The 45,174-nt window shown below is 42.4% G+C and carries 34 protein-coding genes, 4 tRNA genes, 4 pseudogenes and 1 riboswitch; of the genes and pseudogenes, 7 read left to right on the top strand and 35 right to left on the bottom strand.

The features are described 5' to 3' along the window. Positions 1–86: 86 nt before the first annotated feature. From LG34_RS16735 to LG34_RS09080, 6 genes are all read right to left on the bottom strand, one after another. On the bottom strand, positions 87–242 hold the full coding sequence (locus tag LG34_RS16735; RefSeq protein WP_181369337.1) for a DUF6548 family protein: 156 nt from the start codon (positions 240–242) through the stop codon (positions 87–89). Between the two features lie 25 nt (positions 243–267). Beyond that, entirely contained in the window at positions 268–1,452 is a 1,185-nt protein-coding gene (locus tag LG34_RS09060) for an iron-containing alcohol dehydrogenase (RefSeq protein ID WP_109215796.1), read from the bottom strand. 194 nt (positions 1,453–1,646) lie between these two features. Further along, a complete protein-coding gene (locus LG34_RS09065; protein WP_109215797.1) occupies positions 1,647–2,684 on the bottom strand; it encodes a PTS transporter subunit IIC in 1,038 nt (345 codons plus the stop codon). Between the two features lie 188 nt (positions 2,685–2,872). Next, complete coding sequence (locus LG34_RS09070) at positions 2,873–4,195, bottom strand: MFS transporter (RefSeq protein ID WP_109215798.1); 1,323 nt, start codon at positions 4,193–4,195, stop codon at positions 2,873–2,875. A 279-nt stretch (positions 4,196–4,474) separates the two neighbouring features. Beyond that, positions 4,475–4,559: transfer RNA gene (locus tag LG34_RS09075), tRNA-Leu, on the bottom strand. A 34-nt stretch (positions 4,560–4,593) separates the two neighbouring features. After that, positions 4,594–4,678 (bottom strand) — tRNA-Leu (locus LG34_RS09080). A gap of 185 nt (positions 4,679–4,863) precedes the next feature. Between LG34_RS09080 and LG34_RS09085 the strand changes: the two genes are divergently transcribed. Further along, positions 4,864–4,948: transfer RNA gene (locus tag LG34_RS09085), tRNA-Leu, on the top strand. A 186-nt stretch (positions 4,949–5,134) separates the two neighbouring features. Here the strand turns inward: LG34_RS09085 and LG34_RS16740 are convergent. Beyond that, entirely contained in the window at positions 5,135–5,275 is a 141-nt protein-coding gene (locus LG34_RS16740; RefSeq protein ID WP_181369338.1) for a hypothetical protein, read from the bottom strand. A 149-nt stretch (positions 5,276–5,424) separates the two neighbouring features. Here LG34_RS16740 and LG34_RS09090 point away from each other — a divergent pair, with 149 nt between their 5' ends. Together LG34_RS09090 and LG34_RS09095 are read left to right on the top strand one after the other, a co-directional pair. Further along, positions 5,425–6,420: an alpha/beta hydrolase gene (locus LG34_RS09090; protein WP_109215799.1), complete on the top strand. Its 996-nt coding sequence runs from the start codon at positions 5,425–5,427 to the stop codon at positions 6,418–6,420. A gap of 72 nt (positions 6,421–6,492) precedes the next feature. Continuing rightward, positions 6,493–6,577, top strand: a tRNA-Leu gene (locus tag LG34_RS09095). 56 nt (positions 6,578–6,633) lie between these two features. Here the strand turns inward: LG34_RS09095 and LG34_RS09100 are convergent. The 14 genes and pseudogenes from LG34_RS09100 to LG34_RS09180 form a co-directional block, all read right to left on the bottom strand. Continuing rightward, positions 6,634–7,443 (bottom strand): tyrosine-type recombinase/integrase, encoded by an 810-nt coding sequence (locus LG34_RS09100; protein WP_109215800.1) that lies wholly within the window; start codon positions 7,441–7,443, stop codon positions 6,634–6,636. A gap of 125 nt (positions 7,444–7,568) precedes the next feature. Next, positions 7,569–8,417: a hypothetical protein gene (locus LG34_RS09105; RefSeq protein ID WP_109215801.1), complete on the bottom strand. Its 849-nt coding sequence runs from the start codon at positions 8,415–8,417 to the stop codon at positions 7,569–7,571. A 105-nt stretch (positions 8,418–8,522) separates the two neighbouring features. After that, the gene (locus LG34_RS09110) at positions 8,523–9,533 is read right to left on the bottom strand and encodes a site-specific integrase (RefSeq protein WP_109215802.1); all 1,011 of its coding nucleotides are present in this window, start codon (positions 9,531–9,533) and stop codon (positions 8,523–8,525) included. Positions 9,534–11,461: 1,928 nt separating this feature from the next. Beyond that, positions 11,462–11,635: pseudogene (locus tag LG34_RS17135) on the bottom strand (sigma-70 family RNA polymerase sigma factor); the annotation flags it as partial. A 530-nt stretch (positions 11,636–12,165) separates the two neighbouring features. Continuing rightward, positions 12,166–12,867: a response regulator gene (locus LG34_RS09135; protein ID WP_109215804.1), complete on the bottom strand. Its 702-nt coding sequence runs from the start codon at positions 12,865–12,867 to the stop codon at positions 12,166–12,168. Then, positions 12,860–15,553: a sensor histidine kinase gene (locus LG34_RS09140; protein ID WP_109215805.1), complete on the bottom strand. Its 2,694-nt coding sequence runs from the start codon at positions 15,551–15,553 to the stop codon at positions 12,860–12,862. The genes LG34_RS09135 and LG34_RS09140 overlap by 8 nt, the downstream gene beginning before the upstream one ends. A 218-nt stretch (positions 15,554–15,771) precedes the next feature. Next, entirely contained in the window at positions 15,772–16,143 is a 372-nt protein-coding gene (locus LG34_RS09145; RefSeq protein WP_109215806.1) for a hypothetical protein, read from the bottom strand. Between the two features lie 36 nt (positions 16,144–16,179). Further along, the gene (locus LG34_RS09150; RefSeq protein ID WP_109215807.1) at positions 16,180–16,827 is read right to left on the bottom strand and encodes a potassium channel family protein; all 648 of its coding nucleotides are present in this window, start codon (positions 16,825–16,827) and stop codon (positions 16,180–16,182) included. Positions 16,828–16,837: 10 nt separating this feature from the next. Then, positions 16,838–18,169 carry a TrkH family potassium uptake protein gene (locus LG34_RS09155; protein WP_109215808.1) on the bottom strand — a complete coding sequence of 444 codons (1,332 nt, stop codon included), beginning with the start codon at positions 18,167–18,169 and terminating at the stop codon, positions 16,838–16,840. A gap of 112 nt (positions 18,170–18,281) precedes the next feature. Further along, entirely contained in the window at positions 18,282–18,692 is a 411-nt protein-coding gene (locus LG34_RS09160) for a CBS domain-containing protein (protein ID WP_109215809.1), read from the bottom strand. A gap of 1 nt (position 18,693) precedes the next feature. Beyond that, entirely contained in the window at positions 18,694–19,302 is a 609-nt protein-coding gene (kdpC, locus tag LG34_RS09165; protein WP_109215810.1) for a potassium-transporting ATPase subunit KdpC, read from the bottom strand. Positions 19,303–19,315: 13 nt separating this feature from the next. Further along, a complete protein-coding gene (gene kdpB, locus LG34_RS09170) occupies positions 19,316–21,385 on the bottom strand; it encodes a potassium-transporting ATPase subunit KdpB (protein ID WP_109215811.1) in 2,070 nt (689 codons plus the stop codon). A gap of 15 nt (positions 21,386–21,400) precedes the next feature. Beyond that, positions 21,401–23,215 (bottom strand): potassium-transporting ATPase subunit KdpA, encoded by a 1,815-nt coding sequence (gene kdpA / locus LG34_RS09175; RefSeq protein ID WP_109215812.1) that lies wholly within the window; start codon positions 23,213–23,215, stop codon positions 21,401–21,403. Between the two features lie 187 nt (positions 23,216–23,402). Further along, entirely contained in the window at positions 23,403–23,594 is a 192-nt protein-coding gene (locus tag LG34_RS09180) for a hypothetical protein (RefSeq protein ID WP_109215813.1), read from the bottom strand. A 316-nt stretch (positions 23,595–23,910) separates the two neighbouring features. On the opposite strand from LG34_RS09180, the pseudogene LG34_RS09185 reads away from it, so the two are divergent. Beyond that, positions 23,911–23,979, top strand: a pseudogene (locus LG34_RS09185) (XRE family transcriptional regulator); the annotation flags it as partial. Positions 23,980–24,436: 457 nt separating this feature from the next. On the opposite strand, the gene LG34_RS17140 reads toward LG34_RS09185, so the two are convergent. The 8 genes and pseudogenes from LG34_RS17140 to LG34_RS09225 all read right to left on the bottom strand — a co-directional run. Beyond that, positions 24,437–24,679 (bottom strand): N-6 DNA methylase, encoded by a 243-nt coding sequence (locus LG34_RS17140; RefSeq protein ID WP_242979850.1) that lies wholly within the window; start codon positions 24,677–24,679, stop codon positions 24,437–24,439. Between the two features lie 156 nt (positions 24,680–24,835). Further along, positions 24,836–26,335, bottom strand: coding sequence for a response regulator (locus tag LG34_RS09195; RefSeq protein WP_109215826.1), 1,500 nt, complete (start codon positions 26,333–26,335; stop codon positions 24,836–24,838). Positions 26,336–26,509: 174 nt separating this feature from the next. Next, positions 26,510–28,675, bottom strand: a complete 2,166-nt coding sequence (locus tag LG34_RS09200) for an ATP-binding protein (RefSeq protein ID WP_109215814.1) — start codon at positions 28,673–28,675, stop codon at positions 26,510–26,512. Continuing rightward, a pseudogene (locus LG34_RS17490) lies at positions 28,659–29,473 on the bottom strand (substrate-binding periplasmic protein). Before LG34_RS17490 ends, LG34_RS09200 begins: the two are co-directional and overlap by 17 nt. 59 nt (positions 29,474–29,532) lie before the next feature. Next, on the bottom strand, positions 29,533–31,683 hold the full coding sequence (locus LG34_RS09210; RefSeq protein WP_109215815.1) for an ATP-binding protein: 2,151 nt from the start codon (positions 31,681–31,683) through the stop codon (positions 29,533–29,535). 146 nt (positions 31,684–31,829) lie between these two features. Next, complete coding sequence (locus LG34_RS09215; RefSeq protein WP_109215816.1) at positions 31,830–33,674, bottom strand: ABC transporter substrate-binding protein; 1,845 nt, start codon at positions 33,672–33,674, stop codon at positions 31,830–31,832. A 99-nt stretch (positions 33,675–33,773) separates the two neighbouring features. Next, a riboswitch (cyclic di-GMP riboswitch) is annotated at positions 33,774–33,849 on the bottom strand. A gap of 73 nt (positions 33,850–33,922) precedes the next feature. Next, positions 33,923–34,147: a hypothetical protein gene (locus LG34_RS09220; protein WP_181369340.1), complete on the bottom strand. Its 225-nt coding sequence runs from the start codon at positions 34,145–34,147 to the stop codon at positions 33,923–33,925. An 11-nt stretch (positions 34,148–34,158) separates the two neighbouring features. Next, positions 34,159–34,374: pseudogene (locus tag LG34_RS09225) on the bottom strand (transposase); the annotation flags it as partial. Positions 34,375–34,591: 217 nt separating this feature from the next. Here LG34_RS09225 and LG34_RS09230 point away from each other — a divergent pair. After that, positions 34,592–35,203, top strand: coding sequence for a GNAT family N-acetyltransferase (locus LG34_RS09230; RefSeq protein WP_109215818.1), 612 nt, complete (start codon positions 34,592–34,594; stop codon positions 35,201–35,203). A gap of 45 nt (positions 35,204–35,248) precedes the next feature. Here the strand turns inward: LG34_RS09230 and LG34_RS09235 are convergent, their stop codons facing one another. From LG34_RS09235 to aroB, 5 genes are all read right to left on the bottom strand, one after another. Then, positions 35,249–36,709, bottom strand: coding sequence for a M20/M25/M40 family metallo-hydrolase (locus LG34_RS09235; RefSeq protein ID WP_109215819.1), 1,461 nt, complete (start codon positions 36,707–36,709; stop codon positions 35,249–35,251). Positions 36,710–37,033: 324 nt separating this feature from the next. After that, positions 37,034–38,482 (bottom strand): aminoacyl-histidine dipeptidase, encoded by a 1,449-nt coding sequence (locus tag LG34_RS09240; RefSeq protein WP_109215820.1) that lies wholly within the window; start codon positions 38,480–38,482, stop codon positions 37,034–37,036. A gap of 223 nt (positions 38,483–38,705) precedes the next feature. Beyond that, positions 38,706–40,172 carry a sodium-dependent transporter gene (locus tag LG34_RS09245; protein WP_109215821.1) on the bottom strand — a complete coding sequence of 489 codons (1,467 nt, stop codon included), beginning with the start codon at positions 40,170–40,172 and terminating at the stop codon, positions 38,706–38,708. Continuing rightward, positions 40,156–40,593 (bottom strand): hypothetical protein, encoded by a 438-nt coding sequence (locus tag LG34_RS09250; protein ID WP_109215822.1) that lies wholly within the window; start codon positions 40,591–40,593, stop codon positions 40,156–40,158. The genes LG34_RS09245 and LG34_RS09250 overlap by 17 nt, the downstream gene beginning before the upstream one ends. A gap of 85 nt (positions 40,594–40,678) precedes the next feature. Then, positions 40,679–41,791: a 3-dehydroquinate synthase gene (gene aroB, locus LG34_RS09255; protein WP_109215823.1), complete on the bottom strand. Its 1,113-nt coding sequence runs from the start codon at positions 41,789–41,791 to the stop codon at positions 40,679–40,681. 448 nt (positions 41,792–42,239) lie between these two features. Between aroB and LG34_RS09260 the strand changes: the two genes are divergently transcribed. Together LG34_RS09260 and LG34_RS09265 are read left to right on the top strand one after the other, a co-directional pair. Continuing rightward, complete coding sequence (locus LG34_RS09260; protein ID WP_181369339.1) at positions 42,240–43,100, top strand: deoxyribonuclease IV; 861 nt, start codon at positions 42,240–42,242, stop codon at positions 43,098–43,100. A gap of 154 nt (positions 43,101–43,254) precedes the next feature. Further along, positions 43,255–44,148, top strand: a complete 894-nt coding sequence (locus tag LG34_RS09265) for a LysR family transcriptional regulator (RefSeq protein WP_158582237.1) — start codon at positions 43,255–43,257, stop codon at positions 44,146–44,148. Between the two features lie 153 nt (positions 44,149–44,301). On the opposite strand, the gene LG34_RS09270 is transcribed toward LG34_RS09265, so the two are convergent. After that, positions 44,302–45,156 (bottom strand): hypothetical protein, encoded by an 855-nt coding sequence (locus tag LG34_RS09270; protein ID WP_109215825.1) that lies wholly within the window; start codon positions 45,154–45,156, stop codon positions 44,302–44,304. Positions 45,157–45,174 lie beyond the last annotated feature (18 nt).

Below are 45,174 nucleotides of genomic sequence, written 5' to 3' on the forward strand. Positions count from 1 at the left end.
GCGACCTGTCAGTGGGAGCTTTTAACTCCCACTGACATAAGCATCCCCCCTGCTTAGTGCTCTACGCACTTGAAGCGGGGGAATGCTTATTCTGCGTTCAAATCCTCATTCCAACTTTTAACATAACGCGAACCCACAGGTGTATTAATCATTTCATCAATATATAATGAGACACCATGCTTATCGCCGTACATCTCATTGCATAATTTTTCAAGTTTCTTATAAGAATCAATAAAATTCATCATTTACTCTCCACTAACTGAGTTTTTAGACATCATACGCCATACAGAACACTTCCAATATGTCATCGTATGCCAGTTCTTTGTAACCAATCAGTGTACGTGTTTTCCCTCTGGAGCACTTAAACGCCAGCATCTCCAAATCTGTTTCTTTCACACCAAGCATTTTCAAATTTGTTGGCATTCCAATAGATGCATAAAATGCTTCCTGCATGTTAATGGCCGTCTCAATGGTTTTCTCCGGGTGTTCAAAATCCACATCTACATTCCATACATTCTGTGCATACTGTAACCAGCGGTTGATGTTTGCCTTGTATACATAACGTGCCCAACTGCACCAGAGTGCTGCCAAGCCAGCTCCGTGTGCCACCTGTGTATACATTCCGGAAACCTCATGCTCTAATTGGTGAACAACAAGCTGAGTCTTTCGTCCACATCCTGTCAGACCATTATGAGCCAGTGAAGATGCCCACATCATATTTGCACGCGCTTCATAATTTTCCGGATCTGCCAGACAGTCTTTTCCGGCTTTCATCACGTTTTTGATCACAGCTTCTGCAATGGCATCCGTCAGATAAGTGTCTTCGCCCGGGCAGAAATAACGCTCAATCGTATGCATTGCAATATCCACGATACCACAAGCTGTCTGATACGGGTTCACGGTATAGGTCAGTTCCGGATTTTCAATGGCAAAATCCATACGGTTGCAGCTACATCCATAGCCTCGCTTTTCGTTTGTTTCTGTATTTGTGATAACACAGGAATTGGACATTTCCGAACCAGCTGCTGCCAGTGTCAGAATCGCACCTTTTCGCAATGTTTTCTGCGGTACACATTTTCCAAGGGAGAAATCCCATACATCGACGTCCGGATTTGCCACACCGTTTGCAATGTCTTTGGAAGAATCCAGTACAGAACCTCCACCGACTGCCAGTACAAAATCAATGCCTTCCCGCTGGCAGAGTGCGATACCTTCCCGCACAAGCTTCAGCTCCGGATTTGCTGTCACACCGCCAAGTTCCACATAAGCAATGCCTTCTGCTTCCAACGCTTTTTCCACGCGGTCTAACAGTCCACTTTTTCTGGCAGACTGACCACCAAAATGAACCAACACTTTTTTCGGTGCATATCCGGCAATGATTTTTCCAACGTTTAATTCTTCCTCTTTTCCAAAATAAACTTTCGTGGGTGTTTCATATACAAAGTTTTCCATACCATTCTACCTCCAGCAAACATTTACTTGTGTTGCTATTACTTTATAACAATCCGTAAAAATGTTCAACCAATCCTTCGATATTCCATAGAATTTACGTCACCATTCCCTGTACCATTCACAAAAAAATCCATTTACAAAATATAGCCCACATTTTGTAAATGGATTTTGGTATCATTTCTATTTTTCAAATTCTATACTTCCAGTTTCATGTCACCGTCTTTGATCCATCCGGCTTTTCTCATTCCTTCTGAGAAAATCAATGTCACAACTGCCGGCAGAACAAAATGCATGAGAATAATCTGAATCAGTGCCACTTTGGATGACATTCCTGTCTCAATCATTGCGCCATAAGCTGCGATCTGTCCAACGAAACCTGCGGAACCCATTCCTGATCCGATCGGTGTACTTACCATATGTAAGACCGCAGATGCGATCGGTCCCAAAATCGCGCTGGAAATAATCGGTGGCAGCCAAATCAGCGGCCTGCGCAGAATATTTGGTACCTGAAGCATGGATGTTCCGATTCCCTGTGCGATAAATCCGCCAAATTTGTTTTCACGATAACTTGCAACCGCAAAGCCAACCATCTGACAACAGCATCCGATGGTTGCCGCGCCTGCTGCCAGTCCTGTCAGTCCCATGGAAACGCCAAGTGCCGCGGAACTGATCGGCAATGTCAGAATCATTCCCATCAGAACCGATACTGCGATACCACCAAGGATCGGAGATGCCTCTACGTTAATATTTACCAGATTTCCAAGCCATTTCATAAAGTTGGAAATTGGCGGTCCCACGATAAATCCTGCTGCCGCACCGGTACAAATGGATACCAGTGGCGTCAAAATAATATCAATTTTTGTTCTTCCTGCAACCAGCCTGCCGCACTCAATGCCGATCAGAGCTGCCACAAAAGCTCCCAGAGGCTCTCCTGCTTTTCCCAATGCAAAACTTTCCATTCCCAGTGCCGGAAACGCTCCGATCATACCGGCCACCGCAGCAGAAACTGTTACAAGCGGTCCCTGTTTAAACTTTGCAGCGACACCGACACCAATACCTGCTCCGGTCACTGTTTTTGCCACACTGGAAATCGCAATCAGATAAGTTCCAATCTCATTTCCAACTAAAGTTCCAATCTGTCCAATGATCGTTCCGATGATCAGTGTGGAAAAAAGTCCAAGCGCCATTCCACTCAAACCATCAATAAAAATGTGATTCAGTACTTTTTTCATAAAACTTCTCTCCTTTATATTTTCTCATATTGCTATAAGAGCATGACTTTTTCATAGAATAGACAAATACATTTTCATGCGTAATTAATTCATTTAATTTCTTTATTTTGTCTGTCTTGTCACTTGTCGTCACATTATAGCACAGAGTGTGTAAAAAGAGAAGTCTCTCTTTGCCTCTAATTTTTTCCTTATTTTTGATCCGGCTGCCGTTTGAAGAAAAATGCCAGCACCATGCAGCCTGCCACGATCAGCATCGGAAGCCAGAACAGATTCATATAAATTGCACGAATCGCTTCCGGGCTTTTCTGCGCTGCCTCTGCCGCATAATGTCCCGCATGAAGCACAGCCGAAAATACCACACCGGCGATAGCTGTTCCCGCTTTCATCGTGCACATCATAAAAGATGTCATCACACCCTGCGGGCGTTTTCCGGTCAACGATTCCACTTCATCCACTGTATCTGCACAGATGGCATAACACGGACTGGTTGCCATGCTTTTTCCAAGTTCTGCCAAAAGCATAAATACACAGAACAAGACCAGATTTTTTCTGCACACAAACATAACCACTGTCAGCACCAGAAAGGCTCCAAATCCAAACAGCATGCAGTTTCTGTTTCCAAGCCGATTGAGCATCTTATCCATAAACAACGCCGCCAAAAGCTGCGCCATCGTATAGATCGTAAGAATTAAAGTTGCCCGGCTTTCATCCATCAGAATATATTTGGAATAATACATAATGCTCTGGTTTTGCAGGATCATCACAACCATGACGCAAGCCCCGATCACACAGAGCAAAATCCAGGAACGGCTTTTTACCGCACATTGCAGAGATTCTTTTAAACTCATGCGCGCTTCCCCTTCTGTCCGCACACGTTCCCGACAGGAAATACTACAGTTTCCAAGTAACACCAGATTTATCACACCGTAAATTACCGCCACCGGTGCAAAACTGAAACGTCCCTGCACACCGCACAACGCCACCAACGGCAAGGTCAGAAAGCTCACCAGCAGACTTCCGGTTCCGCTTCCAAATACTTTAAAACTGTTCAATACACGGCGTTCTTTTACATCACTGGTGAGCAATGACAGCAACGTGCCATAACCGGTATTGTTGACCGCATACAAAATGCAGAATAGCAAATAGGTAACAAACGCAAACAGCACTTTCCCGTGTGCGCTCAGATCCGGCACCATAAAAACAAGGATAAACATAATCGTCAGCGGAATCGTGGTGGTATAAATAAAAGGCTTTGCCTTGCCCCCTTTGAAATGACTGCCGTCAATGGCGACTCCCGTCAGGAAATTCACCAGTGCTTCTATTAACCTCGTCACACCAAAGATCACGCCCACTGCCGCAATGGAAATTCCTGCGATATCCGTATAATAATAGGAAAGGTAAGAACTGACTGCACCAAATGTAATGCAGCTTGCCACGTCTCCACCGCTGTAGCTGAATTTTTCCCATAAAGATATTTTTCTAGATTCTTTTTTTATGTTTGTAGTGTTCATTGTCTGCCCCCAAATTGAACTGATTTTTAATATATCTATCACTCATCTTATAAAAATAATTTTACTACTTTAGGGTAAAGAAATATAGAAGGATTTTTCCCAAATACTGTAAATTCGTATCAGTATATTACATTTTATTCATTACATGTGTTCAGAAAATGATTGTACTTATAAAAAGAAATATTCCATTGTTCACGCAAAAAAAGATATATCGTTAAGATACCAATTTTTCTCTTTACGGCAAAAAAATCAGCAGATATTCTCTGCTGATTTCAATGATGCAGGAAAAGGGACTTGAACCCTCATGACTGCAATAGTCACACGGACCTGAACCGTGCGCGTCTGCCAATTCCGCCATTCCTGCGTATTAAATTGTTTGCTGCATCGTTGATGTAAAATGCAGGAAAAGGGACTTGAACCCTCATGACTGCAATAGTCACACGGACCTGAACCGTGCGCGTCTGCCAATTCCGCCATTCCTGCATATCAAATTGCTTTGCTGCCCCGCAGCTGACAAAGCATATAATACAACAACGACATTTAAATGTCAACACTTTTTTTCTGTTTTTTCAAATGCATATTTTTTATATTTTTTCCGAAAAACTGTTGACATTATGCCTTACTTTTGGTATCATTTCTTCTTGTCGGAAACAATAATGACGACACATGCGGAAGTGTCGGAACTGGCAGACGAGCAAGACTAAGGATCTTGTGACTATTGCAGTCGTGTGGGTTCAAGTCCCATCTTCCGCATCAAAAGACCTCAACCTTTGGTTGGGGTCTTTTTTGCGGACGGAGACATGAACCCAAGGTTCATATCTCCGCTTCGCTCCGGTCGGCGCAAATCCGAGATCCACCGGATCTCGTGCGCCCCATCTTCCGCATTATTTAATTTGGTGCAAAAGCCTTATAATCAAGGCTTCCGCGCTTTTTTTGTTTTTAAACTGTTTGAACACCCTTGAACACGTTCACATGTGGCATTTTGCCACTGATTGCTGCTTCATAGGCAGATACCCTATCTTCCAGCGGTTCCGTTGCAAAAATGTAACTCTGCTGTGTCGTCATAAAATTATAATTCATCTCACAATTTTCTATCGTTAGTCCACGCACATTTACTCCAAAAACATTACTTCACTTTAAATATTATTTTTCTTGAATATTCCTCTAAAATCATGTATATTAAAATAGTTTGATAATCAAACAAATTTCAAAGAAAGGTTTTTACATAAATGAAAATCATAAAAAAGAAAAAACTCAGCATCAAAAAGATCATACTGATCATCCTGACAATTTTTGTTGCTCTGCTCGTTCTGATTTCCCTGTTTGCCGGAAATTACCTTGTAAATTATTCTATTGGCCGCTCTGGTGATGGTGGAAATAGAACTGTTGCACTGGAAATCCCGGAAACTGCCGATGATACCGAACGTACCATTGCAGAAGGAAAAATTGCACAGCAGGAAGCAAACGAAACATTTCTTGCTGAAAATCCCGGTCAGACAGTTGAGATCACATCTGAGGATGATATTCACTGCAGTGGCATCTATTATCCAAATGGCAACTCCCATGACTGGGTCATTGCCCTGCATGGCTACCGTGGCGACCACCTCGGTGCAACCAGTCTGGCTCAGCATTATCACGATCACAATTATCAGGTATTAACACCAGATCTTCGTGCCTGCGGTGATACGGATGGCAATTATCTTGGAATGGGATGGTTAGACCGAAAAGATATTCTTTCCTGGATTGACTGGATCATTGCTCAGGATTCCGATGCCAAAATCGTTATTCACGGTATTTCCATGGGTGCTGCCACAACCATGATGACAGCCGGAGAAGATACTCTGGATCAGGTAGTTGCCTTCGTTGAAGACTGCGGTTATACCAGCGTATGGGACATTTTCTCCAGTGAATTAAAACTTCGATTTGGCATGCCGAAATTTCCGCTGATGTATACAGCAAACCTGTTTGCCATAGCAAAAGCCGGTTATTCATTCAAAGAAGCATCTGCTCTGGATCAGGTAAAAAACTGTGAAAAACCAATGCTGTTCATCCATGGCACAGTCGATGATTTCATTCCATATGAAATGATGGATACTTTATATCAGGCAAAACCTGGTGATAACAAAGAAAAAATCACCGCTCCGGGCGCAGGCCATGGAGAAGCCATGTATCTTCTGGGAGATGAATACTGGGATGATGTCTTTGCATTTTTAAATAATTTTTAAATATAGCTTGACATCTCCTACTTATTTTGTTATTATAATCAAGTCGTTTGAAACAACTACATAATGACAAATGCGGAAGTGTCGGAACTGGCAGACGAGCAAGACTAAGGATCTTGTGATTATTGCAATCGTGTGGGTTCAAGTCCCATCTTCCGCATTATTTAATTTGGTGCGGAAGCCTTATAAATCAAGGCTTCCGCGCTTTTTTTATTTTTAAATTGTTTGAACACCCTTGAACACGTTCACATCCGGCATTTTGCCACTGATTGCCGCTTCGTAGGCAGATACTCTATCTTCCAGCGGTTCCGTTGCAAAAATGTAACTCTGCTGTGTCGTAGAAATATCTTTATGACCTGCAAACATTCTGATTTCTTCATCTGACAAAAGCTTCGATGCTGCTAAATTCGAAATACACGTTTTTCTGATACTGTGATTTCCTTTTTGTGATGTTTCAATTTTTTTATTGATTCTGCGCAGTGTATTATTGATTGCATCATTGTGCATCCGTTCTCCCTGCGCATTTAAAAGCAGATATTCCGAACAGAACCCTTTCTGTTCATTGATCTGACATATCAGTTTAAAAAATGCCTTTGCATTACTGGTAAGTACAATTTCACGATTGGATTCTCTTGTTTTTGTATACCACACAACTTCATATCCATCACGTTTTACCGCCCCAGACTCATCATGTATATACTTTTTTACTTCCTGACGTTGAATATGTACTACTTTTTCAGAAAAATCTTCTTTTTTCAACGCAACAAGTTCTCCAACACGTAATCCTAACGTAAAATTCAAACCAATTGCCAGATACGCGACATTTTTTGTTTTTTTATATTGTTTCATGGCCAATTCAATAACGGATGTTTCTTCTTTTCCCATAAAAATCTGCTCTTCTGCCGTCTTTTTCTTTGGCTGTGCAAATTTTTTATAGGATATATTTCGAACATTTCGTGAAACATTATATTTTATGATGCTTGAATCGATTGCATAATCATACAGCATGTTCAAAAGTGATTTCATTTCTTTAAACTGCTTATTTGTCAGATGCAACTGCTCAATTTTGTCCAGATACCATTCTTTTAAAAATGCTACCGTGATTTCGTCAAGATACTTGTTTTATATGCCTAGCATAATTTCAAAGTCAATTACTTAGAATTCAACTGTTCCAATTGAATCTGCAATCTGATCACTTCTTTGTCTGCATCTCTGAGTTTTTCTTCATACATATTTCTTACTTCACGCTCCGTATCAGATATAGACTGAAATACTTCAATCTGTACTTTGCTTTCAGCTTCGGAAAGTTTCTGCTTCATTTCTGACTGTAACTCATGCATTTTCAACTCATGGTTTTTCTCATTTTCCAGTAATGTATGTTCTAATTCTTGTATACGCCCCTGATAGTCTTTTTCTGTTTCTACCATTTTCGTATACTTAATCATCTTTTCTTCTGCTGATGCAAGTTTTTCTTTCAGATTTGCAATTGTTACATCTTTTTCTGCTGCCAATTTTACAACGGTATCTACATACTCTTTTGCTTCTTCCGCTTCTTTTGTTGCCTGTTCAACCACATCAGCATTTGCCGCTGCCATGCACTCTGCTTCTTTTAACTTAGATTTTGCATCTGTTACCTGCGCATCGGCTTCATCGCGGATCTTATTTTTCAACGCAATTGCATCAGATAATTGACTTCTCAATTCCGTAATCGTATTATCCTGTCCAGCAACAACAGCATTAATCTGTTTCACCAAAGTTACAAGAGTCTGATCAACCGCTGTCAGGACAGACTCTAATTCTGGATGCGTACCTCGCGTTTTTTCAGAATTAGCGATGTCCAAAATTCTTATCAATGCGAGTTCTCTCTGCTCATTCTTAGAATCAGTTTCATGAATATATAATCCAATTGTCTCTTCAAAATACGCATCTGTAGTATCTCTCATTCTTATACTTTTCGGTTTCTTTTCATCTTTTACTTCATCAGTTAATTTTCGGCTCATTGCTTTTATCCTTTCAAATTATTATGTAAACGTTTACGCGTATACGTTTACAAATTTATCAAATTACACTGTTACTGTTTGTTTATATCGCCATTCATATTTCCATCACAAATTGCGAATATAGCTTGTAATTGCGGTATCCTCGCGATTATGTCCAAGAGCAACGCTCACAGCCCTGATTGCTTTTCGGTCAAGTTTTTTACCTTTCTCATCGGATCTGCACACATAAATTTCTGAACGTAACTTTCCATCCGCACATAAAATTTTCTTTTTGTAATCCAATGATTTAATCGGTCTTGCATACAGCTTGTACAAATACGTCGCATAATCTGACCGATATCCGTGCACATCACAGTTGCTATTTATATAGTTCCACACTAAATCATTCGGAGCTGTATTCTTCATTCTGCGTATAATCTCATCTTTATGTGGGCCTACAATCGGTGCAAGTCTTGTCTTCCCACCTTTGTCTTTGCGATGCAAAATGAAATACTCCTGATCCGAAAAAAAGTGTAATGCATCTTCACACGCTTTGGTCATAGACATATCATGTTCTTTTCTAGCCTGTAGCAAACACTGCTCCACTCTTTGGCGATCATATAGATCATCCCCACGCAGACGCTCCAATACATTACGCCGAAATCCGCAAGCCTGACAAAAATGAATCAGTTCTTCATTCGTCAGTTTTGAAAAATGTTTATCTCGCTCTTTCTGACCACGGCTTCTTTTGATATCTACTCTGTTTCTACGTGGACATTGAAATCGCTTTGGATCATCTGGCGCAATCTCGTAAAATTTATTAAGTGCTGCCGCTTCCAAATTGATTGTCCATGCAGAACATCCTTCTGCAACTCTCAATTCCAGCCACTCTGCAACATACTTTTTTGCTTTTTTCATACTTTTAACTTCCGGATACGTTTTCATAATATATTTGACAAAATAATTGATATGCTTTTTATACGTCTGATAAGTACTTTTTGAATATATTTTGTTTCCAGTTGTTCCGTTCTTTTTTGCATCTGTTTTTGACTCACCAAAAGCAATCATCCTCTGAAACCTGTCATAAGTCTGCTGATGAAGTGTCCTTTTGTAATACTTTGACTTTTTTCTTCCCATTTTACCTGTTTCCTCCTTTCTCTGAAATTTTCGTTAAAACAATTTGCCGCAGAATGTCTTCCATTAAAGACTTCCGCTACGCCATTTTTTGAACCGATTCTCTCGGCAAGTCCAGCGTATGACTTTCATAACGCGTTTTTACTGCTTGCGTCTGCAGTCTCGATTACGATTTTGTGATAGCATTACCTCTTTCGGTATTCAGCGGAACAATACGTGCAAATACGTCTAATCCGCTTATTACCTAATTAGTATGCATCCCGAAATCTTTGGGCTTGAGATTCCTGCCGCATTTTATGCTTGTCTTACGACAAACAGTTCCAGATATGCGCGATCTGAACCAGCTTTTGTTAAAGTAGTGGCAGCTTAATTGCCATAGTCCAGTACTTCAACTACTGGTAAGCATCTGTTTTTTAAGTACGATACTCAAATACTTTTCTCCGCCGCATCAGCGGTTCGGACGGTTAACCACCGTCTACTCCATTTTGCAGATCATTTGACCTGCTGACATCTGCAAAGCCGATGCCGTGCTTTCCACTTGATGTCTTTCGACATTTTGCTGATGTTTCATTGTTTCAATGTCGCATCTGTTTTTCTCCATTTATCTTGTTACATATATAGTATGAAAGATAAAAAATTTTTGACTGCCATTTTTGTCCCTTTCTAATCCAAATTTTTAATTTCTTACTAAATTTCTGAATAAATTTTATAAAATTCTTCTACTGCACGCTCTGGTTACACCGCTTCTACCCCCACTTAACGGTTTACTCGTTCATATATTTAGGTCGGCTCCACGCCTCCCTGCATATAAACGAGTAAACCGTTTCTGGCCTCTCACTACTCTTCCGACCAAATATAAGTGTGTATTTTCTTCTCTTCATGCATTTTTTCATTTCTTCTGTGGCATATACTTGTCATATTTTCAATCGGTGGCAAGTATACGTCGATCTATTTGTTTTTGTGACATATATTTGTCGTACTTTAAACAGTGGCATATATATGTCGGAATATTATTTTCGTGTCATATATTTGTCGCATTTCAACCAGCGGCATATATTACCAGATTTGCAAAAATGTCATATATATGGCAAAACTTATCAATGGTATTCACTTCAACATTCTGATTATGTCTTAACCTGTTCAGTTAAGAACGATTCATATGATAATGCGTATACAAATCATATTGTGAAATGCCTTTGGCTTTCATTGTCTCCCATAATTTATCGTATTTAATCATCTCACGAATTTTCCGCTTTCTTTCATAATTCCTTCAATTAAACTTGGAATAGAATATCAAGGACAGCAACATTACAATCCAATCAAACATTGGGGCGGTGAAAAACAGTTGAAAAAGCAAAAAGAACACGATTTCAGAAAAGCAAGAATATGTCGGGAAAAGGGGGTAACTTTATTAACTGTTGATTTTGATGAACCATTAACCGAAATACATATTAGAGAACGTTTAAAGGAAAAATCCTTGTTATGATACTATCTTTTTCTACCTAGTGATGTCAAGGAACAAGGCGAAGCCGATACGCCGTCAGGGCAGTCCTTGACAGAACGGACGGTATCCAACCATGCTATGCAGAGGACCTGAAAGGTCACGAACCTTGCAAGTCCTCTTGTCTGTTATCTGGAAACTTTCCGGAGATAAAGCACTTCCTTTTTGATTTCACGGACAAATTCATCACACAAGACAGTCTGGCAATCACTTGCTACATAACATTTTTTTTCGGACGAATAGGCAAACGAAAAGATTTCCGTTTCCAATGTCTTTTCATTGATTCCATAATAATATATCTGAGAAGTGGCAAGTGTCATATGAATACTGGCAAAATCTCTTGTAAATATCTCATATGATTCTGGTTGAGTAAGTTCTTTTGGATATTGATAATACTCTTTTGAATCTTCCCGTAAGAAAATAGGTACGATATAGTCTCCATTACTTCCTCTGTCACATCTACAAAAAAGTCTGTTGTATAAACATCAGGATAAAGTTCCCGAAGGTTAATTTTCTTCATTATGTACCTCCATTTCGATTCACGGGTGATTGACGGGTGAATCGAATGGAGGCGGAGACCGACACCGGCAGGCAACCGGGTCATCTCCGAAAAAATGGCAACAAAAAATGCCAGATTTCCGTGAGGGAAAACTGGCGCGCCAAGAACAGCCATTATTATACTGAATTACATGGAACGATAATGCCGATGCAATGTTATACTTGCCCGGAGGAGGAGCAATGCTTTTTTTATTGGTGAAGATCGTGAGTGCTGCGTAAAACAAAAATGGACATGGCGCTACCTCCACGATACCGCCGCATTCTCAAAAAGGGTGACTTTAACACACCCTCCGATTTCTCATTTTTCATAAGGGAAACGGCGGCAGAAATGTTTGGTTTCAACCGCCGCGACATCTCAAGCGCAAATCATCGCTGTTAAATAGCAACGGTTGACCAAAAAATGTAAACTGTCAACATCGGAATTATGTCTTGCCGTACAACGCCTTTTCCTTGTCCATTTTCAATAAATGTAGCAAGTGTGGTATTGATTTCCTTTCCAAATAACAAAAAATGATTATGACAATCCGAAACTCAATCGTCTATTTTTCATAGAGAACACTGGCCGTCCTCATAGCGTTATTCTATTTTCATCATGCGGTAGCCCACACCAATATGTGTTTGAATATATTGTGGAGATTCCTCTGTTGGCTCCAGTTTTTTTCGCAATGTTGCCATAAATACCCGCAGCGAAGCCACATCGTTATCCCAACTGCGGCCCCAGATATTTTGTGTGATAAAGGTATGGGTCAGTACCTTGCCGACATTCTTGGACAGCAGACACAACAGCTTATACTCAATGGGTGTCAGGTGAAGTTCGTTTTCATCCAGATAAGCGCATCCCCCAGCATAATCCACTTTCAACTTACCATTCACAAATACAGAACTGGCAGTAAGCATCTCTGCCGTCATCAGAGAGAGTCTTCGCTGCGTCACCCGAAGTCGTGCCAGCAGTTCTTCTACCGAAAAGGGCTTTGTCAAATAATCGTCCGCTCCGGCATCCAGCGCCTTGATTTTATCGTTATCCTCGCTTCGGGCGCTGATTACAATAATCGGAACATTGGACCAAGAGCGAACCGTTTGAATGACTTGAACGCCATCCATATCCGGCAAGCCCAAATCCAGTAAGATGATTTCAGGATTGTGCGATGTGGCCTCCATAATGGCTGCCGAGCCATTAGGTGCTACCACATAACGATAATCATTTGTTTTTAAAGTGGTCGTAATGAGATTTCGTACAGACGGGTCATCCTCAACCACTAATATCAAAGGTTTATTCATGAAGTTCTACCTCCCCTGCAGGTAATGTAAATTTAAAAGCAGTGCCATTTGGCTGATTGTCTGATACGGAAATCGTGCCGCCGTGGGCGGTCACAATGGACTTACAGAGGGACAGCCCCAATCCAAGGCTTCTGCGGCTGTCGACCACTTTATTGGCCCCACTATAAAACATATCGAAAATACGGGGTTTCTGCTCATCGGGAATCCCAGGGCCGTTGTCGGAAACAGAAACCGTGACCCATTGCTCTTTTTGATCGGTGTGTATTTCAATTACTGAACCGACAGGGGTATATTTGATGGCGTTGTCAACCAAATTGATAATCACCTGAACGATCAGCTTCGCGTCAATGTGGGCAAGGATAAAGTCTTTACCGCTGGTCACACGAATGGTGTGTTCTTTACTTTTTCTGTTGATGTGCTTCAGCGCTTCAGAAACGACCTCATCCATGAGTTCGATACTCCGAGTTAGATTGACCTGTCCGCCCTCAATTCGTGTGACTGCTAACAAATTTTCAACCAGATTGATTAGCCACATGGAATCGTCATAAATATCAGTAAAGGTCTGCTCCCGTAGTGCATCGTCCATTTTTTTATAATTTGCAAGCAAATTGTCTGCGCTGCCGGAAATCGCTGTCAAAGGCGTCCGAAGATCATGGGAGATTGCCCGCAGCAGGTTGGCACGAAGTTGTTCATTTTGTGCCAGGACAGCCGCTTCCTCCTTCTCCTTGGCATTTTTGATGTTTTCCAGCGCCAATGCGCACTCGCCAAGAATGGAAAGAAGCACGCTATTTTCAAAAGAGTCCAATGGAGTACCGTTCACAGCAATACCAGCTACTCCATATACATTCTGGTTAACCCGAATCACAAGGTATAGACACTTTGCACTGGATAATGTATCAGTCGCTGCTCCTGCGTGTTTGTTATTTCGGAAGGCCCAATCGGCGACTGCTTTCTCATTCTCAGAAATTAAATCCTCTTGAGTGCTATTAACAGTACGAAAAACGTTGGGGGTGGCAAGTTCTTTACCATCAGACAGGTAGACGACGATATCTTTTTTCAGCAGCTTCATGAGCTGCCCTGCCGTAGCGGTGATTACCGCATTCTCATCCTGTTCTTTTTGCAAAAGCTGGTTGGTTTCAAAAAGAATCTTTGTACGGTAAGCTGTATGAGCAGATTGTTTCGCATTTTCTTTCAGCCGGGTAGCGAGAGATCCGGAAAGCAGTGTTACTATAAACATAATGGTAAAGGTAACAATATAGTTTGGATCGTCAAAATGGAATGTCAGTCTCGGAGTGGTAAAAAAGAAATTGAAAACCAGCACACTGACAACCGAGGTCAGAATCCCGCACAGTCGGTTGGTTGTGATTACAGCGGTCACAAGTACGCCTAATATGTAAACTGCGATAATATTACTCTCCGTGAACCCAAGAGCATCAAAGCCACAGCCAATCAGTGTAGCTGCCAGCAGTACGATGATACTCTTCAGAACATCACGCAGGGGCATCGCATCTACCTGCGCCTTTCTCTTTTTTTCCTGATAGCTGGTTCCTGTGCTGGCATCCGGTATCACATGAATATCCAGATTAGGTACGCTGGAAATCAGGCGTTCCGTCAAGGTGGGCTTGCTGAAAATATTCTTTCGTGCAATGGTACTTCGTCCAATTACGATTTTTGAGATGCCGGAAAGACGGGCAAATTCCGCAATCTGATAAGGCACGTCATCGCCATAACTTGTCTCAATCGCAGCGCCAAGTTGCTGGGCCAGACGCTTATTATCCTGCAAACGCTTTTTATCATCGTCACTCATCGCCGCTGTATTTGGCGTTTCCACATAAAGAGCGGTAAATGTTCCCCGAAAGGCTCTTGCCATCCTTGCAGCTGTCCGAATGATTTTTGCGTTGGATGGCGACGAGGAAAGACATGCCAGAATGCGCTCGTCTGTATGGTAATCGCCTCGGCTCTGTACTCTGGCGCTTTCCGTCAGCAAGTTCACCCGGTCGGCGCACCGACGGAGGGCGATTTCCCGCAATGCGGTGAGATTTTCCAGCGTGAAGAAATTAACTGTTGCCCGCTGCGCCTGATCTTCCCTGTACACATTTCCACTTGCCAGTCGTTCCAGCAACTCCGCAGGCTCAATATCCACCAGTTCTACCTGATCTGCTTGATCAAAGGTGGAATCCGGAATGCGCTCCCGCACAAGAATTCCGGTGATAGAGGCTACTGTATCGTTGAGACTCTCGATATGTTGGACATTTACAGTCGTATAGACATCAATTCCAGTATTTAGCAGTTCCTGAACATCCTGATACCGCTTCGTGTGCCGACTGCTTTCGGCGTTGGTATGGGCAAACTCATCCACCAGTATGAGCTGGGGATTTCGCTTGAGCGCAGCATCAATATCAAATTCACGAAGGGTCATTCCTTCGTAAGCAACTTGTTTCACAGGAAGCTGCTCCAAGCCGTCCAGAAGTGCCATCGTCTGGGGTCGGGCATGGGGTTCTATGTATCCAGCAACCACATCAATGCCACGCTCCTTAGCCTGATGAGCCGCCTGAAGCATGGCATAGGTCTTTCCGACACCTGCGGCATAACCGAAAAAGATTTTGAGTTTTCCGCTTTTCTTAGTAGATGCATCGTTACGGATCGCACGAAGAAGCTGATCCGGATCTTGTCTTGGCAGTTCCATTTTAACCCTCCTATCTGTCACTCAAGCAAAAGCGATTCCCTTTTTCAATATTATAACACACAACGTCAAAACCTACATCTGCGACTAATCCACGGCAAATTTGTTCAGGCATCCAATGAAAAAATCGATGACAGGTGATTTTTTGGAATCCCTCCATAGTGCTATTTGTGTGATTTGATTCTGGGTAATCGGCTCAATGGGCAAGTCAGCATATTCCATCACAACTGGGGCGCAACGAAGAAGCACCATCCGTGCATTATAATGAGTTTTTTTGATATGTCTGTATTCTCTGGTAAAAAAATTATGTCCAATTTGTGTGTTTCCAGTTCTCTGCACAATTCACTTTCTTCTCCGCTGAAAATATGGATAGAGACATCTGGATGCTGCTTTCCGTAAGTCTCGAAAGTATCTGCGAGACCGCCTGCCATTAATGGGTTGGAAAAACCAATTCGCAAGCTGTTTTCGCCGTAAGTCAAAGCAGTTTCTTGTCTATTCCAATTGTTTTCCAGAAAAACATCCAGTTTATTCATCAGAAAATACCCAAAAATAAATATAGCTGATGTACTTACAAGTAAAATAACATCCTGCATGGATTCACCCCCCAATTCCTTTAATTTTTCTTGAAATCAAGTATGAAAGCACTTTTGCAAATTTCTGTTACTTCCCAACGCCAACATGGTATCTCCTGCTTTCAGCACTGTGTCTGAAGAAATAGATAACTCCAGCTTGCCACTTTTCTTGATTCCCATAATGTTAATATTGAATTTTTTACGAATATCAAGCTCTCCAATCGAATGGTCCGCCCAATCTTTGGGAATGGGAATCTCAAACATGGCATGATTTTCATCCAGTTCTATGTAATCGAGAATGTGATCCGCACTGTAACGGATTGCTGTCCACTTTGCGAGCTGTTTTTCCGGGTAGACTACTTCATTTGCACCGTTACGCAGCAAAAATTTTTCCTGAACATCAGTTGCAGCTCTGGAAACTACAAACATCGCTCCTAATTCGCTGAGCAGAGAAGTTGTTTCCAATGAACTTTGAAAGTTGTTGCCGATGGCCACAATGCATACATCATAGTTGCGAACACCGAGAGATTCCAAGAAATCGGCATTCGTACTGTCTCCAATCTGTGCATTGGTAACAAGGTGCAGAACAGCCTCTACACGTTCCTCCGAAGTATCTACCGCCATCACTTGATGACCCAAATGATTTAAGTGCAGGGCAATATGCTTTCCAAATCGCCCCAGACCAATTAGAAGAATTGATTTCATAATGTCTCCTTTATCCTACTGTTATTTTTTCCTTTGGTAGTTTTGAAACTTTCTTTTGTGCACTGGACAAGGCCGCAAAAATTAATGTAAGGCCACCGACTCGTCCAAAAAACATCAGCAGAATCAAAACACTCCGTGAGAGCAGATTCAGTTCCGGCGTAATTCCCAGGGACAGGCCAACTGTGCCAACAGCTGAGGCAGTTTCAAAAAGGCAGGTAAGCATGGGAAGTCCTTCGGAAACGCTGATGATAAGGCCACCGGTACAACATAACGTGATATACATAAGCGAAATTGTCGCTGCATTTTTTACGACATCATCATCAATGCGACGTCCAAAGAGGTTTGCATTTTCTCTGCGCCGAAAAGTGGAAATTGCCGTAGTAAGCAAAACAGCAATGGTTGTTGTTTTCAAACCGCCTGCAGTAGACCCGGGACTACCGCCGATCAGCATCAGCGCAATGGTGATAAATTGTCCCGCCTCACTCAAATCAGTTAATTCCACCGTATTAAAGCCAGCCGTTCGTGGTGTTACAGCTTGAAAAAGAGAAGATAAAAGCCGTTCCTTTCGGGTAAGATCAGCAAACTCAAAAAAATAAAAGTACATTGCCGAAACAATCAATAAAACCGCTGTGGTACAAAGAATCACCTTGCTCTGCATCCGATATTTGCGCAAATGCAATCGATTTGTCCGAATATCATCCCAAGTCAGAAAGCCGATGCCGCCAAACACAATTAAGAACATAATCGTAAAGTTTATGACGGGATTTGCTGCATAGCTGGTCAGGGAGGAAAAGGGAGTGCGCACACCCAATAGATCAAAGCCTGCGTTACAAAAAGCGGACACGGAATGAAACAGTGCCATCCAAAGTCCCTTTTTCCCGAAATCACGGCAAAACACCGGCGCCATCACGGCTGCACACAGCAGTTCCATCACCAGTGTCACCCTGACGATAAAGCCAGTCAGGCGAACGATTCCCCCTACCTTTGGCGCTGAAATCGCCTCCTGCATGGTACTGCGCTGCATCAAAGAAATCTTCCGACCGGAAATCATTGCAAAGGATGCGGCTACGGTAATAACCCCCATGCCTCCAATCTGAATCAGCAGTAAAATGACAAACTGGCCGAAAGCCGACCAGTATGTTGCCGTATCATGTATAATGAGTCCGGTTACACAGACTGCTGAAGTAGAAGTAAACAATGCCTCCGAGAAAGGCGTTGCCAGTCCGCTGCGACTGGAAAACGGTAGCATTAAAAGGAAAGTACCAAAAAGAATCACCCCGGAAAAACCGAAGATGATAATTTGAAACGAAGTCAACTTCCTTTTTAACAACACTGCCCTCATAACTGCAATCCTCCTTTATACCCCTTTATGTGCCCTTAATCATAAATCAAAGGGCGTAAAGAAGGTAAAAGAGAATGCGTATCTGTATTAAGGCCGTCTAAAGATGCAGGACTTATTCTTTTTTATCACGAGCTTGTGCCAGAAATTCAATCAGCCGTTTCCTTGTCAGAATCCCGCATAGAACATTCCGGCCATCAACGATGGGGACAAAATTCTGATTCAGCATTGAAGTTACAACCTGCTCGAAATCTGCATCTATTTGTAACGCAGGGCAAAAATCTCTGCGAACAATGCTGCCAAGTCGGTATCCCTCCTGTACTTTCAAGTCTGTTGTCTGGCAAATAAGAAGGTGGCGGAGGAAATCTCCCTCCGTCACGCTTCCAATATACTGTTCCTGATCATTCAGTACCGGGACAGCGGTATATCCATGTACCATAAACCGTTCCAATCCCTGACGAATCGTATCCTTTTCATGAAGAAATACAGTGGAGATTTTGGGAATCATGATTTTAGCTATGTTCATTTCACCCCTCCAGAATACCGTCCAGCATCAGATTGACTTCCAGCACATTGACGGTCTCTTCACCAAAGATGCCAAGGAATCGTCCGTCGGTGCAGTTTTGGATGATCTCACGCACTTCATCTTCGGTCATATCATTTGCCTTTGCAATGCGTGCTACCTGATATTCCGCTGCTGCCGGGGAAATATGGGGATCAAGCCCACTGCCGGAACAAGTAACAAGATCCACCGGAACAGCTGTTTTATCCATATCCGGGTCGGCAGCCCGGAGCTTTTCCACCCGCTCTGCCACGAGCTGTGCATACTCCTCGCTTGCCGGAGAGATGTTAGATGGGGCGGCATACATCAGCGCCTTTCCGTTTTCATCTGTATAGGTAGAAACATCGATATTCATAATGCGCCCCCACATATGGGACTCATCCGTATATTGCTGCCCCAGCAACTCACAGCCGTATTTTTTCCCATCTACTTCAATAATACTTCCATTGGCATTATCCGAGAAAATAAGCTGAGCAATTCCTGTGACAACACCCGTATAGATCACGCCGCACAGCAGAGTAAAGATTAAAAAGATCATACCTGCCTTTGGTAATACACTTTTTATTGTTTTCATGATATATCCCTCCTTATACCAGGCCGGTGAACACCAGCAGAACATCAATCAGTTTCACAAAGATAAAGGGAGCCGCCAGACCGCCCAGACCATAAACCAGCAGGTTCCGTGACAGCAGCTTTCCAGCAGCAACTTCACGATATTTCACACCTTTTAGCGCCAACGGAATGAGCGCAATAATGATGAGTGCATTATAAATAATCGCAGAGAGGACAGCGCTTTGCGGGGAATGTAGCCCCATAATATTCAGAGCAGACAGTCCCGGATAAAGTCCCATAAACAGCGCCGGAATAATGGCAAAGTATTTTGCCACATCGTTGGCAATGGAGAAGGTAGTCAGGCTGCCTCGTGTCATCAAAAGCTGTTTGCCGATGCGAACAATGTCGATTAGTTTTGTGGGTGAAGAGTCCAAATCCACCATGTTACCTGCTTCTTTTGCTGCTTGTGTGCCGCTGTTCATGGCAACTGCAACATCTGCTTGTGCCAAAGCCGGAGCGTCGTTGGTGCCGTCGCCTGTCATGGCGACCAAATGACCCTTGGCCTGAAAATCACGAATCATTGCCAGCTTTCCTTCCGGCGTTGCTTCCGCAAGGAAGTCATCCACACCGGCCTCGGCAGCAATGGCCGCAGCAGTAATCGGATTGTCGCCGGTGATCATAATGGTCTTGATGCCCATTTTCCGCAGATCTGAGAATTTCTCCTTCACACCCTGCTTGATAATATCCTTCAAATAGATAACACCGAGAATCTTGTGGTTCTTAGCCACAACTAAAGGTGTGCCGCCCTTGGACGCAATAGACTTGACAACACGATCACAGTCTGGAGAATACATTCCGCCTGCATGGGTCACATAACTCTGCATGGCATCTGCTGCGCCTTTTCGGATTTCGTTGCCGTCAAAGTCGACGCCGCTCATACGAGTCACGGCAGTAAATGGGACAAAGTGCATATTCTTGTCCTGAAGGCTTCTGCCACGAATTCCAAACTGCTCCTTTGCCAGCACAACAACGCTTCTGCCCTCGGGGGTTTCATCGGACAGAGAAGAAAGCTGAGCGGCGTCCGCCAGTTCCTGAATATCAACACCATCTACCGGAATGAACTCCGATGCCTGTCGATTGCCCAGGGTGATTGTTCCGGTTTTGTCAAGCATCAGAATGTCTACATCACCGGCGGCTTCAATGGCACGTCCACTCATGGCCAGAACATTTGCCTGGTTCAGTCTGGACATACCGGCAATACCGATGGCAGAAAGCAAGGCACCAATGGTAGTAGGAGCAAGGCATACCAGCAGCGCTACCAAAGTTGTTACAGAGGTTGGATTCTCAATTCCCGCCAGCTTTGCAGAAAAAATGGAATAAGTGTAGAGGGAGACTGTCACCAAGATAAAGATAATGGACAAGGCTACCAGAAAAATCTGCAAAGCAATTTCGTTGGGCGTCTTCTTTCGGGCAGCACCTTCTACCATCGCAATCATCTTGTCGAGAAAGCTTTCTCCGGCTTCGTTGGTCACTCTGACAACGATCCAATCCGACAGTACAGAGGTGCCGCCGGTTACAGCGCTGCGGTCGCCGCCTGCCTCACGAATTACAGGAGCGGATTCGCCGGTGATGGCGCTTTCATCCACAGATGCCGCACCTTCTATGACTTCACCGTCTGCCGGAATCTGCTCTCCGGCTTTGACAATCACCAGTTCCCCCTTTTTCAGCAGGGCGGATGGAACCACAGTCACGCTGTCCTTCTGCGATACGGAGGGAATTTTATGTGCGTCCACATCTTTTCGGGATGCCCGGAGAGAATCTGCCTGTGCTTTACCACGGCCTTCTGCAATAGCCTCGGCAAAGTTGGCAAATAGCACGGTAAACCAAAGTATAATGGCAATCGCCAGTGTATATCCGCTTGGAGCGTCTTTTAACCCGAACAGGGATACCACCCAAAGGATACTGGTCAAGATCGCAGACACAAAAACCAGAAACATGACTGGGTTTTTTGCCTGTGTTTTCGGACTCAATTTCACAAAAGAATCTTTCATTGCCCTGCCGAGCATTTTCCAGTCGGCAAAAGCGCTTTTCTGTTTTGTACGCATATCTGTAAACCTCCTTTACGTAATACTGCCAAAGAACTCAGCAAGCGGACCAAGGGCAAGCGCCGGGAAGAAGCTCAGCGCACCGATCAGCAATACCACAACAATCAGCAGGAAAACAAACATTCCATTTGTAGTAGACAAGGTGCCCGCAGTCGTGGCAATTTTCTTTTTCCCAGCCAGGCTGCCTGCGATTGCAAGTGTGCCGATGATGGGCAGAAACCGGGCAAAGAGCATCATCAGCCCCAGGCTTACATTCAGAAATACGGTATTCGCATTGAAACCGGCAAAGGCAGAGCCGTTATTGCCGCCACAGGATGAGTAGGCATACAGCATTTCAGAGAAACCGTGGGCACCGCCGTTATTCAGGCTATCCATGACAGAGGGTACTACAGCGGCAAGGCCGCTGCCGACTAGAATTGCAATGGGCGTTGCAAGGCAAACCAGTACCGACCATTTCATCTCATAAGGCTCAATTTTTTTGCCAAGGAATTCCGGCGTGCGGCCTACCATCAGACCGGCAATAAACACCGCCAGAATGGCAAAAGCAAGCATACCGTAAAGGCCGCAGCCCACGCCGCCGAAAATAACCTCGCCAAGCTGCATCAGCAGCATAGTCACCATACCGGCAAGCGGCGTGTAGCTGTCATGCATGGAATTTACAGAGCCGTTAGAAGCTGCTGTGGTGAAGGCTGCCCAGGTAGAGGACGCTGCAATGCCGAAGCGAGTCTCCTTGCCCTCCATATTGCCGCCTGCCTGTTCTGCCATTGACATATTGACTGCGCCGTTTTGTGCAAGCTGGGATGTTCCAACCTGTTCAGTAACGGCGATGCAGCCCAAGGCAACAACCAGACAGAGAAACATTGCCATAAAGATTGCAATACCCTGCCTCTTGTTCTTTACCGCAGAACCGAATGTGAAACACAGTGCCGCCGGAATCAGTAGAATGGAAATCATTTCGATCAGATTGGTAAAGGCATTGGAATTTTCCAAAGGATGTGCGGAGTTGACGCCCATATAACCGCCGCCGTTGGTGCCGGTCTGTTTGATTGCGACCTGGCTGGCCGCAGGACCCATCGGTACGAACTGCTCGGTGACGATCTGTGCATTCGAAACGATTTCGCCATCTACAGTGACGGTTTCGGTGTCTAAGTCAATTACCGCATCCTCAAGGATTTCGCCTTCTGCACTGACGGCAATCGGTTCTACAAGGGATACTGTTTCTGCACTTTTCAGGTTCTGAATCACGCCGCCGCCTACCAGCAACAGAGAAATGACCAGATTTAGCGGGAGTAGGATGTGAACCACAATGCGGATCAAGTCCACCCAAAAGCTTCCCAACCCGGAGGATTTCACCTTGATAAAGCCACGGATCAATGCAAATAGAACGGCGATACCTGTAGCTGCGGAAACAAAGTTCTGAACAGTCAGACCTAAAGCCTGAGTAAGATAACTCAATGTGGATTCACCGGAATATGCCTGCCAGTTTGTATTGGTAATGAAACTTGCAGAAGTGTTAAATGCCAAATCCCATTTCACACCGGAAAGATTCTGCGGGTTTCCGGGAAGAACTCCCTGCAGAAGTTGAAGCAGGAACAGAAAAACAAGCCCGATACCGAAAAAAATCATTACACTTACCGCATATTTTTTCCATGTCATCTGTTCTTCTCTGTCTACACGCATAACCTTGTAAATCAGGTTTTCACACGGTGTCAGAACTTTGGACAAAAAAGTTTTCTCGCCGCTCATGACGTTTTTTATGTATGCGCCAAGCGGAATTGCCAAAACAACCAGAATGGCAAGGTATAAAACATACTGAATCATGGTGCTCATGTCTGATCATCTCCCTTCATTAAAATATAGACATACCACAGCAGCATTGCTGCCGCACATACACCTATGAGTGCAATTAGCATTTGCATAAGATTCATCCTCCTTTTTTGTTGTCCCCCATATCATAAAACCTTTCCTCTAAAAATGGCATTAGTCATCTTTTGTGCGTTTAAAGATGAAATAAAGATTACAACCAACCCAAAAGCCATGCCATAGGAAAGGCGACAACAATCGTACTGATACAGACACACGCCAAAACCAGTAATGGCATTCCAACAAAAATGGCGATGAAGCCAAGTAGCGGATGATGCCAAATAAAGCGCTCCGCTTTTGCGTCAAATCTCTCTTCAAATCTTCTCGCCGCATTTGTAATGCTCATAATTGTTCACCTCATTTCTTTCTTGCAAGGCCATAATACCGCTTAAAGTATTAAGTGGGGAAAAGGGTCCTGCAATCGAAACTAAGATTGTATAAGTTTTTATAAAAAAAGAGACAGCCCCGGAGGTGAGGACTGACTCAGCCATATTATGATTCTATACAACAAACTCTTGTTTTTGATGTAGGAATGAATGTAATTCTATAATGTAGCGCTTATCATTGTTTTAAAATCGGTATAATCATACCTCTGTACAAGCATGATAAGGTTATTCCTTTGCAAGAATCGGAACGATACAATATTGTTGAGGTGAACGATTATGCCGATTGACGATTTAACCGCTTTGGGCCAAATAATGCGGAAGGCCCGAAAGGAAAAGGACCTGACACATCTACTCACCAGACTGCTCATATTCTTTGAACACGTTTTGAACACGTAACGATTAGACAGTGCGCCGAAGGCCTTTCTTTTCTTGATTTGCGTAGGGAACAATTTCTTCAAGTCCCATCTTCCGCATTACTTAATTTGGTGCAGAAGCCTTATAAATCAAGGGCACTGAAAAAGTCTAATTCTTCGAAAAAAGAATTAGGCTTTTTTAGTGCCCTTAAAATCAAAAGGTTTGTGGTGTTTATAAAACACCTATGTGATTGATGTATACGGAGAAAAAACACTTCCAGGCATACGTACAATTGTATGTACAGTCAAGCGGATATTCGCAATCCGCTTCGCTACTTGCTCATAACCGAATAACTGCTCCGCAGTTTATCAGAAGGAGCTTGCACTCCTCCTGATACAAGCAAGTCCCCACCCACTGCTTATTGCTTTTCGCAATTGAAGCAGGGGACTTACTTGATTCGGTTAAACTCAGAAAACAGTTTTGTTTTAATTGCTACTTTTGCATTGTCTGTTCCAAATAAAAATCCATCTGGCAGAATTACCGCTGCTCTACCATTTTCTTTTAAACGATACATGATAACTGACATAAAAAGATCTGCCGTCTCACTGCTTTTTTCAGAGCAAAGAACCTGCACTCGTCGTTTCGACAGTCCCCATTTTTCAGCTGTTTGACTGATTGAAAGATATTCCATGCCTTCATCTCCATATTATAGTGAGTTCACGATCAATTATGTTTCTATTTTTAAATTATAATCCCAAGTGCGAATAAAGTCAATTTCAGCTACCACTTTCAAAAAAAAGAGCGTATGGATTTGGTTCCATACACTCTATGATTGTAATCTTCATATTTATTTTACAGTGTCAAAATATCCAATGATTCCAATGTATCCATCCTTCTTTAAAGGCGACCACAATGTATGCAATTTCATTCTATACATCTGACTGTTATTATCCACCGTCGCTTTTATCGTGGCAGATATTTCTTTATTTTGTACAGATGTCTGATGTAATAAAACACGAATACATTGAACATCTTCTTCATTTACTCCAAATTCTTTGAGCAAATTGAATTTCGGATTATCTCTCTGACATAATATCTGATGTTCTCCGTTTAAGATAGTTAATTGGCCTGAAATTGCATTGTAATCAATTGAGTTCATTCCACTGTTTGATTTAAAGAAATCGATCTTTTCCTGCATGACCTTGACAACACTCTGTGAATAGTTTTGGCTCGGCAAAGATCTGTCGCTAAGTATTTCATTAGAAAGTCTCTGTACTTCATGGTAATAGCTATTTTCATCCATTTCCTTATCAAACATATTTGAAAATTGAAGCCTCAGTTCTTTCAAACATTTCAGAAGGATGGGGTTAAATTGTCCGCATTGCCCATCCAGGATCATTTGAATCGCTGTGTCATGATCAAATGCTTTCTTATAACATCTTTCACTTGTAAGTGCGTCATAAACATCGACAATTGATACCACCTGTGCAGAGATTGGTATTTCTTCACCTTTCAAGCCATCCGGATAACCCTTTCCGTCCCATCTTTCATGGTGCCATCTGCTGATTTCCCATGCGGTATGCACCAGTGGATGATCTTGTGGAAAGTCCATATCCTTAATTATAGCTGCGCCAAGCTCACTATGGGTTTTCATAATTTGAAATTCTTCATCGGTAAGTCTGCCTGGCTTATTCAATATTTCTTCCGGAATACGAATCTTACCAATATCATGAAGGGAAGAAGCAGTTGTAATCAAAGCAATATCTGTCTCTGTCAAAGGATAAGCATCTGTTACTTTTACCAGTTGTCTCAGCATCATCTCCGTTGCTGTTTTAATATGCAGGATGTGTTCTCTGCTCTCGCTGTTGCGGGATCCCAATATATTACTCATAATCTGGATCATGATGTTATTATTTTCTTCTTTTTCGTAAACCTGATTATAAACTACATTAATCAGATGCTTTTGATTCGCATAGAGCCCTAAAGTGTTTTGGACTCTTTTCTTTACAATCACAGAATCAAACGGTCGTGTGATATAATCTGTGATTCCCAGCTCATATGCCTTACGCATAGTATCAACAGCATCTTCAGAAGATATCATGATTACAGGAGTTTCAGCAATACACTGGCTTCTTTTCATTATTTTCAAGACTTCAAAACCATTCATCTGTGGCATATTGATATCTAAAAGCATCAGATCAATTCCAATATTTTCTCCTATCATCTGGATTGCCTGATTTCCGTTTTCGGCTTCCAGATAGTTATAAGCATCTCCAAGAATCTCCTTCAATATGTCCCTGTTAAATTTTGCATCATCTACAATCAGTATTTTTTGTTTTTTATCCACATTTTTCTTTCCTTTATCCACTCGTTTTTTATGATCTTCCAAGCACTTGATTCAAGGCAGAAAGTCATGTCGCATCACTTAATGCTACAGTCCCTTCTTAGCTTCATAACACTCTTGCATTGTCATATTTTAGTCCTCCTGTCTATATTTCACCGCTTATTTGACACTGCTCTATCAATCATTCACCAATTTATGAATTACTTTTATCAGCAATTCCACATCAACTGGCTTAGCAACATGTTCATCCATCCCTGCTGCTTTTGCTCTTATTCTGTCCTCCGTGAACGCATTTGCTGTCATTGCAATGATCGGTACCTCCTTTGCATCCTCTCTGTCCAGAGACCTGATCATCTTTGTAGCTTCATAACCATTCATTACCGGCATCATAATGTCCATAAGAATGACATCAAATTCACCAGGTTCACTTTTTCTGAACAGCTCAACCGCTTCCTGCCCATTCCACGCTTTAATCACGTCCGCGCCCTCATTCTGAAGCATAAATTCAGCGATTTCCATATTCAGCTCATTATCTTCCGCCAGAAGAATATGCAATCCCTTTATAGATTTTTCGGATACATCCTTCTGTTCTTCACGTTTATCCGCATCCGGATCTATTTTAAATGGAACCCGGATCACAAATGTCGTCCCTACGCCTTTTTCACTTTCAAAAGTAATGGTTCCACCCATTTTCTCGACCAGCTTCCTTGCAATGGCCATTCCCAGTCCGGTTCCGGCAAACTTTGTGCGGCTTCCCGTATATTCCTGTGCAAATGGTTCAAAAATATGTTTCTGGAACTCCTCAGTCATTCCGATTCCTGTATCCCGGCAGACAAATTCCATTGTCGTCATTTCCGGCTGTTCGGATGGGATTTCCATGTAGCTAAGATAAATATGTCCATTTTCTCTGTTATATTTCACTGCATTGGACAGGAAATTCATCATCACACGTTTCACATACCCCGGGCTTCCAATAAGATCACGGTGTGTGATTTCTTTTTTCTCCCATACAATCCGGATATTCTGTTCTGCAGCAATCTGTTCAATTACGACAAGCACTTCCTCAGAGATTTTGCTCAGATTAAATGGAACCTCTTCCAGAACAACTTCACCAGACTCCAGCTTACTCATATCCAGAACATCATTTACCAGTTCCAGCAACAAATTGGCTGCCGCTTTAACCTTTGTTCTGTATTCCTTCTGCTTCTCCATATCATCTGCATAATGGTCTGCCATATTGATCAAACCGTAGATTCCATTAATCGGAGTCCTGATATCATGGCTCATCCGCTGAAGAAACTCTGTTTTTGCCTCATTGGCGGCTTCTGCCTTTTTTGCTGCTGTCAGAAGTTCTGCTTTATATTTTTCATCTTTTTCCTGCTCCTGTTTCTGATGTGCCTGATTGGTTCTGTGACCCCAGAACAAAAATATACTGAATATCAGAAAATAAAGAAAAATAACACCTGCTACACTTAATGGAAGATTACAAAACACTTCCGTATCCGGAAGATATGCGTAGATATAATAATCCCGCTGCTTCAGCATGATTCCATAACATCCCATTCCTTCCTTCCTAAAATGATAGATATGCTGACTGTCTGTATGCTTTTTCATTGCCTGAACAACTTCGTTGTCGGCTGTATTCTGCCCTAACATACTCTCATCATTGCTGGCAACAACTGTTCCATCATCTGCAACAATAATCGTTCCATCTTTCTGGATACTATAGCCGTTTAAAAGCCCCTGTATCGTCAATGTGTAGTTTCTGACAAATTCCGGAGATGTATAATAATAAACAGCAACGATACCCGGTGTATCTTTTCTGGCACAGGCTGCAATGTCGATACGTGACCCGTCTTCTCTGATAAAACGTTCCGAATAAGATCTTTCTTCATATCCGGCAAAATCCATGATAATTTCTTTTTGCAGATACTCCGTAATCTCATTAGCCAGAGACTCGTCCGTGCTGTATTCACAGTCTGTCTTTCCTTCTGTATCCAGTACAATGATGCCATCAACCCAGAGAGTCTGCAGATTTTCTTTCAGAAAATCCTTGCTTAGCTGACCGCCGTTTTCTGTTTCCATGTTAATATTTGTACTCATCTGTCGGGCACTTTCAATGGCACGGAGAAGACTTTTGGATTCCGAAGATTCATTATAATGGGTGTAGGTGGAACACTGCACTTTGACATAATTTACAATCTCTACCATTCTTTTCTCTGCTTCCGCTTTCTCCGCATGAAAGAAATAAAACAGAGAAACTACAGCCACACAGATTCCAATCAGACCACCGAATAGCTGGATTCGTTTTTCTTTTTTCTTTCTTTTAATATCCAAGATCATCCACCTCCAGATACTTCTGGGGATCATCCAGATATTTTTCAATGATTTTCAGGGATGTGCCATCCTGACGCATTTCTTCCAATGTCTGGCTCATCTGCTCACAGATTCCTCTGTCATCATCTTTTGCAAAAGCAACACCTATTCCGGTGATCATCAAAGGTTCTTCCAGGATACGGAAGCTTGCGTCATAATCCTTCATATACTGGACAACAGATTCCTCATGTGCGGCGACTGCGTCTACATATCCTTTTCCCAGAAATGTATAGATCAGCTCCCTGTGTCCCAGACTAATCAGATTGCCCAGCTTGGGGATTCTCTCATCCGTCCGGTTCAGAAAGATGCCTTCCGGTTTGGTTGTGGACTGGACAGCCAGGTTCTTTCCCTCCAGGTCACTCAGTTTATAAATATCACTATTCTCATTTACAGCGACCACCTGACGGCTTGCTATATATGGTCCCGCCCAGCGGTAATCGTCAAGGCGCCCTTCCATAGAAAAGCAGCCCATGATACAGTCAATCTCTCCGCTCTCCACCAGTTCTTTTTTTTCTCCCAGTTGATCTGGACAACCTCCACCTGATAGCCCATTCTTTTGAAAGCTTCTGTAGCCAGTTCTACATCGATTCCCGTCGGTACACCATCCTCATTCAGATAATTGTATGGAGGATAATTGTCACTGCCAAGCGTAATGACCGGCTTTTCGGTTTCTTTTTTACTGCTGTCTGTGTTTTTACACCCCGCCAGGGTGACTGCTAAAATTCCCACAAGCAGAATGCCTGCAATCACTCTTTTTCCTTTCATTTTCTGTCTATCCCTAACTATCCTTTTTGATTCTTCTATGTCCGGTTACTTTCCATTCGTCACTGTTCAGTGACCTGCGGTTCGGTACCCCCCCCGCCTGATTTTATACTTCTGATCGTCTTTTCCAGCACCTTCATCTCAACCGGTTTTGAAACATGTGCATTCATGCCAGCCGCAAGGGAATGCTGAATGTCTTCTGAGAATGCATTGGCAGTCATGGCAATGATCGGAATCTTCTTTGCCAGCTCATGGGAGCTTCTGCGGATTGCCTTCGTTGCCTCATAACCATTCATAACAGGCATCTGCACATCCATCAGGATCATGTCATAATCACCTGGAGCAGACTGTTCAAATGCTTTCAAAATCTCTTCGCCATTTTCACAGATGGTACATTCCGCACCTGCTATCTTTAACAATTCCGTCAGAATCTCTGCGTTCAACTCATTATCCTCTGCACACAGGAATTTCATTCCCTGAAGGATATTTCCATCCTGCTCATCTGTTTCTTCTTGTGCCGCCAGAGCAACCGTTCTATCCTCTGCAATCTTCAGATCCAGGAGAACTTCAAAACAGCTTCCCTGTCCCGGTTCACTGTCCACATCAATGGTACCTCCCATTGCCTCAACCAGATTCTTAGTAATCGCCATTCCAAGTCCGGTTCCCTGTATTTTATTTGTAAGGGAACTTTCCGCACGGGTAAACGCATCAAAAATTGTATCCTTGAAATCTGCCGACATTCCCATACCATTATCACTAACTAAGAAACGATACTTTGCATAGACAGATGACTTTGTCTCACATTCTTCTACAAAGAACTGAATTTCCCCACCTTCCTGAGTATACTTCACTGCATTGGAAAGCAGGTTGCTGAAAATCTGCATCAGGTGAACCTGATCCCCATTCACCCACTCATGCTGAATATTTTCTTTTATGATTGTAAGGGTCTGCTGCTTTTCATATATTTGAGTATGAAATATAGTGTCAAGTTCCTGTACAAGATCCAGAATAGAAAAGTCAGAATACTTGAATACTGTTTTTCCTGCTTCAATCTTACTCATATCCAAAATATCATTAATGATTCCTAACAGATGCTGTGATGAAATATCTATTTTATCTGCATACTCTATAACTTTTGCTTTATTACCTGCATCATGTCTGATCAAAGACGTAATACCAATGATTGCATTCATAGGTGTACGAATATCATGTGACATATTAGACAGGAAATCCGTTTTCGCCTTATTTGCATTTTCAGCTGTCTGTAAAGCCTCTGTTGCAACGTTCTTTGCCTTTTTCAGTTTTTGATTGACTGCTTCCATTTCCTTCATTGTTTGTAAATGAAGTTCATTATTTCTTTTTTCATATTCTGCTTTTTGATCTGCAAGACTGAGTCTGGAAATACTGTAGAATAATCCGGTAAAAAGTAAAAGTATAAACCCTGCCATGAGTATTGTTGTAAACAACACCGTTTTCTGATAATTCGTCAGCACATTGTCAACAACTCCCTTTGCCACAATGCATACCAAAATGGTGTTGTTGCTTTCTATCGGGCAATACCCCAGATAATAGGGGTTCTGTTTTCCTAAAAATACAACTCCGGATTCTCTGTTATCAAACTTCTTTTTGAACAAATCAGCCTCTTCTTCTGTAATAGCCTGTTCCGCTTTTAAATGTTTTAACAAAGAATAATTACGCAGGTATTTATCTCCACTCTGGTTCGTATACGTAATATTTCCGTCATGATCCAGCATGAACAAATATGCTTTCCCATGATAACTTTTCAATTTTAACATGGAATCCAGTTTCGAATGATCATACACAGTTCCAATTGCCGTATAAGTTTCTCCATTGATAGTGTATTCCTGACATGGAATCGCAACCAGATAACCATCTATTTTCTTCTGATCATAATCAAGACGCACCAGTTTTCCAATATTGTATCCATTCTTTAAGTCCAGTAGAAGTTTACTTGGCATATCAATCCGCATTTTTGTTCCACCTGCTGATATTGCCTGACCATTTTCCTGAAGGAATATAAGTGTACTTTCCGATTCTTTTTCCCATGCTTCAAAGAAACTTTTGTTCACATCCGTTTCAAGAGACAGCTCTCTCTCATGAAGTAAAAATTCCTCAACCAACTGCAGCTGGTTGTAGTATCCACTCACCTGAAGATCATAGGTCTGCTGTATCTGTTCAACAACAGCTCCCATACTGCTTTTTCCATTTTCGCTAATATACTTGCTAGACTTACTTATAAGATACTTGATACAACCTAAGCTTAAAAGAATAATAAGTAGTATAAGCAACAGCCTTGTTATTTTTTTTCTTTTATTTACCGTTTGTTCTATCTCCACTTTTACTGTTCAACCTCTATATAGTCTTCCGGTGCTGACGGCTGCTGTCCTTTTGACATTGCTTCGATCCATGCACTTGATAATGTTGTATCTTTAAGCTGCTCAATCTCACATTTCGGATTTATTTTTTTCAAAACAGACATTGTGGTGTCTGTAAGAAGAATAGAGTATTCCTTTTCTTTGTCTATTTTCTTATCATTAACTGTCAAGTCCTTTAATGAAAATCCACTTTCCGCTTGATTGACGATCATTTTCATACCGGATGTAATTGGCAATTCGTATTTATTGGTTACATAAAAATTTCCATCAGCTTCGGCGAGATAATTTTCCACGAGTTCATAAACCTGTTTACCATTAAGTTTTGCAAAATATAATGCTGTATCTGAACTCTTCGCTGTCATCATCCCAACCCGGCTACTGGTGCATTCTCCTTTGTACATAGAAGAAGTGAAATAATAATATGGTGCCAGAGCCAGCTGTGCATCATTTTCTTCTCTGATCGTAGTTAAAATGGAAGATGCTGCATCACGGCCATTTCTATCGTTCAGTGAAATGGAATATTCATTTTCAAAATTCACCGTTGCTTTTTTTTCTGGATCTTTACGATTCATTACACTGCGAAAAGTATCAAAAGCCTGTGTTTCATCCATTTCCCCTGACAGTAATCCGTGAACAGCCTCAAGACTTGCATCAAATGATTTTTGGGCGGAATATCGGATATAAACAGCATTATTATTAATTTCCTCTTCCAGTCCAGGTACATCCTGCATCATGGTTGGAACATCTGTATTCAATGAAATAACACCGCTTCCATCCGCAATCAGCTTTTGCCCCTCTTCTGAAATCATACAATCCAGCACATCCAGTGCAGTATCCAGTTTCTCCCGGTCTTTTTCCAGGTTTTTGTTAAATGCAATGTTTAAGGACGGAGTCATGTACACATAGGATTCATCCGATGTCTGTGAAAAGTAAGGAATATGGATCAGCTCCGCATCCATCTGTTTCTGCAGCTGCTGCATAACCGTCGGATGTCCATGAAACATTGCTGATTTTCCTTCAACAAACATCTGGGTTCCTGTATTGATGTCAATATTGATATCTTCTTTACCAAAGTGCGAGTCCTTAAGAAACTGACTGGTTTCTGAAAAAATACGTTTCCATAATGTATCATCAAACTTTACTTCATCCGCTGCAGTTTCTGCACCGTTTCGCCATTCAATACCATCCAGGCTTGTAAACTCACCGATTGCCGCCGCCTGGATGATTTCATTATTAGACCAGTCTTCCCCAAGATCCATGGAATACGGTTTTATTCCATTATCATAAAACTGCTGACAGGCCTGTACATATTCCTCATAATTTTCTGGAATCTTTACGCCATACTGATCAAACAGTGTTTTGTTGGCAATGATCGTCTGCGGAATACCACAGATTGGCAGCCACTGGATTTCATCCTCCTCATTCTTATAATATTGCACCGCATAAGAATAGTACTTGGAAACAACATCATAAGAAGCAAAATCCATAAGATAAGGCTGTAAGTCCTGTGCATCTGTTCCAGAGAATCGACGTACTGTTATGATATCCGGTAATTCATCATGTTCTTTAAAATAACTGTATAAATCGGTATCATTGTTACCAATAATAAATTCAATATCCTGATCTGGGAACTGTTCATGGATATAGGGTGCAATATTTTTCATCAAACGATTTTCCCACAGATAAACGGTAAGATGATCATCATTTTTAGGTGCTTCTTTCTTTGACTGTCCACATCCAGACAAGACAGCAGATGCTACAAATACACCTGACACCACTGCAATCAGACAACGTTTTGCCTTTTTCATACTTTTATTTTCCTCATTCTTTCCTGATAAAATCATTATAGTTACGCCTATGAAATAACACCATAAAAAAGCACCATCAGACAGACAGTGCACCTCATTTTATGCAACTGGCTGCCATTTTACAGGCCCTGTAGATTTGCGTCCCAGACTTTCATCTGGTTTGCCAATTTCCTTATTATAGCTTTTAAACTTATGCAAAAAAACTGGTTTTATTATACTATAGCGCTCTACTGTACACAAGAAAAACATTACCGTTTTAACGCCCGAAAACAAAAAAAGAACAGCTGATACATATACTCGAACTGTTCTTCTACTTCCGAAGTCCTAACTTTCTCTTCCTCGCCGATCAGATTCGCATATTCAAAAATCTGTTCTTTTACATCTGTTGGAAATTCTATATCTCTATGCTCTGCCTGAGCGATCCGTTCCTGCGTATATTCCTGCATTTTCTGCGTTTCTTTTCCTGTTATCATATTTCCCGCCAATATATCATCTGGAGCAGGTTTTCCTGATCCGTGTGATATCTGAATAATGCAGAATCATTGGTCTTGAAAGATTTGACAAAAAGCTTATCCATACCAAGTTTGCTTACGAATTCTTTGATAAGAAGTAAGCCTGCATCGGAGGATAAATCTCCTCCATCAAAATTTATTTTAATCTGTCTATTGCTTTCTAAGGCTAAGGTGTTTACAATACTCATAAAGGGCCCCTTTGGGTTATTTTTTAAGATTCGACACCTTAATTTTACCACAAATGGATGCTCTTTTTTCATTCGCCTGATAGGCGAAAAGCAATATTCAGTTAAAATATAGAAACTATATGGTTTTCAGCCACTTTTACGGCTGTGCCGTGAATAATCTAGGCTACTTATAATATCCCTACATTTTCATTCACGTTTTAGGAAGAAAGGATTACATATGCCTTCATATCACATTTTTTCAGCTACAACCACACAGGTACCATATTTATACCAGAATTTTATCATCCCCTATTTTCCTGCAAAGGAAGTAAAACCATTAAAAAATATCCTTCGCATGATGGATACGAAACTTTATAGAGTCCTCTGCATCACTTCCGATCAGCGTAGTTTTCCCTTAAAAAATAACGAATCTAATGTTGAAGGGGTTGCATTTCTTACTACCTGCCCGGATGCTGATTTTTATCTATTAGATTATCTGGCAGTGCATTCTACCGCCCGTTCCAAGGGTTGGGGAAGCCTTCTTTTAAATGAATGTGGGCGTTTTACAGATGGTCTACCTGTTATTATAGAGACGGAATCCATTGAAACAGCCAAAAATGACTTACAGCGCTGTCAACGGATAAATCGTAATCGTTTTTATACCAAAAACGGAGCGCAGCCGACCGGCATACGCTCCTGCATTTTTGATACAATATATGATAACTGGATTCTTTCTCAGACTCCTTCTGAACTGACGCAGGAAGAACTTCATGACCGCCTGCGCAAACTGTACCATTTTATGGTTCCGGATATTAACTTATACGAAAAATCTATAAAGATTCCTTATTAATACCAACATTTTTATTCCTATATGAGAATATATTAGCATATACGTTTACATACATTCGTGTATATTTTTATATAGCGTAAAACCTTTATCCAATACCGATTCATCAAAATCAAACACCGATTCATGATGCAATCCTCTGATTCTGGTTCCCAAAAGCATATAAACTGCTTTTCCGCTCTGCTGTTCTACCATATCCATAAACACAGCTCCATCGTCGCTGGCCCCAAAATCCTTCGTCAACATATAATCCAAAAAACAGCCAGTCGATTTCGCCACCGCCAGTACTTTCTGACTAAGCGCTTCATCACTAGCAGCACTGACGCTCTCTCCCTGAAACTGCACTTCATATGTAACACCATACTCTTTTGCTGCCCGCTCAATACAGGAAAGTGCCTGTTCCTTCATATAAGTATTCAGTTCTCCCGTTTCGCCTCTTGTCTCCACGATCATTTTTGCGTGAGCAGGAATCGTATTACGGGCTTCTCCGGCTTCCATTTTTCCCACATTCAATCGTGTGATTCCTGTTTTCGGTCGTGGAAATACCTGCATATCCATGGTGGCCTTCGCTGCTGCCAATAAAGCATTACGTCCCCGCTCTGGTGCCAATCCCGCATGAGCACTTTTTCCAGTAAAAGTCACATCAAACTTGCTGGTAGCAAGAAAACCCTTCGCTCCTGCCACAAAAGTATCTTCCGGTGCAAATCCGATATGACAGCAATACAATTCATCTATTTTGCCAAAATTCCACTGATGTCGGAAAGCAAAGGCACCGCGCACGCCTTCTTCCGCCGGTTGAAAAATAAACATATATCGACCGCAGATTCTTCCTGCAACTGAACCTGATAAATCTGCTATCGTTTCATTAAATTTAGATACATTTCCATTTGATATTGCCTCACCAGCCGACGTTCTGTCCACACAATCTATTGATCTTCCATGTTGTTTTACTTGATTTTCCACACAATGTTCTAAATTTCCATGTTGCTTCTGCTTCACCTGTTCTGCCAGATACTCTGCAAAAGTCAGCCCCAATGCCATATGTCCATCATGCCCGCAAGCATGACAAACACCCTGATATTGCGAAACAAACTGCTCCTTCACCGGCACTCTGTCGACATCCATACTTTCTGCCACAGTCAACGCATCCATATCAAACCGAAAAGCCTTCGTCTTTCCTTCCCGCTTTGTATCCAAAATTGCCACAATTCCGGTACGATGATCCATCCGCGTTATCCATGTTGCCACTTTATCTTTCGCTATTCCCTGTTCTATTGCCAGCTTCACCGCCCGCTGCTCCCAGAGAGCTGTTTCCTCCTCCGTTGGTGGATCCATACGTTTCTCATCCTTCAAAATCTCCCTGCCAACAAGAACCTTAAAACCAGCCTTCTCCAGATGCTCCGCAATAAAAATCGTTGCAAAAAAAGTCAGCCAGCCCGGTTCCGGATATTTATGAAATAATCTACGATATACAACCGTCCTTCTCTCCCACGCATCCATTTTCTCCATTGATTTTCTCACTTTCTACTAAAAGTTCATCTTGCTTGAACAAACATGTCATAACTGAGAAGCGAATTTTCAGAATCGCAATAACACACGATCAATAACTGCAATGCAAAATTTCAGAATCACAATGGTACACAATCAATAACTGGGATTCAAAATTTCAGTATTTTTTCTCAAGGAGCGATTGCTGGCGACTGAGACAAAATCCTGAAATTTTGTTCACAACTTTACGTTCAAAATCCCCCATTCTGAAATTTTGTTCACTACCTTCCGTTCAAAACATTACAAATTCTGAAATTTCGTTCACTACCTCCCGTTAAGCCACAACTATTTCAACTTCTTCAACACCGCCAGCGTCAACGCCCAATTCCGTTTCACCGAAGAAACACTAATACTCTCTCTGGTCGTATGAATATCATTGATCTGCGGTCCATAAGAAATACAATCCAGTCCCGGCAGTTTTTCACTGAAAATACCGCACTCCACTCCGGCATGAATCGCCTCCGTCTCTGGCTTTTTACCTGTAATCTCCTCGTAAGTCTCGATCATCAACGGACGAATCGCGGAATCTTCCTGATACTCCCATGCCGGATACACACCGGAAATTCTACAATATCCACCAAACGCTTTTGTCAAATGCTCCATCTGGCTCATGAGCCACTCTTTCTCACTGGTCACACTGCTTCGAACAGAAAATGTCATGGAAATCTCATCCTCTGCCTGCTCTAAAGTTCCCATATTCAGTGAAGTCTGTACACTGTCCGGGAACTCCGGAATCCGTTTCTGCACACCGTTTGGCAGATGGATCAGCAGCGCCATCAGTTTCTGCGCTGTCTCTTTATCCAACGCTTCGTACTCCCCATACTCTTTTTTCTCTACATAAATGTGCAAATCTGGATCTGTAAAGTGATGTTCCTTTTTCAAAATTGTCTCAAACGCAGAAACTGCATCTTCAAATGCCGCAATATCTTCTTCTGGAACCACCAGAACCGCATCACACTGTTTTGCAATAGCATTTTCCTTCTCTCCACCATTTGCAGAAACGATAGACAAACCTGTTTTTTCCATACAATAAGCTAAGAAACGACCAAATGCCTTATTTGCATTGGCACGCTCTTTATCAATCTCCATACCGGAATGACCGCCCATCAGTCCGTCTATATGCCAATCATACATCTGACCAGACACAGTCTCTTTTTTAACCGGTAAACAGCAAGCCACCGTAGCCGCACCAGCGCATCCGATCAGGAAAATACCGTCATTTTCAGAATCCATATTCATCAGGATTTTTCCCGTCAGGTCAGAGGCATCCAGTGCCGTTGCCCCTGTCAGTCCGACTTCCTCTCCTACCGTAAATACAGCTTCCAGAGCCGGATGCGGAATGTCGTCTGCTGCCAGAATAGCCAGTGCGTAAGCCACTGCGATTCCATCATCCGCACCAAGAGATGTCCCCTTTGCCTGCACCCAGTCACCATCGATTTCCAGAAGCAGGCCGTCTTTTTCCAGATCCAGCGTACAGTCGGCATCTTTGACCGCTACCATATCCATGTGGCCCTGCAAGATTACTGTCGGTGCCTGCTCATACCCCGATGTGGCATCTTTCCAAATGATCACGTTACCACATGCTTCCTGACGGCATTTCAGACCATGTTCTTTTGCAAAATTTACACAGTAATCACTGATCTGCTGCGTATTTCCGGATCCATGTGGAATACTGCAAATATCTTCAAAATACGAAAAAACTTCTTTCGGCTCCAAATTTTCTAACACTCTCATTCTACTTCTCTCTTTCCAATTTATTCAACTCTATATATCTATTTCACTTCAAAAATGCATTACCTTTTTCTACATAATATATTTCACTCCATATATTCCATAAGCACTCTTATCTGGCAAAAGGTACTCTTATTCATACACATTCTGTTTTTAAACTAACACTAGTAGTCTTTTTTCACAATAAGTCAGAGCCATGCAACAATGACATGGCTCCAAAACTTCACTATTTTTCTTTTTTCTTTAAAGAAGACAGGGTAAAAATTGTGATCAACAGTGCTGCCGCAAATGCCATCCAGCCTGCCAAAACCTTCGGTCCCATCTTCGCAAATGTGTCATAGTATCCCTTCAGATATACCACAACAATGATTGCCGGAAGGATATAGGTCATATAAAACTGAAGTTTGTTGGAAATCTTCATACCTTTTCCCTCGTTTGCTTCCTTGCGGAAATTGTCCCAGCCCCATCCATTTTTCTTTACACAGAACAGGACAAAAATCATACTTCCAAGTGGAAGTAGGTTATAGGATACCAGAAAATCTTCCAGATCCATCACGGAAGTTCCTGCCCCCATCGGCTGGAAACCGGATAACAGGTTAAATCCAAGTACCGCCGGCAGAGACAGTGCGATAATAAGCACAATATTGAACACAACTGCTTTTTTTCTGCTCCAGCCGCCCATATCCATATAAAAGGATATGATATTTTCAAATACGGCAATGATGGTAGACAGCGCCGCAAAGGACATAAAGATGAAGAAACAGGTTCCCCATACTCTGCCGCCTGCCATGTTGTTAAATACGTTTGGTAAGGTGATAAACAGCAGGGACGGACCTGCATCCGGCTGTACACCATATGCAAAACATGCCGGAATAATGATAAATCCTGCCATTAATGCAACAAACGTATCCAGAATAACAATATTTTTTGCCTCGCCCGGAATGGAATGCTCCCGCTTCTGGTAGCTTCCGAAAATTTCCATGGCACCGATACCAACACTCAATGTAAAGAATGAATGCGTCATGGCGTCAAATACTACGGCTCCAAGACCACGACTCTTGATGGCATCCAGATTCGGCACCAGATAGAATTTTACACCTTCCATGGCGTTTGGCAACACCAGAGAATGAATCGCCAGAATGACAATCAACACGATCAGAATACTCATCATGACTTTCATGATTTTTTCCATACCGCCCTGCAAGCCAAGTGCACAGATTCCAAAAGCAATCAAAACCGCCAGAATCATCCAGCCAACCATCGTTCCCGGAGAAGCCAGCATATCGGAAAATGCTGCTCCAACTTCATCTGCAGACATGGTTGTCAGTTTTCCGCTGGCGCTGCGGTAAATGTAAAACAGCATCCATCCGCCGACCATGGTGTAAAACATCATCAGCAGATAGTTTCCGAAAATAGAAAACCATTTAAAATGATGCCATTTGGTTCCTGCCGGTTCTAATTTTTCATATGCCTTAGATGCTCCTAAGCGGCTTCCTCGTCCAACCGCAAACTCACTGATCAGGATCGGCAAACCAAGAATTGCCAAAAATACCAGATAGATCAGAATGAAAGCCGCGCCGCCGTTCTGACCACAGATATAGGGAAATTTCCACACATTTCCCAGTCCGACCGCGCACCCGGCAGACACAAGTATGAATCCCAATCGGGACCCGAATTTATCTCTTTCCTTCATAGTAAAAAGCCCTCTCTTTTTTATTCATCATTTCTTCCCACTCTCTGGGCAATGGATATTTCAGAACATAGGCACAGGAAACCTCCCCCTGTACGGTCGTCTGTTCTTCCTGCGCGATCACATAAAAACCATAACGCTTGTATCGCTCGATATCCATCAAATTTCTGGCGCTGAGTCTGACATACATGGACCGACAGCCACTGCACCAGCATTTATACTGGATAAACTGCAGTATCGCATCCAGATAACGGTAGTCCAGACACTTCTGCTCCAGATGAATCCGCCTGATCCAGAACTGTTCACAGACCTGTCCCGTCTCATCGAATTTCTGTTGATAGGAAAATTCTGCTGCTTTTGTACTGTTGTCCAGCACTTCATAAAAAACTTCCGAATTTTCCTCCTTTTTGCGCTCATATCTCATTCCTGCGTTTTGCCTCCATTATCTCAGTTGGAATTGAGACTCCCACTTTTACAAGCGGTGAGTATTTTACAAATTATAGCATGTACTATAACTGCATAATGATCTCTCTTGCTTTTTCCTCAGAGATTGGAGATGCATAAACATTCTCACCGAAGGTTGCGATGGCACCGATGCCATCCTGAATGACAAAACGCAATTTCCCGTCACGTACTTTTTTGTCTGTATACAGTTTCTTCACCAGTGCTTCCCGGTCGATATATTCCGGAATCTCTGTTGGCAATTTTGCGCGTTTCAGCAATGCGATCACACGCTCAGCATCTGCTTCTGACAAATATCCCATGTTCTGTGCCAGACGCGCCTCAGCCACCAGACCGATAGAAACTGCCTCACCATGCAGCAGGCGATAATCGCTGACGGTCTCCACCGCACGTCCCACGGTATGTCCAAGATTTAACACTTCGCGCAATCCAAGCTCGCGTTCATCCTGCATAACTACATGATATTTGATGCTACAGTTTTTCTCTGCGATATGCTCACATGCTTCCTGATCAAGCTCCAGGATTTCATCCATATGCGCTTCCAGATAATCGAAAAATGCTGCATCAGCCAGACACGCATGCTTGATGGTCTCTGCCAGTCCGCTGTAAATCTCGCGCTGTGGCAATGTTTTCCAGGTATCCAGATCCAGATATACTTTTTTCGGCTGATTGATCAGTCCGATCAGATTTGTTGCCAGCGGGGTATCTACTGCAGTCTTGCCACCCACGGAAGCATCTGCTGCTGCCAACAGACTGGTTGCATAATTAATAAACGGTACTCCTCTGCCATAAGTACCTGCGATAAATCCTGCCAGATCGGTAACAACACCACCACCTACTGCCAGAATACAGCAGTCGCGGCGATAGCCTTTTTCCAGCATCGCATCCTCGATCATCGCCTTTGTCTGGCGTGTCTTACTTTTTTCTCCTGCCGGGAACACGAAAACATCGGTCTGATATCCGGCATCCAGCAATTTCTGTTCCAATGGACGTGCATACAACGGTTCCACATTGCTGTCTGTGATAATCGCAAATTTATGAAGTTTTCCAACCAGACCGTTTGCCAGATCCGCTACGACGAGATCCAGAAGTCCATGTCCGATCTCAATCTCATAGGAATCATCCACTACTTTTTTTAATTCCACCTCAAATTTAGGCATTCTTTTTCCTCTCCCAATCTTTTTTATACGCTCAGAATTACTATACTCTACACTTTGTTTCAGTCGGCATAAAACCATCATCTCTCAGACAATGTGCACCCACACAGAGCATTTCTGATAGGAATCATTCTGAACACACATTTTTATGTATTTTCACTGTGTCGCTATAAAAAGTCATCTTTTCATACATAATTACTTTTTATTGTACCTAATTTCCATCCGTTTGCCAACCTTAAAGTGAGAACTTTTCATTTCAACGCGCTTTTGGGCAAAAGTTTTTTCACTTAAGATGGTCCTTCTTTTTCTACTTACCGCTAGGCAAATTTTATTTTTTGTACTATACTAAATACATATACGAAAATATATATCTTATATAATCGTTTTAACTGGAAACAACTATGAATAAGGGGAAATGCCGTGTTTTTTACAAGCGCGGCAGACAGGAAATATGTTGAAAATAGGTTCTCATGTGAGCATGTCCGGAAAAGACATGTTCTTAAATTCTGTCAGGGAAGCTGCCGGGTATGGAGCCCATACGTTCATGCTGTATACCGGGGCTCCACAGAATACCAGACGCAAACCGGTGGAAGAATTAAATATCGATGCCGGATGGGAAGCCATGCATCAGTACGGCATGGAAGAATTCGTCGTACATGCGCCCTACATCATCAATCTGGCAAATACGGTAAAACCGGAAACGTTTCAGCTTGCCGTTGATTTTCTGACACTGGAAGTTCAGCGCACCGTTGCCATGAAAAGTCAGATTCTGATCCTGCATCCGGGAGCACATGTCGGTGCCGGTGTGGAAGCCGGAACAGCTCAGATCATCAAAGGATTAAATGAAGTGCTGGCAGAATCCGAAGGATGCTATATCGCACTGGAAACGATGGCAGGAAAAGGTTCCGAAATCGGAAAAACCTTTGAAGAACTCGCTGCGATTTATGACGGAGTCTGTCATCCGGAACGTCTGCGTGTCTGTTTTGATACCTGCCATACACACGATGCAGGTTACGACATTATAAATGATTTTGACGGTGTAATCGAACAGTTTGACCGGATACTCGGAAAAGATCAGATTGCGGTATTTCATATCAATGACAGTAAAAATCCTTGTGGCTCACACAAAGACCGCCATGCAAATATCGGACAGGGTGAGATTGGTTTTGATGCACTGCACACCATTGTTCATCATCCGGATTTTGAAAACATTCCGAAGATTCTGGAGACTCCATACTTAGTCGATCCGGAAAATCCGAAAAAAACGTATCCACCGTACAAGGAAGAAATTGTGCTGCTGCGCAGACCTTAAATTTTCATGCAAATAATTGCACCTATTTACTAACATACTCTATATGCCGGTAACCAGACTTTTATTTGCGCTTAACTTTTTGCTTAAACTTTTTTATTTTTTGCTTAACAAACTTATCTTTTTATTTATATTCAATAATTCATGGAGAAATACGATGACAATTTTTCAGATTAAATGTTTTTTGAATGTAGCTGAATACTTAAACTTCACAGAAGCCGCAAATCATCTGTTTGTGGCACAGTCTTCCTTAAGCCGAAACATTTCCAATCTTGAGGAAGAACTTGGAATGCAGCTTTTTGTCCGTACAAAAAAATACGTACGCCTCACCCCCTGTGGTGCGGTATTATACGAAGAATTTTCAAAATTATTAAAATTAGGGGAAGCTGCCGTGCAAAAGGCACGCAACGCCGAACTTGGAGAAAATGGATCCATCGTACTCGGTGTCATCGAAACACAGCGTTCCGAAAACTTTCTGCCGCATACCTTGCATGCACTTCGCGAAAAACATCCGAACATCAAGATCGATATCATCAGTGGAAACTTTCAGGAACTGAGGGAATCCCTTATGAATGGTAAAATTGATATTGCGCTGACACTTGATTTTGACCTAATCGATTATCCGACCGATGATATCATCTATCAGGTTTTCTTCGAATCAGCACCAAAATGTGTCATTTCAAAGGCACACCCACTGGCCAAATCAGACGAAATTCATTTCGACTCTCTGAGTACAGAAACCATGATCGCCATCGATCCTGCCATTTCAAAAGGTGCCTACAACAACATCGTGCAGTTTTGCGAACGACATGGATTTACACCGTCCAATACCATTTACGCATCCTCCATCCAGAATATTCTGTTGAAAGTAGAAGCCGGACTGGGATTCTCCGTACTGGACGAAAACTGTATCTCCAACTCCAATACTGCGGTGCTGTCATTGCCATTTTACAAGACAGATCCACTGCATCTCGTCGCTGTCTGGAGAAAAAACAACCTAAATCCGGTCATTCCGCTGTTCAATAAATATCTGCTGCCGGAAGAACGGTAAAATTTCGCTTTTTATACTTTAATTTATAGAAGGGCGCGGAAGAAAGAAAAAACGAATCTTTCAGTAACTTGTATGAAAAACGACTCAATATTTAATCTAAGGGGACGTCTTAGTCCCCGTGATTCAATATTGAGTCGTTTTTCTTCACTACTTTTACTCCGTTTTTTCCTTCTGGAGCGCCAGTATATCCTGTATTTCTTCCGGCGAAATATGTGTGTACTCACTAAGCTGTCTAATCGATGGATCCTGTGAATTCTCCTTTGCCAGATACTTACGTGCCTCATGCAGCAGCGCTGCCTTTCCAAGCACCGCCTGCACCTGATCGGTATCGCCAGTCACCTCGCGGATATGATTCTCAAATGCTGCCACTACCTGTTTTTCCAGATAAGAATCCAGCTCTGCGGCTCCTTCTACCTCCGGCAATGCACTCAGCGCCATCCAGAGCGCCATATTTCCTTCCTGAATCAGATCCTCCATATTGACCGGCACATCATCATACATACCCGCCATGTGAATGATCCGCATCAACCATCCGTCTACGATTCCGTTGACAGCATCCTGATCTCCCTGCAAAATCTGCTGATACAGCTCCCGCATTTTTGTTTCGTCTGCCTCTCCGCGTCCTCTGACTTCATCCAGATACATCCGATAGTAAACGGAATCAGACAATTTTTCCACATCTTTTGCCTGTGGCACATCATCTTCTTCGTCTTCTGCGGCATGGTCAGCACCGATCTGAATGTCTTTGGAAGAATCTGTCGTGGAATATACTTCCACGGTCTCTATATCCTCAGCGTCTTCGGTAACTTCTTCTTCCTCTGTCACCGGTGCCTGTTTTGCTTCCGGTGGAAGATTCAGATACTCATATACCATTTTTTCCTGCTCCGGGGAAAGCTCCATTCCTTCGAAATATTTATGAACTTCCTCCGGTTTGATTTTTTCTCCGGAAGTAGCTGCGATCTCAGCAACTTCATGTAATGTTTCCAGAAAAAGATTTTTATCGATCATGCGTCTGCGTTACTCCTT

This window comes from Eubacterium ramulus, assembly GCF_003122485.1.
Classification (GTDB): Bacteria; Bacillota; Clostridia; order Lachnospirales; family Lachnospiraceae; genus Eubacterium_I; species Eubacterium_I ramulus_A.

What these genes read in the sequence shown, in the direction of transcription:
- LG34_RS16735 (WP_181369337.1), bottom strand. Translation starts at nt 242, where the DNA reads ATGAATTTTATTGATTCTTATAAGAAACTTGAAAAATTATGCAATGAG.
- LG34_RS09060 (WP_109215796.1), bottom strand. Translation starts at nt 1,452, where the DNA reads ATGGAAAACTTTGTATATGAAACACCCACGAAAGTTTATTTTGGAAAA.
- LG34_RS09065 (WP_109215797.1), bottom strand. Translation starts at nt 2,684, where the DNA reads ATGAAAAAAGTACTGAATCACATTTTTATTGATGGTTTGAGTGGAATG.
- LG34_RS09070 (WP_109215798.1), bottom strand. Translation starts at nt 4,195, where the DNA reads ATGAACACTACAAACATAAAAAAAGAATCTAGAAAAATATCTTTATGG.
- LG34_RS16740 (WP_181369338.1), bottom strand. Translation starts at nt 5,275, where the DNA reads ATGAATTATAATTTTATGACGACACAGCAGAGTTACATTTTTGCAACG.
- LG34_RS09090 (WP_109215799.1), top strand. Translation starts at nt 5,425, where the DNA reads ATGAAAATCATAAAAAAGAAAAAACTCAGCATCAAAAAGATCATACTG.
- LG34_RS09100 (WP_109215800.1), bottom strand. Translation starts at nt 7,443, where the DNA reads ATGAAATCACTTTTGAACATGCTGTATGATTATGCAATCGATTCAAGC.
- LG34_RS09105 (WP_109215801.1), bottom strand. Translation starts at nt 8,417, where the DNA reads ATGAGCCGAAAATTAACTGATGAAGTAAAAGATGAAAAGAAACCGAAA.
- LG34_RS09110 (WP_109215802.1), bottom strand. Translation starts at nt 9,533, where the DNA reads ATGGGAAGAAAAAAGTCAAAGTATTACAAAAGGACACTTCATCAGCAG.
- LG34_RS09135 (WP_109215804.1), bottom strand. Translation starts at nt 12,867, where the DNA reads ATGAATAAACCTTTGATATTAGTGGTTGAGGATGACCCGTCTGTACGA.
- LG34_RS09140 (WP_109215805.1), bottom strand. Translation starts at nt 15,553, where the DNA reads ATGGAACTGCCAAGACAAGATCCGGATCAGCTTCTTCGTGCGATCCGT.
- LG34_RS09145 (WP_109215806.1), bottom strand. Translation starts at nt 16,143, where the DNA reads ATGCAGGATGTTATTTTACTTGTAAGTACATCAGCTATATTTATTTTT.
- LG34_RS09150 (WP_109215807.1), bottom strand. Translation starts at nt 16,827, where the DNA reads ATGAAATCAATTCTTCTAATTGGTCTGGGGCGATTTGGAAAGCATATT.
- LG34_RS09155 (WP_109215808.1), bottom strand. Translation starts at nt 18,169, where the DNA reads ATGAGGGCAGTGTTGTTAAAAAGGAAGTTGACTTCGTTTCAAATTATC.
- LG34_RS09160 (WP_109215809.1), bottom strand. Translation starts at nt 18,692, where the DNA reads ATGAACATAGCTAAAATCATGATTCCCAAAATCTCCACTGTATTTCTT.
- kdpC (WP_109215810.1), bottom strand. Translation starts at nt 19,302, where the DNA reads ATGAAAACAATAAAAAGTGTATTACCAAAGGCAGGTATGATCTTTTTA.
- kdpB (WP_109215811.1), bottom strand. Translation starts at nt 21,385, where the DNA reads ATGCGTACAAAACAGAAAAGCGCTTTTGCCGACTGGAAAATGCTCGGC.
- kdpA (WP_109215812.1), bottom strand. Translation starts at nt 23,215, where the DNA reads ATGAGCACCATGATTCAGTATGTTTTATACCTTGCCATTCTGGTTGTT.
- LG34_RS09180 (WP_109215813.1), bottom strand. Translation starts at nt 23,594, where the DNA reads ATGAGCATTACAAATGCGGCGAGAAGATTTGAAGAGAGATTTGACGCA.
- LG34_RS17140 (WP_242979850.1), bottom strand. Translation starts at nt 24,679, where the DNA reads ATGGAATATCTTTCAATCAGTCAAACAGCTGAAAAATGGGGACTGTCG.
- LG34_RS09200 (WP_109215814.1), bottom strand. Translation starts at nt 28,675, where the DNA reads ATGATCTTGGATATTAAAAGAAAGAAAAAAGAAAAACGAATCCAGCTA.
- LG34_RS09210 (WP_109215815.1), bottom strand. Translation starts at nt 31,683, where the DNA reads ATGGGAGCTGTTGTTGAACAGATACAGCAGACCTATGATCTTCAGGTG.
- LG34_RS09215 (WP_109215816.1), bottom strand. Translation starts at nt 33,674, where the DNA reads ATGAAAAAGGCAAAACGTTGTCTGATTGCAGTGGTGTCAGGTGTATTT.
- LG34_RS09220 (WP_181369340.1), bottom strand. Translation starts at nt 34,147, where the DNA reads ATGATAACAGGAAAAGAAACGCAGAAAATGCAGGAATATACGCAGGAA.
- LG34_RS09230 (WP_109215818.1), top strand. Translation starts at nt 34,592, where the DNA reads ATGCCTTCATATCACATTTTTTCAGCTACAACCACACAGGTACCATAT.
- LG34_RS09235 (WP_109215819.1), bottom strand. Translation starts at nt 36,709, where the DNA reads ATGGAGAAAATGGATGCGTGGGAGAGAAGGACGGTTGTATATCGTAGA.
- LG34_RS09240 (WP_109215820.1), bottom strand. Translation starts at nt 38,482, where the DNA reads ATGAGAGTGTTAGAAAATTTGGAGCCGAAAGAAGTTTTTTCGTATTTT.
- LG34_RS09245 (WP_109215821.1), bottom strand. Translation starts at nt 40,172, where the DNA reads ATGAAGGAAAGAGATAAATTCGGGTCCCGATTGGGATTCATACTTGTG.
- LG34_RS09250 (WP_109215822.1), bottom strand. Translation starts at nt 40,593, where the DNA reads ATGAGATATGAGCGCAAAAAGGAGGAAAATTCGGAAGTTTTTTATGAA.
- aroB (WP_109215823.1), bottom strand. Translation starts at nt 41,791, where the DNA reads ATGCCTAAATTTGAGGTGGAATTAAAAAAAGTAGTGGATGATTCCTAT.
- LG34_RS09260 (WP_181369339.1), top strand. Translation starts at nt 42,240, where the DNA reads ATGTTGAAAATAGGTTCTCATGTGAGCATGTCCGGAAAAGACATGTTC.
- LG34_RS09265 (WP_158582237.1), top strand. Translation starts at nt 43,255, where the DNA reads ATGACAATTTTTCAGATTAAATGTTTTTTGAATGTAGCTGAATACTTA.
- LG34_RS09270 (WP_109215825.1), bottom strand. Translation starts at nt 45,156, where the DNA reads ATGATCGATAAAAATCTTTTTCTGGAAACATTACATGAAGTTGCTGAG.